We start from the raw sequence: 54,136 nt of genomic DNA on the forward strand, positions 1-54,136 counted from the left end.
GCCTATCTGGGAGCAGGCGAAAGCGGAGAACGACTGGTCGCAGTTCGCCCCGCACGTCGAGGAACTCGTCGACCTCAAGCGGCAGTACGCGGAGTACATCGACCCCGACGCCGACGCTTACGAGGTGCTCTTCGCCGACTACGAGCCGTGTCTCTCGCTCGAACGCGCCGAGGAGATTCTGACCGAGATCCGCGAGACGCTCGTCCCGATGATCGACGAGATTCGAGCCTCGGAGACGCCCATCACGACCGACGCCTTCGCGGGGGAATTCGACACCGAGGTGCAGGAGGAGGTGGCCCGGGAGGCGCTCACGATGCTGGGCTACCCGTGGGAACGCGGCCGACTCGACACCTCCTCGCACCCGTTCTCTAGCGGAACGCAGTTCGACGCCCGGGTGACGACCCGGTTCAAGCCCGAAGACCCCCTCGACGCGCTCACCGCCACGATCCACGAGTTCGGCCACGCGACGTACAACCTCGGCCTCCCCGACGAGGCGTACGCGACGCCGCTCGGCGAGCACCGCGGACTCTCGGTCCACGAGTCCCAGTCGCGGCTGTGGGAGAACCACGTCGGGCGGTCGGAGGCGTTCTGGGAGCGGTTCCTGCCGACGGTGAACGAACACTTCGCACAGGTCGACGACGTGACGCCGCGTGAGGCGTACGAGTCGGTGAACCAGGTGTACGAGGACAACCCCATCCGCGTCGAAGCGGACGAACTCACCTACCATCTCCACATCGTGCTCCGTTTCGAGATCGAGCGCGCGCTCATCGCGGGCGACCTCGACGTCGCGGACGTCCCCGCGGTGTGGAACGACAAGATGGAGGAGTACCTCGGCTTCCGCCCCGAGACCGACGCCGAGGGGTGTCTGCAGGACATCCACTGGTCGCACGGCTCGTTCGGCTACTTCCCGACGTACTCGCTCGGGAGCGCGATGGCCGCGCAGTTGTTCCGGGCCGCCGAGGACGACCTCGGCGACGTCGACGAGTTGACCCGCGAGGGCGAGTTCGACACGCTGAAAGGGTGGCTCCGCGAGCACGTCCACCGCCACGGTCAGCGCTACGAGACGAACGACCTCGTCCGCGAGGCCACGGGCGCGGACTTCTCGGCCGACGCCTTCACCGACTACGTCACCGAGAAGTACGGCGCGCTGTACGACCTCGACAGCGCCTGAACGCCGCTCACGTGGGGGCGGCCGGGCGGCGTCCGCACGGCCGAACGGTCACGGGCGGGGAGGGGTTGTGTAACTATGCCATGGTAACAGTAGACATAAGTAACGTCACGACCTACCACAGGTCGTATGGCAGCTGAACCCAGCGACTTCGAAGACGAAGTGTTCGACCAGTTCCTCTCGGACCGCGGACACGAGACGACACCGGTACGCTGGGACCAGTCGTATAACAAGCTTCAGTGTCCGGAGTGTGGCGGTCTCCACGACACGTCCGCGAGCCGATGCTCGGTGTGCGGGTGGAACCCCGACACCTGAGTCACCGCCGTCCGGCCGGAACCGTTCTTTCGACGACGACGCTCGCCAGCGGCCGCCCCGGGCGTTCCGGACAACCCGACGAGTGAGTGACACGACGAGGCACGCCGTTTATGAACCAGCGGGGCGTGAACGGGTACAATGAGCGAAGCAGCGACAGTGACCCGGCTGTTCGGTGGGCCGGGGAGCGGGAAAACGACCGCCCTCCTCGACCGCGTCGAGACACTCCTCGAAGAGGAGCGAGTCGACGTCTCCGACGTCCTCGTCGTCTCGTACACGCGCGCCGCCGCCGCCGAGATTCGCGAACGGCTCGCGGAACGGCTCGATACGAACCCACGAGCGCTGAAGGGGAACGTCTCGACGATGCACGCGAAGGCGTACGAGCTGTTGAACCTCTCGCGCGGCGACGTCGTCGGCGAGAAGGACAAACAGGCGTTCTGTGAGGAGTACGGCATCGAGTACGAGGACGAGTACAAGAGCGGGGGGCGCCGGACCGCCCGCTCGACGACGCTCGGGAACAAGATCATCGCCACCTCCCAGTGGCTCCAGCGGACGAGGCGGGACGTGGCCGACTGGTACGACGTCCCCTTCCAGTGGAACGTCGAGGAGGTCCGACTCCCCCCCGATATCGACCCCAACGCCCAGGAGGGGAACAAGTACACCCCGACGTGGCCCTCGTCGGACGACCGCGTCGACATCCCCGAGGCCATCCGCGCCTGGCGGGCGTACAAGGGCGACAACGGGCTGGTCGGCTTCGCCGACATGCTCGAACGGGTGAAACAGCGGTCGCTCGTCCCCCACGTCGACTACCTCGTCATCGACGAGTTCCAGGACATCACCACCCTCCAGTACGACGTCTACGAGGAGTGGAAGCCGCACATGAAGAAGGTGCTCATCGCCGGCGACGACGACCAGGTCGTCTACGCGTGGCAAGGTGCGGACCCCGACCTGTTGCTCGACACGCCCCGCGACGAGGACGTCATCCTCCCGAACTCGTACCGGCTGCCGTCGAAGATTCTGAACGTCGTCAACCGCGAGATTCGTCACATCGACAAGCGCCAGGAGAAGGACCTCAAGCCCCGGAAGGAAGGCGGCGTCGTCGAGGGGGTCCACAACCCCTCGATGCTCGACCTCGCCCGGAACGTCCGGTACACCGTCGAGCAGGACGAGGGAACCGTGATGATACTGTTCAGAGCGCGCTACCAGATGTTCCAGTTCATCGACGAGTTCCTCCCGCTCGGGATGCCCTTCTCGACGCTGACGGACCAGCGGATGTGGACCGACCGGCTGACGGATTACGTCCACGCCGTCGAGAAGATGGTCGACGAGGAACCCATCACAGGGCTCGAAGCCCGCCGACTGGCGGACATGCTCCAGGAGTCGACGTTCGGGTCGAACGAGCGCGACGACCTGTACGACCTCATCGACGAGTACGAGGAGGCGGCGGACACCGAGGACCTCGCCGCGTTCACCATCCCGGCGGACGAGGTGCGGAACCTCGCCCCGTTCATGCCCGACGGGGCCTCGGCCTCCGACATGGTGCGCAAGGTGACGAGCTTCCAGCGCAAATCCGTCGCGGCGTACTTCGAGGGACCGTACCAGGGGATGGACTCGGACCACGTCCGCCTGGGGACCATCCACTCCGCGAAGGGTCGCGAGGCCGACCACGTCTTCGTCTCGACCGACCTCACCGAGAAGGTCGTCGAGCAGATGGCCGCCTCCGTGAGCGAGGAGGAGTTAGACGCACACGGCCTCGAGGAGTTCACCTCGACGACGAGTCCCGTCCCCATCCTGACCGACAACGAGCGCCGCGTCTTCTACGTGGGGATGTCACGCGCCCGCGAACGGCTCGTCATCCTCGAGAACCTCGTCGACGGGGCCCCGACGCTTCCGGTCAGCGTCCTCCTTCACAACGAGCTCCGCGAGGACACGCTGGAGGACCTCCTCGACGCCGCACAGGAACCGCTCGCGCCGGAGCCGTAGCGCTCTCGCCGTGCCCGTCGGCCGAGTCGACCCCGGAGGCGTCCGCGTGAGTCGTATCGAGCGCGCCCTCGAAGCCGTCCGTGAGCGACTGCGCTCCAGCGACGCCGGGGCCGCGTTCGTCCACGCCGCGAGCGACGCCGACAGCGACTACCTCGGTGCCGACGCCGTCGTCGTGACGGCCGACGACGCGGTGTGGCTCCGCGCCAGCGGGGTCGGGCGAGACCGCACGGACGAGACCCCACACGTCGACCACCGCCTCGTCGACGACCCGGCGGGGGCCGTCGCGGGCGTCCTCGACGAACTGGGGGCGAGCGGGACGGTGCTCACGCCCCGCGGCGTCCGCCACGACGTCGCCCTCTTCGTCGAACGGGCGGGCTACGACCTCGCCTCGACCGCGGTGCTCGCGGACGCACGAGCCGTGAAAACCACAGCAGAGCGCGACGCGGTCCGGGCGCTCGGGACGGCCGCCACCGCCGGCTTCGACACGGCGGTCGAACGGCTCGCGACGGCCGACGTCGAAGCGGACACGCTCTGGACAGGAGGGGCGGACGGGGCGGCACCGCTGACGGTCGAACGCCTCACCGATGCGGTGGCCGCCGCGCTCGCGGGCGACGGGGTGGAGACACCCGGCGTTCGCGTCCGGGGGGTCGCAGACGGGGCACTCCCGGCCGACCGGCCCATCGTCGTCGAGTGCCAGCCGGCCGGCGTGGGGGTGTGTCTCCGCGCCGCGTGGACGCTCGTCGTCGACGGCGACGGCGGGTGGGAGCGGCGGGCACAACTCGCACTCGACGCCGGACACCGGGCCGGTCGCGGAACGCTGGCCGCGGCACTCGACGGCGAGTCGGTGACTGTCGGGGAGGTCGCGGCCGAGGTCCGCGCGGAGGTGACGGCGTACGGTTTCGGCGAGCCGACCGTCGACGTGTACGGCGTCGGGCAGTCGGCGTACGAACGCCCACGGGGAAACGAGGAGCTCAGCGAGGGGCAGGTCGTGGTCGTCGCCGCGAGTGTCACACGGGCGGCCGACGAGACGGTGCACGCGAGGCGGCGAGGGGACGTCGTGAGCCACGTCGAGACGCTCTGTCTCGACGACGGGGTCGAGCGGCTCGTCTCACTACCGTCGTCGTTGTCACCGGCTCGGTCTCTGGACGAGCGGTAGCGTCACTCGTCGTCCTCGTCGGGCAGCTTGACCGCCTTGCCGACGGCCTTCTCTGCGGCCGCGGCGGGGATGTCTGCAGGGGTCGTGAGCATGCGCGGGAGAACGACCATCAGCACGGCGACGACGAGGGCGACACCGCCGAGGAAGGTGTCCCCGCCGAGGAGTGTGTCGAGACCGAAGATACCGAGCGGGATGGCGAAGATGAGGCTCGCCGCCAGCTGTATCGATTCGGAGATACCCAGCGACATGGCGAGGAGTTGGCGAGCGGCCGGTAAAAGCGCGCCGTCTCTCGGCGCGTCGGCCCCGTCGGTGAGGCCAACAGCTAAGCCACGTCGCCGGGTGGGACGCATATGATTCTCGGCCTCGCCACCGAGACGGCACTGGTGTTCGGGCTCATCCTCGTCACTGTCGTGCTGTTCGTCACCGAGGTCGTCTCGCCCGACATCGTCGCCATCGGGCTCGTCGTCGCCCTCGTCGTCCTCGGTCCGTGGACCGGTATCTCGGCCGAGGAGGGGCTCTCGGGCTTCTCTAACACCGCGACGGTGACCATCCTGGCGATGTACGTCCTCTCGAAGGGCGTCCAGGAGACCGGCATCGTCCGACGGCTGGGCGCGGAGGTCGCCCACGTCACCCGGGGGAACGAGAACCGCCTCCTCGCGGCGGTCGTCGGGTTGACCGGCCCCATCGCGGGGGTCGTCAACAACACGCCGGTCGTCGCGGTGTTCATCCCGATGGTGACCGACCTCGCCGAGGAGGCGGGCGTCTCCCCGTCGAAGCTCCTCTTGCCCCTCTCGTACGCCTCGATGCTCGGGGGGACGCTCACTCTCATCGGTACCGCGACGAACCTCGTCGCCAGCGACCTCTCGAGAGCACTTCTGGGCCACCCCTTCAGCATGTTCGAGTTCACCCACCTCGGCGTGGTCGTCCTCGTCGTCGGGAGCGCGTACCTCCTCACCGTCGGGAAGGCGCTCACGCCGGCGCGAGTGACCCCGGGAGACCGGACCGCACAGTACGAGGTCGAGGCGTACCTCGCGCGGGTGCTCGTGCCGTCCCGCTCGCCGCTCGTCGGCGTCCCCGCGGCCGGCGTCGTGAGCGACGCCGCACGCGACCTCGACCTCGACATCCTCGACGTCGTCCGCGGCGACGAACACTTCGTCGCGAGCGAGTCCGACCGGGAACTGAACGCGCGCGACATTCTCACGGTTCGGGGCGCACCGGACGAGATCAAGCGGTTCTGCGACGTCGCCGACCTCCGATACCTCCCGCGGGCGACGGTCGGCGACGAGGAACTCGACAACCCCGCCGAGGGGACACTCGTCGAACTGGGCGTCCCGGGCGACTCGTCCGTCGTCGGCGACACCATCGCGGAGGCCAGAGTGAGAGAGCGGTACGACGCGACCGTCATCGCGGTCCGCCGCCGGAACGGCGACCTCGTCCGCGAACGCTTCGGAGACCACGTCATCGAGGCCGGCGACTCCCTGTTGTTGCAGACGACGGACGAGACGGTCGACTACCTCTTAGAGACCCACGAGTTCGTCGTCACCGGCGAGGTGCCGGACCTCGTCGACCGGATGCGCGCGCGCGAACTCCAGCCGACGACGCTCCCGGCGCTCGGTATCGTCCTCACCGTCATCGGACTGGCCGCGCTCGGCGTCGTCCCCATCGTCATCGCGGCGCTCGGCGGCGTCGTCGCGATGGTCGTCACGGGCGTGCTGACCCCGTCCGACGCCTACGACGCCGTCAACTGGAACGTCATCTTCCTTCTCGCGGGCGTCATCCCGCTCGGGCTAGCGATGCAGGAGACCGGCGGCGTGGCAGTCATCGCGTCGGGCGTCGTCTCGCTCTCGGCGGTCGTCCCCGCAATCGGGATGCTGGCGGCGTTCTACGTCCTGACTGGACTCCTCGCGAACGTCGTGACACCCGTCGCGAGCGTCGTACTCCTCCTCCCCGTCGCCGTCGACACCGCGGGGCGAATCGGCGCTGACCCGTTCGCGTTCGTCCTCGCCGTCACCTTCGCCGCCTCGACGGCCTTCATGACGCCCGTCGGCTACCAGACGAACCTCATGGTGTACGGCCCCGGCGGCTACCGGTTCACCGATTACGTCCGCGTCGGCGCGCCGCTCCAGGCACTCTTGACCGTCGTGACCACGCTCGGTATCGTCTTCTTCTGGGGACTGTAATCAGTCGGCGATGACGCCCTGTGGGAGGTCGTCTTCCATGTCCTCCGCGCTCAGCCCGGTCGTGACGATGATGCGGAACCCCCGGCGGACGCTCATGTCGAGTTCCCACAGTTCGTCTTCGGGCACCATCAGGAGTTTGCCGACGGTCGGGTTCGGGCTGTGGGGGACGAACACGGTCAGCAGGTCCTCGTCGGTGGTCTGGTTGACGCTTCGGGGGCTCTCGCTCGTCACGAAGCCGAGCATCCAGTGTCGCTCGCGCGGGTACTCGACGAGGACGACCCGCTCGTAGCTCTCGGTGGACTCGGTGAGCGACTCCGACACCTGTCGGACGCCGAAGTAGATGGTCCTGACGAGGGGGATGAGTCGGATGCCGCGCTCGAAACCGCCGAAGAGCCGCTGGCCGATGCTCTTGGTGGCGAGGTAGCCGACGAACGTGATGGAGACTGCGATGAGCAGCGCAGAGAGCACCTGTGCGGCTAGGACGAGGTCGCCCGAGTAGTCGAGCGTGGTGGCGAGGAACGGCTGGACCTGCCGGACGACGGGGCGGATGGTCGTCGTGACCCACTCGAAGACGAACTGGAGGACGAACAGCGTCACCGCGAGCGGCGCGACGAAGAAGAGGCCCGTGATGAAACTGTTTCGCAGTCGCGTGGCCAGAGACATACAGACGCTCGCGGGGCGGATGACAAAAGCGTACGGTCGACCGGGAGGCGGTCGACCGCGAACCCGAGAGAGAAACCCGTATGAGGCACGCCTCCCAACCGCGAATATGTTCACCGGAATCGTCGAGGCCACGGGCGAAATCCAGTCGGTGACGGCGACCGACGACGGTCGTCGCCTCCGTATCACCCACGACTTCGGCGCGCTCCACCACGGACAGTCGATCAGCGTCAGCGGCGTCTGCCTCACGGTCGAACGCTTCGACGACGACTGGTTCGAGGTGTTTCTCGCCGCGGAGACCGTCGCGAAGACCTACCTGGGAACGGTCGACGAGGGCGACGTCGTCAACCTCGAGCGGGCGCTCGCCGCGGACGGTCGGTTCGACGGCCACCTCGTCCAGGGTCACGTCGACACGACGGCGACCGTCGAGGCGGTCGAGCGGGTCGGCGAGGACTGGCGATACCGCTTCTCGCTGCCGCCCGAGGTTCGGCAGTACGTCGTCTCGAAGGGCTCAGTCGCCCTCGACGGTATCTCGCTGACCGTCGCCGAGCGGGGTGCGGAGACGTTCGACGTCGCCATCATCCCGACGACGTACGAGCTGACGGCACTGTCCGAAAAGTCGCCGGGCGACCCGATTCACGTCGAGGTCGACGTCGTCGCCAAGTACGTCGAGTCGATGCTCGAGGGGTATCTCGCCGGTGTCGACGAACGGCTGGAGCGGTGAGCCTTACTCGAACTCGGTCGGTTCGGAGTGGAGGTCACGCTCGTGGGTCACGTCGGCAGCGTGGGCGGTGTGGTAGGCGTCGCGGTAGCGTTTGATCTTCCCGACGAGGTACAGGCCGAAGACACCGTCGAAGAGGACGACGTAGCCGAAGAACGCGAGGATCGGCGGGAGGCCAGTCACCGCCGCGATGATGCCGGAACCGATGCCGACGGTGGAGTTGTACGTGGCGTGGATGAGCGCCGCGATGATGAGCCCCTTGATGACGATGGGGCCGGCGTTCTCGCGGTTGAACTTCGCCAGCCCGAGGTAGTAGCCCGCGATGGCCGAATAGATGACGTGGCCCGGCCCGGCGAGGGCGCGGACGGCCGTGATGCCGCCACCCATCCCGATGAGGCCGAGTCCGAGGTCGACGTCGGCCGCAGTGCCGAGGTTCTGTGTGATGTACAGCGAGTTCTCGATGGTGGCGAAACCGAGACCGGCCATCGCGCCGTAGACGGCACCGTCGACGACGGCGTCGAACTCGTCTCGTCGGTAGGCGTGGAGGCGGACCGCCAGCAGTTTGACCGTCTCTTCGACGGGGCCGACGATGAGGAAGAAGAAGCCGACGGAGCCGACGAAGCCGAGCATCTGGAACGCAGGCTGGGCGAACGAGTTGAGGACGGCCGCGAAGTTGGCCGTGAGGACGCCGAGGAGGAACGTCGCGACGAGCAGCGAGAGCGGTTCGCTCGTCGTGACGTCGCTGTAGTAGACGTACGCCGCGAGGCCGAGCGCCGGGACGGCCGAGAGGAGGGTGAGGACGCCGACCTGGAGGTCGGTGAGGGCGGCCAGCCCACCGATAGCGAGGAGGATGAGGAACGCGGCGAGGACGACACCGACCCGCGCGGTTCCGACGATGAGCCGGTAGAGAGCGACGGAGAGCCCATCGAGCGACGTCCGTTCCTCCCACGTCGACACGTCGTAGAGGTCGACACCGTCGTCCGACGCGGACTCGACGGGGTCAACGCGGTCACTCATGGTCGTATCTGACACCGTGACGGTTAATGTCTTATCACCGGTCGGACGGACGAAGCGCACAGTGTGCGCGGCACGAACGGAGGTTGAAGCGTTGAAGACCCCCGAGACACACGTTCCGGTATGCACTTCGACCAGCGGACACAGCAGGCGCTCCGCGACGCCGGACTCTCGCGTGCGGACGTCCGGGCCGTCTCGAAGGCCATCTCCGAGGCTGCCGAACGCGACGCGGAGACGCTCGGCGCCTTCTTCGACGGCGTCGACACCGTCTACTCCGACATGGAGATGGCACACAGCGCCGACGAGGTTCAAGAACACGCCGTCGCGTACATCGACTTGTACACGCACGGGAGCGACATCCGCGGCTACCTCCGGTTCGATTCGTGGGGAGTCCCCGTGGACGGCGGACGACCACTCACCGACGAGAAGGTCGAACTCTCCCTCGGCGGAACCGTCAACGACCGTGTCCGCTTCGTCCACGACAGAGACGCGTTATGACGGCCCGGATTCGAGTCAGGGGAATCTATTCGACGGCGCTGACGCGCGTCCTCCTCACGTCGGGGTACGACGTCGTTCAGGCATCGCCGCCGATCCGCCGGCGGTTCGACGAGTCGTTCGACGACACCGACCACGACGTCGACGTGGAGACGACGAACGACAGACAGGGCGTCGGTGTCGGCGGCGAGTCGGCGGTCGTCGCCGACGTCGTCGAGACGCTCCGCGTCGGGACCGACACGCTCGCGTGGGAGTCACAGACACCGCGGGGAGCCGTGTTCGACGCGCGTGTTGTCGAGACGCTGGGCGGCGGCGCGGTCTGTGACCTCGGCGAGGGCGAGGGCTACCTTCCCTACCACGTGACCGACACGCACGTCGAGGAGGGCGACGAACTCCGCGTCCAGGTCCGTGCGGATCGGCCACCGTGGAGCGGGGACCGAGCCGAACTCGGGACGACGCTGGAGACGGACGCCGGGTTGGCGACGCTCGTCGCCGGCAAGCGCGGTGTGACCGTCGACACGCGCGACGACGCCGCGGGACGCGAACTCGCCGGGATGACCGACCTGCTCGGCGTCGACGTCCCCGAGGGGTGGGGGATTCGCTGGCGACACGCCGCGACGGACGCGGACATGGAGACGCTTCGGACGGCGCTGACCGATGCCGTCGACCGTGCGACGGCACTCGCGTCGGTGCGAGACGAACCCATCGAGGCACCGAGCCGTCGGCTCCGGCCGGCGTCGACGTCCTGGGTGTGGTTCGGTCGCGAGTCCCGCTTCGCGCTCGACGACTATCGCCGCGAGGTGGCGACGACGATGCCCGGTCACCACCGGACGAAGGCCGGGTCCGAGGCCGCGAGCGCCGGCGTCGACTTCGCCGAGGCGCTCTGTGTCCCCGAAGGGGAGTTCCCCTTCGACGTCGTCACCAGGCAGTTCGGGCCCGTCGAGGGCGATACGGTCAGTATCGGACACGGGAAGCCCGACGGCCGACTCATCACGCTCGGCCGCGGCGAGGTGGTCGAACACGGCCCCGACGGGACGCTCGCCGTCCGGCGAGAGATGGGTGGAAGCGGCACCTACGACGCGCTCGGGGTCGACCAGGAGCCGGGAGACGTCGCGCTCACGAAGTTCCGCGAGGGGCGCTGGTGGTACCCGACGGTCTACCGCAGTCACGAGGGCGAGGTGAAGGGGACGTACGTCAACGTCTGCACGCCGGTGGAGTGTTTCCCGGACGTCGTCCGCTACGTCGACCTCCACGTCGACGTCGTCAAACACGCCGACGGGGTGGTCGAACGCGTCGACGACGACGAACTCGACGCCGCCGTCGAGGCGGGAGAGCTCAGCGAGACGCTCGCGGAGAAGGCTCGGAGCGTCGCGTCGAGCCTCGAGAGCGCGCTGTGACCTCGCATCGAACGCTCGGACAGGCGGCACCGCTGGAGAGACACGAGACGGGGTGCCGCACAGCCGCGTCACGTCCCGTGGTCGAAATCAACGCATGGGGACGGTGGCGGCGGTGTCGGATATGAACCTTCACCCGGCACAGGCGAATGTGACGTCGGTGGACTGGTTCGCAGTGATTCAGAGGTCGAGCCTCGAATCCGTCGTGTCGGGCCCGAGAGACAGCCGGTGAGAACCAGAACGGAGAGGAGACTCGCGACGGGCACAGAGCGGAGGGAACGCACACGCGTTCGGAGCGGCCGTGAGCGGTCGTGAGCGTGAAGACGTCCGGGGTCAGAAGTGGTCCGAGCCCTCGGTCGAGAACTGGAGTTCCCCGCCGCGGCCGCCCTCGACCGTGTCTGAGGTCATCTCGCCGGTGTCCGGGACCCGCACGACGACGTCTCGGACCTCCTCGAAGTCGCGGATGAGGTCGGCCTTGATGTTCTGGGCCGTGATGTTGCTAATACCGCAGTGCGAACACGTCCCGCCGAGTTCGACGACGACCTCGCCGGTTTCGGGGTTCGCCTCGCGGACGACGCTCTCTCCCCCGTGCATCTGGATGATGGGCATCTGGCCGACCATCCACGTCTCGATGCGCTCTTTCAGCGGTTCGTCACTCATTGCTCCCCTCTTGGGTGTCCAGCTATGGGTAGGTTACGGTTTCGTGAATCGACCATGAAGAACACGCGACAGCGGGCCGGCAGCCACGGAGGGTCGGCGCGGCAGCCACGGACCTTCCCGTGCGGCTCGGCGAGGGGGAGAGCCCTCACTCCGACTCGCGGCGTCGGAGCCACCAGCTCCCGAGACCGAGCGCGGTCAGCGCCCCGCCGACACCGAACCCGGGGACCGAAACCGTCGACCCCGAGCCTGAGCCCGGGTCCGGCCCCGACTCACCCCGCGAGGTCGTCCCGTTCCTCGCCGTCGACGTCGCTGTGCCGGTCGGGAGGTGATCGACCTGCTCACCAGCGCGGTCAGGGAAGGTGTAGAGGCGGCCCGGGACGTCGTCGACGCCGCGGCTCGACGCGACGAAGAACTCACTCTGTCCGACCGACTGTGCCGTCCAGAAGCTCGCTTCGGTCGGTGACCGCCACCACGACTCTTCCGTCGGGTCGCCGGGGTCGGAGACGTCGTGTCGCTTCACCCCGCCCTGGTACCACGACGTGTAGAGCGTCTCCTCGCGGAGTTCGAGGTTGTGGGCCGTCGTCCACGTCCCGTCGAAGGTGGGGTCGTCGCTGGCGGGCGGTGGAACCGTCGCCAGTCGCTCCGGGGCCGCGAGGTCAGAGACGTCCCAGAGGTCGACACCGCTCGGCCCGCCGACGATTCGGTTCGAGCGACCGTCGCTGCCCTCGTCGACACGGACACCGAACGTCTCCTTGCCGACAGCGAGGAGGTCGCCGTCGAGCGTCGCGTAGTGGTGGTTTCCCGGAGGCGTGACGGCTGGCCTGGGTCCCACAGCGAGTCTGTCGGGCGCGGGTGCCTCGACGCTCCCCAGTGCGGTCATCGCCGTCGGGTCGGCGACGTCGACCAGCCAGGTTCCGGCGTCCCACAGCGCGCAGACGGCGACACCGTCGTGGACCGTGACGTCGTGGAGCGTGCGGCGGTTCGCGTCCACGTCTGCCCAGCCGTCGGCCGCGTCGAGGAGGGACCACTGCCCGAGTGCTGTCGGACGGGTGGGGGCGGACACGTCGACGACGACGAGCGCGTTCCGGTCGCCGTCGTTGGCGGTGAGGTACGCACGGCCGTCGGCGACGTCACAGTTGTGGACGGGGTAGTCGGTCTCGAAGAAGCCGCGCTCGACCGGGGCGGCCGGGTCGGACACGTCGACGACGAGGAGGCCCGAGAGCGCGTCCCACCGAGGGTGTGCCGGCCCCGCCACGACCAGGGTGTCGCCGTCGAGTTTCACGTCCTGGATGTTCGTGAGCGGTCCGTGTTCGTCCGCGCTTCGGAGGCCAGTCCGTCGCGTGAGGACTCGGGGGGAAGCGGGGTCCGAGACGTCGACGCTGGCGTATCCGTCGCCGGTCGCGACGTACGCCGTCGGCCCGTCGCCGACGACGGCTTCGGTTGCCCCGGGCACGTCGACGGCCCCAAGCGGGGCGTACCCCTCGTCGGTGTCACCGGTGACCGTCCCGGCGGAGCCGCCGCCCTCGTGCGCGCTCGCGGGGAGCGTTCCAGCAGCCACTCCGACCCCGAGGGCAGCGGCCCCGCGGAGTGCGTCGCGGCGTCGCATGGCCGTCGTTGGGACCGCAGGTGAATAAGCCGTCCGCGAGGGCGCGCGTGGCGGAAGCGCATCGCCTCGCGCCAGTTTGAGTTACGTTCGTGGTTCTTTTTCGAATCTGTATAAGGATGTACGAAGTATTCCGAGCCATACGAACACATAACGGGCAAGATATTTGTGATAGGACACGATATGTCCGATAAGAATGAGAGTGTGTGAACGGTGTGAAGAACCCGTCGAACGCGTGCTGAGACACCGCGCGTACGGTGCCTCGATGACGCATCGGGTGACCAGATGGCTCTGCACTGACTGTCATCCGACGCCCCCACGTCGGGGTCGGTCCGGGCGCGCCGACGCGGGTCGAGCGTCCGACTCGGTCGTGACCGACGGGGGGACGGCGACCGCGTGTCCACGGTGTGCCGCCTCGACGGTCAACGTCCACGGGATATACGACTGCGTCGAGTGTCACTGGCACAGCTACTGACGACCCGGGGAACGACACGCTCGGCGTCGGCTCGTCCGACAGACGCGCCCGTGCTGCTCGCCTTACAGGCGAGCCCGGTCGCCGATACCCCCTGCGAAGACACAGGCGACACCGCCAGACCTACAGTCTGGCTCGGTCGCCCGTACCTCCGGTCATCGCGCTCGCGACGGCGCCTTTCACCACGACCTCGTCGCCCAGCGAGGTGAGCTGGATGTCGGGGACGTTGACCATCACCATGTCGTCGACGCGTTCGCGGATGGGGTCGACGACCTGGTCGGGGTTCCGGAGCGCGACGGCCCCGCCGATGTAGATGACGATGGGGGCGTACGCGTGGATGACGTTGGCGACACCCATCGCGTTCCAGTGGCAGAGCTGGTCGATGACGTAGTCGGCGAACTCGTCGTCGCCGGCCCGTTCGAAGACGTCCACGGCGGAGAAGTCGGGGTCCTCGACGGGGAGGTCGGTCTCGACGTTCGCGTCCTCCTGATACAGTTCGTAGGCGTACCGCGGGATGTTCTTCCCGGAGCAGTAGCCCTCCCAGTGGCCATCGTGGCCGCAGCCGCAGGTCATGAAGCCGTGTGGGTCGACCGTCATGTGACCCACTTCGCCGGCGTTACCGTCCCAGCCCGAGAGGACGTGGCCGTCGATACAGACGCCCGCGCCGATACCGGTCGAGATGGTGATGTAGACGACGTCGTCGGGGTTGCGTTCGGAGTGGAAGCGCTCGCCGATGACGCCGGCGTTCGTGTCGTTGTGTAAGAAAACGCGGTCGGTGTCGAGCAGGACCGAGAGCGGTCCGGTGAGCGGGATGCGGTCGATCGTGTCGGGGAGGTTCGCCGGGTTCTCGACGGCGCCCTCGGCGAGGTCGAGCGGTCCGATGGAGCCGATGCCCGCCGCGACGGCCTCGTCGGGTTCGATGCCGGCCTCGTCGCAGGCTCGCCGGGTGACCTCGAGGACGGCCTCGGTGACGGCGATGCCCGTCGGGCCGCGCGGCGTGCCGCGCTTGCCGTTGCCGATGATCGTCCCCTCGGCGTCCGCGACGACCGCCCTGACGTTTGTGGCCCCCAGGTCGACACCAACGTAGTACGTCATTGTCCTCACTGGCACGCGCCGACCACTTAATCAGGGTGGTTCCAGCTATCGAACCGGAGAACAGAACGCGGGCAGCGGTGTCAGCTACCGCTGTTCGTGTGCGGGAGCGTCGGGACGAGACGTGACGGAGTCGACCCCGGCGTCGGTCACTTGGTGTCGGCGCGGACGAACGTCACCGGACAGGGGGATTCGAGCATCACTTCCTGAGCGGTGCTCCCGAAGACGGCCTTGCCAGCGGGCGAGCGCTTCCGCCCGCCGACGATGACGAGGTCGGCGTCGACGTCCTTCGCGATCTGGACGATCTCCTTGCCGCGGTCGCCGACACCGCCGCGGACCTCGTACTCCATGCCGGCGGCCTCGAGCATCTTCCCGAGTTCGCGCGTCGTCGTGTGTCGGCGGGCGGCGTCGCCGGGTGTCGCCTCCTCGGCGTTCGGGTCGATCTCCAGCGCGTCGAGGGTATCTTCGTACTCCTCGTCGGTGAACACGTGCGCGAGGACGACGTGTGCGTCGGCCCCCACGCCGATGTCGATCGTCTCCTCGCCGAGTCGTTCGTACCGGTCGGCGTCGGTCGGTCCCACAGCCAGCAGGATGGTGTCGAGACTCATCGTCGGGATGACGTTTGCCGGCCGGTAACTTAAAAGGCGGTTGCGTACGCGGGCGAACGGGCGAACCGGGCGTGCCGCTCAGTAGTCCGGGGCGTCGTCTTCGACGGCGCGTTTCATCGAGTCACGCCGGGACTTCGCGTCGCGGCCCGTCACCTCGAGGAGGAAGTCGTTCTTCGCGGAGACGGCGTCCTGGGCGTGGTCCGCGAGCCCCTTCTCGAGGATCTCCGCGGCCTCGTGTTCTTCGAAGTGGACGGCGAGTTGGTCCTTCTTGCCGCTGTACGTCGCCGCGCCGGCGACGATGCGCTTGAACACCGGGTTGTCCGGTTCGTCGACGACGTACAGTTCGTGCCCGTTCCACTCGTCGGTGCCCGTGACGGGACCGAAGTAGCGTTCGATGGTCGCCTTGAGGTCCGGGGCGTTCTCCTCGAGCGTCTCGCCCCGTCGCATCTTGTACTCCTTCATGCTCCGTCGTTTGGCAGGCGATGGTTTACCTGTTTCGTCACTCTCGAGCGGAAAAAGGGGTGCTCACCGCTCCCGCTCGGCGATATACCCCTGTTGGCACTCGGGGCAGATGTCACCCGTTCGGAGCGACGAGTCCAGCGGACGGGTGTGGCCACAGCTCGGACAGTAGTACTCCGTCTCGACACCGGGGCGGGGCGGGGCGGTGGTGCTGTCGCCCGCGCTGACGATAGTCCCGTCGCCGTCACGCTGTTCGACGGTGTTGTCGAGGTAGGCCGTCTCGTAGTCGTCGTCCTGACTCTGGCTCCGACTCTGGCCGTTCGTCGACTGTGGAGTGAGTTCGTTACCGTAGGCCATCCCCGGTCCGCCGGCCGTCGCCGCGCCGGCCGAGAAGCCCTCGTCCTCGCGCTCGTGAGCGGGCCACGCGCCTTCGGTCGACTCGGCCGTCTCCGTCGAGGTGTCGACCGGCTCGGACGACTCGTCTGGGCCGCCGCCCATCAGTTCGGCGTCTTCCTCGGCTGCCCGCTCGGCGAGCGAGCGCGGCTCCTCCCCGTCGTCGGTCTCCGCGTCACCGTCGGTATCGGCCGGGCCGTCGGCGTCCACCTCGGCAGCGTTCGTGGGCACGTCGGTGTCGGCGTCGGCACCGCCCGTCGACCCGTTCGACGGGGCCGTATCGTCGCTGTCGGGCCACTCGCCGTACCCCCGTTCGGGTGCCGCGTCATCGTCGTCGAGGATGACCGCGTCCTCCTCCTCTGGGTCGGCCGGTTCGTCGAATCCGGCCTCCGCGCGCTCGATGAGCGACTGCTTCGACTCGGCCGCGTCCGCGTCTTCTTCGGAGGTAGGCTGTGGCCCGGGAGCGGGCGGCGTCTCCGACGACGCCTCCACACTCGCACCCGCGTCACCATCGGCGGTCACCGACTCGGCGGCGGTTCGGGGAGCCGACGGGTCCGGTGTCGACTCCAGCGCCGGACCGTCACTGGTCGGGTCACCCGCGTCGGGACCCAACGGGGACGTCCCGTCGTCGACGTCCGCGCCCTGCGTGTTGCTCGCGGGGGCGACCGCGTCGGCGTCCCGCCGTTCCTGGCGGACGTCGTCTTCCATGCGGATGGCTCTGACCTCGGTGCTCTCGGAGAGCACTTGTTCCTCGCCGCACCGCCGACAGCGCCGAATCTCGCGCTCTGTCACCACCATCTCGCTCCCATCCTCCTCGTGCTCGCGAACGACACCCGACGGGCCGAAGTCGTGTCCGAGCAGGCACCTGAGACCCATGATGCTCCACTGTTCCCGAGTCGACAGCAAAAAACTACCCCCAGCGTCAGACGACCGTCTGACTTCCGTCACGCCCCCGAGACCACCGCTCGGCGGAGGGGAGCCAACAGTATAAACCATCGGCGCTCGATGCAACAGATATGAGAGCGCGGCGGGAGTTCCGGAAGCGAAAGGACATCGACGTCGCCATCCTCGACGCCCTCGTCGACCGGGCCTCGGAGGGCATGACCGTCTACGAACTGCGGGCCGTCGTCGACGCCGACATCGACGCCATCGGCGAGGCGCTCGACCGTCTCAAGTCGGACTCGCTCATCACCGTCGAGGGCGAGGACGACCGCGTACGCATCATGCCCGCAGACCGGGTCGTCCCCGACCCCGGCGAGGCACCCGACGACGACCAGAGCCTGTTCGAGAGACTCCGCAGTCGGCTCGGCCTCTGACGGCCCGAAGTCCGTACCGTTTTCCCCGCTGCGGCCGTCTCGACGGACATGACGCTCGTAGGCGACCTCCACGAGGAACACGGTGCGGTCTACACCGAGCGCGGCGGGGTCGACGTCGTCGACCATTACGGCCGCCCCGAACGCACCCACCGGGCGGTGCGAAACGGTGTCGGCGTCATCGAGATGGGCTACGGCGTGCTCGTCGTCGAGGGCGACGACCGCGTCGACTTCGTCGACAACGCCGTCTCGAACCGCGTCCCCGACGCTGAGGGGGAGGGCTGTTACGCGCTCCTCTTGGACCCGCAGGGCCGCGTCGAGACCGAACTGTTCGTCTACAACGCGGGCGAGCGCCTGCTCTGCTTCACGCCGCCGGCTCGACTCGACCCGCTCCTCGCCGACTGGCGCGAGAAGATATTCATCCAGGACGTCCAGTTGCGCGACGCCTCGGCCGACTTCGGCGTCTTCGGCGTCCACGGCCCGCGCTCGACGGAGAAAATCGCGTCCGTTCTGAACCACGCCGGCGCGCCCGAAGAGCCGTTCTCGTTCGTGCGCGGGTCGATGGCCGACGTCGGCGTCACCGTCGTCGCCACCGACGCACCCACCGGCGAGGAAGGGTACGAGGTCGTCTGTCCCGCCGACCAGGCCGAGGAGCTGTTCGACACGCTCCTCACGCGGGGGAACGCCGCCATCCCGGTCGGCTATCGGACGTGGGACACGCTCACGGCCGAGGCCGGGACGCCGCTGTTCGAATCTGAACTCGAGGGCCGCATCCCGAACGTCGTCGGCGTCCGTTCCGCCCTCGATTTCGACAAGGGCTGTTACGTCGGCCAGGAGGTCGTCTCGAAGGTCGAGAACCGGGGGCAGCCGAGCCAGCGACTCGTCGGCCTCCTCCCGCAGGAACGCCCCGAGGCGGACGCCGCGGTGTTCGCGGGCGACGAGGCGGTCGGCGAGGTGACGCGCGCCGTCGAGAGCCCGCTTCTCGACGGCCCCATCGCGCTGGCGTTCGTCGACTACGACCTGCCCGACCGGGACGACGACCTCACCGTCCGGGTCGACGGTGAGGCGGTCGCGACCGAACTCGCCCGACTGCCGTTCGTCGAGGGCAGCGCCCAGTCGGGACGGCTCCCGCGGTACTCCGACTACGACTCCGAGGCCACGAGCGGCGAATCCGCGTAGTCACGCGCCGCTCACCGCCCAACGAGCTTCTTCAGTCCCTGCTTCGAGAAGAGCGAGGTGGGTCGGTCCATGTGGACGCCGATCTCGCCCGAGAGCGCCCGCAGCCCGAACTGCTGGACGGGTTCGGGGAGCGAGTAACACCGTCGGACCCAGTGGCCGAGGCTGATCTCGCGGGCGAGGTCCTCGCGCCACGCGGTCTCGTAGTCGGCCAGCGTCGACGGGGCGTCGGGTTCGATGGTTCGGACCGCGTGGTCCGCGGCGGTCATGCCGTAGAGGATGCCGCCGCCGGTGAACGGCTTGGTCTGAGCGGCCGCGTCACCGATCAGGAAAGCGCGGTCGGTCGTCACCGTCTCGGGCGGACCGATGGGAATCGCCCCCGAACAGAAGTGGTCGGTGTCGACGTCGTACTGGTGAGTGAGTGTGTCGAACATCTCGTTGACCGACGCGCCGGGCGGGGCCGCGAGGCCGTACTCGACGCCCGCCTCGCCGCGGGGGATGCGCCACGCGAAGAAGCGCGGGACGGTGAGGTGGACGTCGACGTAGTCGCCGTGGTCGACCTCGTCGGAGAACGCGAGGACGCCGTGGAGCGTCTCGCCCGGTTCGGGCAGGCCGAGCGACCGACGGACCCGCGAGACCGGGCCGTCACAGCCGGCGACCATCTTCGCCGTGACCTCCTCTGTCGCTCCCTCGTGTTTGACCGTGAGGACGACGCAGTCGTCGTGTTCGTCGACACCCGTCACCGTGTGTCGTTCGCGGACGTCCGCGCCCGCCTCGCGGGCGAGGTCCGCGAGCGTCCGGTCGAGTTCGACACGGTCGATGACGTTCGAGACCTCCTCGCGCTTGTAGAAGCGACGCGCGCCGGTCTTCGGGCCGCCGACGTGGAAGTCCGCCCCGTAGATGCGGTTCTGGAACAGATGGTCTGTCGCCTCCGGCGGCAGGAAGTCCCAGATGTCGGTCGAGACGTGTCCAGAGCACGCGAGCGGCGTCCCTACCTCGCCTTTCTCGAGGGCGAGGACGTCGTAGCCGGCCTCGGCGGCCCGGCGAGCGAACCGGGCGCCTGCGGGGCCGACTCCCACCACGACGAAATCGTACATCGCCTCACCCTATCGGGAGCGCGAGTAAATATCTTCTCGAAACGACGTGTCCGCTCCGTGCGTCGGCGGTGCCCGTTCAGACGGCTGTGAGCCCCGCGACGGCTGCGTCGTCGGGGACGGAGAGGGGAAGCCTGGACCATATTTCGCCGTCGGGTGCGCGGAACAACCCCGCGTTCGACAGCGCGTAGAAGCCCTCGTCACCGACCGCGAGGACGTACCGCGTCACTCCCTCGCCCGTCGGCAGTCCGTCGACGCGGTCCCACGGGGCCGCGCCGCGCTTCCGGTAGAGGTACGTCTCCGCCGACCCGGCGCGATGGGCGCTCGTCGCACCGCGGGCGGCGGAGAGGAGTCGATGGTCGGGGTCTGCGGGGTCGACGACAACGCTCCAGCAGTACCGATGCGCGAGCCCCTCCTGTGGGTGGTGCCACGTCTCCCCACCGTCGGTGGTCTCGGCGTAGCCGTCGCCGGCGGCACAGTACGCCCGGCCCGGTGCACCGGCGTGGGTCGCCATCGAGTGGGTGTCCCGTCTCGACCCCGCGACGCGGTCTTCCCACGTCTCGCCGCCGTCGTGGGTCTGGACGAGTGCACCGGCCTCGACGGCGACGTAGAGGTGTGCCGGGTCGTGTGGGTCGACTTCGATCCACCGGACGTGGTGGGTGTGGGGTCGTGGCGGGAACGCCCACGACGACGCGGAAGGGAGGTCGGTGAGGGCGTCGCAGGCGGTCCACGCGTCGGCAGCCGGGGAGCGATACACCCGGCTCGGTTCGGTCCCGGCCCACCAGGTGACGTCACCGTTGCCCGACGGCGCACACGTGAGGCTCGTGACCCGGTCGTGGTCGATACCGTCGACGGCGTGCCAGGTCTCGCCCGCGTCCGCCGAGCGGAAGAGGCCGTGGTCGGCCGTACCACAGCAGACGGTGTCGCCGTCGACGGGCGAGACGGCGATGCACTGGAGCGAGGCGTCGGCTGTCGGCGTCGTCCTCTCACGGACGTCCGTCTCGTCGTCACCGACGTCGACGACGGCGACGCGGTCGGGAAGGGTGGCGTAGAGCCGGTCCATACGGCCCGATAGGCGCGCGAGTCTGAAAGCGGCGGCGGCGCGCCCGCTCGTCCCCAACGTATTTCACGCCCTCACCAGTCTCCCTCCACATGTCAGCTAGTCCGTTCGACGCGAGCGGTCCCGAGCGCGTCCGCCACCTGTTCGACGCGCACCTCGACGCGGGCCTCCACCACGGTGCCCAACTCGCCGTCTTTGCCGACGGCGAGTGCGTCCTCGACGTCGCCGGCGGCGTCACCGGACCCGAGGGAGCGGAGACGACGCCCGGGCAGCGTCACCTGCTCTTCTCGTGTACGAAGCCCTACGCGGGCGTCTGCCTCCACCACCTCCGCGACCAGGGGGCGCTGGACTACGACGACCCCGTCGTCGACCACTGGCCGGAGTTCGCCCGCGGCGACGACCGGAAGGCCGACGTGACGGTTCGGCACGTCCTCTCTCACCAGGCCGGTCTCCCGACGACGGGGTTCGAGGAGCGACCCGAAGAGTGGGGCGACTGGGACGCCGCCGTGACGGCGATGGAAGACGCCGACCTCGTGTTCGAGCCGGGCGAGACCGCGGCGTACCACTCGCTCTCGTACGGGTTTCTGGTGGGTGAACTCGTCCGGCGGGTCTCGGGGACGCCCGTCGACGAGTACGCCCGCGAACACGTCTTCGACCCGCTGGGGATGGACGACACGAGCATCGGCCTCCCCGACGACGTCGCGGGCGACGAGGTCGCGACGCTGGTCGGCTTCGAACCGTACGACGCCTGCCGGGAGGCCGGGGCGGGTCTCGACACGAGCACGAAAGACGCCGCGGCGCTGTTCAACAGAACGTCCATCCAGCGGGCGGTCGTCCCCGCCGCGACGGGTATCGGCACCGCCCGGGACATGGCCCGCTTCTACGCCTGTCTCGCGAACGGCGGCGAACTCGACGGAGTTCGACTCCTCGAAGCGGAGACGGTCGCCGAGGCGACCGCCTGTCAGGTCGAGGTCGAACGCGACGGGACGATGGGCGTCCCGAGTCGGTACGCGCTCGGGTTCGGCTGCGGCGGCACGCCGTGGGACAAGTACGGGTCGCTCTCTCCTCTCGAAACGTTCGGCCACGGCGGCCTGGGGAGCATCGTCGGCTGGGCCGACCCCGGCGGCGTGGCGATGGCGTACGTCACCAACGGCGTCCGCCACGAGTACGAACACGGCGCACGGGTGAACACGATGGCCGACGCCGTGCGGACGGTGTTCGACTGAGCTATCCGTCGGACTCGGCACTGGCTCCGACCGTCTCCCGGAGGCGTGACGCCCAGCCCCGATAGCCGAGGGCGTACGCACCGGCGTAGACGGCGGTCGTGAACCCGACACCGAGAACACGCGCGGGAGAGCGTCCCGTCGTCGGCGCGGCGTCGAGGACACCCAAGAAGAACACGACGGGGAGTCCCAGCGCGAGCGTCAGCGCGACAGTCCAGAAGAACCACGCCCCGAGCGGGCCGACGGGGCGGCTCGACCACCAGAACCACGTCGCGACCGGCGCGGCGAGCGCAGCCACCACCACGAGGTCGGAGACGGGAGGGGACACCGACAGCGCGTCGACGACGACACTGACCGGGACGACGAGCAACAGGAGCCAGCCGACGAACGCGAGGAGGAGGTCGAGGGGCGAGCGGGAGGGCACGGCTGTCGTGGCGACCGCCACGGGCAAAACTCCGGGGGTCAGTCGTCGGCCGGGGTCGCGCCTCGCGTCGGACCACCCCCGCCGAGGTCCGTCGTCGCGGCCTGCCAGGCCATGACGACCATGGCCGCGATGAGACAGAGCCCCCAGACGAAGACGGCCGGGAGGAGGAACGTGACGCCGAAACCGACGCCTACCCACACGCTCACCGGCAGGAGCCACTGGCCGACGACGAACAGCCCCGTCACCGCGGCGCGGAGCGTGCCGGTCAGAGCGAACGCGTCGACGGCGAATCCCATGACGATGGCGAGAATCGAGAGCACGCCGAGGTGGGCGTGCCCGCCGACCAGCCAGCCCGGTACCGCGACGCCGCCCGCGGCCAGCGAGTGCTGGTACATCCCGACGAGCATCATGGCTGTCAGTCCGAGGAACCCGGAGGTCTTGAGTACACGAGTCATGGTAACACGTGTCAATGTAACGGGTGGAGCAACCTGTAGACACCACCTGAGTACTCCGGCCGACGAGGAGACGACGGACCGACCTCAGTCGTCGTCGCTCGGGGGCGTCGCCTTCTCAGGTCGGCGGTCCGAGCGTGGCCCCGCGAGTTCGACCGCGGGGAGGAGGTCTCGCAGGTAGCGCCCGGTGTGAGAGGCGTCGGTACGGGCCACCTCCTCGGGCGTACCGTGGGCGACGATTTCGCCCCCGTCCTCGCCGCCCTCCGGCCCCAGGTCGACGATGCGGTCGGCGTTCTTCACGAGGTCGAGTTCGTGCTCGATGACGACGACGGTGTTGCCGTTGTCGACGAGTCGGTGCAACACCTCGATGAGCTTCCGTTCGTCCTCCTTGTGGAGGCCCGTGGTGGGTTCGTCGAGGAGGTAGAGGGTGTTGCCCGAGTCCTTCTTCCCGAGTTCTTCGGCGAGTTTCACGCGCTGGGCTTCGCCCCCCGAGAGCGTCGTGGAGGGCTGTCCCAGACGCATGTAGCCGAGGCCGACGTCCTTCAGGAGTTTCAATCTCCGCCGAATCTGGGAGTTGGCCTCGAAGAACTCGTACGCCTCGTCGACCTCCATCCCCAGGACGTCCGCGATGGTCTTGCCCTTGTACGTGACGTCCAGGGTCTCGTCGTTGTAGCGGTCGCCGTCACAGTCCTCACAGGGGACGTAGACGTCCGAGAGGAAGTTCATCTCGATTTTGACCGTCCCCTGCCCACCGCAGGCCTCACACCGTCCGCCCTTGACGTTGAACGAGAAGCGCCCCTTCTTGTAACCACGCTGTTTCGACAGTTTGGTCTCGGCGAACAGTTCGCGGACGTAGTCGAAGACCCCGGTGTACGTCGCGGGGTTCGACCGCGGCGTCCGACCGATGGGCGACTGGTCGATGAGTCGCACCGTCTCGATGTCGTCGATGCCCTCGATGGCGTCGTGTTCGCCGGGGTCGACCGAGGTGTTGTCGTTCATCCGGCGGGCGAGTCCCTTGTAGAGGATGTCGTGGATGAGCGTCGACTTCCCCGACCCGGAGACGCCCGTAATCGCCGTGAACGTCCCGAGCGGAAGGTCGACGTCGAGGTCCTTCAGGTTGTGCTGACGGGCCCCCCGGACGGTGAGCGCACCCGACGACTCCCGGCGCTCGTCGGGGACGGGAATCTGCTTCCGCCCCGAGAGGTACTCCGCGGTGACCGAGTCGTCGACGGCACAGACGTCGTCGAAGTCCCCCTGTGCGACGACCTCGCCGCCGCGTTTGCCCGGGCCGGGACCCATGTCGATGATGTTGTCCGCGCGGCGCATCGTCTCCTCGTCGTGTTCGACGACGATGAGCGTGTTACCGAGGTCGCGGAGGCCCTCGAGCGTGTTGAGCAGGCGGTCGTTGTCGCGCTGGTGGAGGCCGATGGAGGGCTCGTCGAGGACGTAGAGGACGCCGACGAGTCCGGAGCCGACCTGCGTCGCGAGGCGGATGCGCTGGCTCTCGCCGCCCGAGAGGGTGGAGGCCTCACGGTCGAGCGTCAGGTACTCGAGCCCGACCTCGCACATGAAGCCGAGGCGGGCACGAATCTCCTTCAGAATCTCCTCGGCGATGGTCCGCTCGCGCTCGCCCATCTCCGCTTCCATCCCCTCGAAGTGGTCGAGGGCGTCGCCGATGCTCATCCGGTTGACCTCGGTGATGGCGGTGCCCTGCACGAGGACCGACCGCGACTGCGGCTTCAGGCGCGTGCCGTCACAGGCGGGACAGGTGGTGACCGCCATGTACTTCTCGATGTGGTCGCGCGTCGACTCCGAGTCGGTCTCGACGTGCCGACGTTCGAGGTTGGGGATGACGCCCTCGAACCGCTTCGTCTTCCGTCGGGTGCCGTTCTTCGTCTGCCGCTCGAACACCACCTCCTCGTCGGTGCCGTAGAGGAACTGTCGCTGGACGTCGGGAGCGAGGTCCTCGAACGGCGTCGACACGGAGACGCCGAAGTGCCGCGCCACGGAGTCCAGCCGCGTGCGGTAGTACGACCGGTTGTAGCTCCAGGGCTCGAAGACGTGTTTGATGGGCTGGGCGGGGTCGGTGACGACGAGGCCCTCGTCGACCTCCTTCGTGTTGCCGATGCCCTCACACTCGGGACAGGCGCCGTGCGGGGAGTTGAACGAGAACGACCGCGTCTCGATTTCGGAGAAGTCGATGCCGCAGTGGGTACAGGCGAGCGACTCGGAGAACTCCACCACCAGTCGAGCGTCGCCCTCCCCGGCGAGGTCGCCCGTCGACCGGCTCTCGACGCCGAGGTGCACTCCTTCAGGCGGGTCGGGGAGGATGACCTTCAGCACCCCGCCAGCCTCTTCGAGGGCCGTCTCGACCGAGTCGGTGATGCGCGAGCGGGCCTCCTTCGACACCTTCACGCGGTCGACCACCACGTCGACGGTGTGGTCGTAGTTCTCGTCGAGGTCGGGTTTCTCGTACGCGAGGTCGTACTCCTCGCCGTCGACCTCGACTCTCGAATAGCCCTCGGCGACGAGTTCGTCGAAGCGGTCCTTGAACGCCCCTTTCTGGTCGCGAACGACCGGGGCACACAGCTTCGCTTTCGTCCCCTCGGGGAGCGAGAGGATGCGCGACACCATGTTCGACGCCGACTGTTCGCCGACCTCGCGGCCGCACTCGGGACAGTGCGGGGTGCCGACGCGGGCGTACAGGAGTCGGAGGTAGTCGTGTAACTCCGTCACCGTCCCGACGGTCGAGCGGGGGTTGTTCGCCGCGTTCTTCTGGTCGATGGAGATGGCGGGCGAGAGACCCTCCACGGACTCGACCTGCGGTTTGTCCATCTGTCCCAGGAAGTTGCGGGCGTACGCCGACAGCGACTCGATGTACCGCCGTTGGCCCTCGGCGTAAATCGTCTCGAACGCCAGCGACGACTTACCCGACCCCGACAGCCCCGTGACGACCGTGAACTGCTCGCGAGGGATCTGGACGTCGAGGTCCTTCAGGTTGTGTTCCTCTGCACCTCGAACCTCGATGAAGTCCTTGCTCATCTGAATCCGGGTAAGGAATCAGCGGGGGAATACCCATCGGTTGCCCCGACCGGGACGACCCAACGGACGAGCGACCCCCGTCGTCGTCAGCGGTCGACGCGACCGCGGAGCCGACCCGCGAAGACGAACACGAACAGGGCGACGACGGCCACGAGGACACCGAACCCGGGGAACTGCGTGCTCGTCTCCGTGCCGTCGGTCGGCTGTTCGTCCGTCGCGGTCGGCTCGGCGTCGGACCCGTCAGCCGGGCCCGCCGCCGTGGTCGTTCCGTCGGTTCCGGCGGAGACGGAGAGCGCCGCGACCACGTCGGTGAGGGCACTCGTCTCCGCCGCGAGCGTGGTGCCCGTCTCGAGGGCCGCAGTCGAGCGGTTGAGCGCGCTGGCCACTTCGGCCGCAGTCTCGTTCGTGGTCGCCGAGAGCGCCGCCGCGTCGTCGTCCTGTGCGTCGAGGAGCGACTGGAACTCGCCGACGTCTGCGGGGTGGCTCGGACCGGGCACGGCGAGTGCCTCGGCGAACGTGAACGACTGCGCAGCGAGCGCCGACTGACCGCCGCTTCCGCCCCCACCGGCTCCCGACCCATCGCCACCGGGGCCGTCACCGGCGTACTGGCGCGCCGCCGCGCGCTGCTCGCGCATCCCCTGTCGAAGCCCGGCCGCTTCGCGCTGTTGGGCGCGGACGCTCGCTCGCACCCCCGCGAGCGTGCCGTTCTCGGCTCGCAGTTGCGTGCGGAGTCGTGTCGCGGTCGCGTTCTGTTCGCGAGCCTGCGTCCGGAGGCGGTCGAGCGTCGCCGCGTCGCTCCCGTTGCGCAGCTGTGCGGTGAGTCGGGCGAGCTCGCGGTTCTGCGTCCGCAGCTGTGCCTGCGTGCGCTGTCGCTCGCGGAGCTGGTCGCCGAGACGCGCCAGCGCCCGCGCCTGCTCGCGGGTGCGTGTCTGTACCGCCGTCATGGTCTGTGCTTGGGTCCGTAGCTGCGTCCGAAGCCGCATCGCGGCCTGTCGCTGGCCGGCCGTCGCGGCGGGACCGCCGAGGTTGTCGGCGACCCGGACCTGCTCGCGGTGGCGCTCACGGAGTCGGTCGAGCGTCGCGTTCGTCTCGTTCAACCGTTCGCGGAGCCGCTCGTGCGAGCGGCGCTGTGCGGTGAGCGAGTCGTTCAGACGGTCGAGCGTCCGGTTCTGTTCGCGGAGTCGCGTCTGGAGCGCGTCGACGCCGGGGTCGTCCGTCTGTGCGACGACGGCGACGGGGGTGTGGCCCGTCACCGACTCGACGGCGACGAGACCCGCCACGGGGCTGGTGGAGACCACGAGGACGAGCAGCGTGACGAGCACGGTGCGAAGGGTCCGAGATATCGTCATCCCACATAAATTTGCTTTTTCAGTACAAGACTGTTTCCGGTAGTCGCGCCGAACGTCAGGTTCGCTGAGATGACGGGGCGACGTCCGCGACGCTCGGGAGTCGTGTGTCGGCGAGAGAAAGCCTCAGTTCGGCGTCAGCGGGACCGTCAGGCGAGTTTGCGGCGGGAGATGCCACAGCCCTGCGGGACGATGATAATCTGGTCGTCGCCCTTCTGGACGATGTCGCCGTCGACCTCGCGGGCGACCTGCTGGAGGTCGTCGATGATGTGCTCCATCGTGCTGTCGTTGATGCGGAGGCGGGTGACGTCGGCGATGACGATGTCGCCGTCGTAGACGGCGTCTTTGATGGCGATGACGTCCGTCTGGCCGCCGATTTCGGCGATGTGAACCTGCGTGCGTGCCTCACCGCCGCGGGCGGTGTCGAAGTCGTCCAGGTCGAGCGTGACGTAGTCGTCCGTGCTGTGACTCTGCCCCCCACTCAGGAGCTTATTCATGATTCCCATGCACAGTACAGTGCGATGTGGGGGCTTAGTTTTACGTCAGACACCCGCATGACATCGGCTGACTCGGGGACGACGGGGGAGACGGCGGCGGTCAGGAGTCGACGTCGTCGGGTTCCCGTCGCAACAGCACGGGGACGGGCGAACTCCGGACGATCTTCGTGGCGACGCCCCCGAGGACCGAGCGGCTGAAGTCGGTCTCGCCGTGGACGCCGAGGGAGACGAGGTCGACCTCGTTGTCCGTCAGATACGACCGAATCTCGCGGTAGGGACGGCCGTGCGCCGTCGACCGCGTCACCACGTCGACGCCGGCGTCCTCCGCACGCGCGACTGCCTCGGTCAGAATCTCGTCCGCCCGCTGGTCGAACTCCTCGCTGGCGACGGCCGAGCGCACGTCGAAGCCGAGGCTCGCCGTCTCGACGACGTGTAAGAGATGCAACGCCGCGCCCGTCGCCCGGGCGAGGGCGATACCCGATTCGAGCGCCAACCCGGCGGCTGCGCTCCCGTCGGTGGCGACGAGGACCGTCCGCGGCGGGTAGACGAACTCGCGGTCCTCCTCGGGGGTGACGACGACCACCGGGACCGTCGCAGCGCCGACGACCCGCTCCGTGACGCTCCCGAGGAAGACCCTCGTGAGCCCCGTTCGCCCGTGCGTCGGCATGACGACGAGGTCGATGTCGTACTCGTCGGCGTAGTCGACGATAGTCTTCGCCGGGTCGCCCTGCAGGACGGCCGAGACCGTCTCGACGCCGCGAGCGTCCGCGCGGTCGACCGCCTCGTCGACCACCTCCCGACCGGCGGATTCGAGGACGTCGACGACCTGCCCGCCGATACGGGTGAGGCTGTCCTGGTTCGTGTCCGCGACGGTGAGCACGTGGAGCGTCGCGTCGTGGTCGGCCGCGACGTCGAGCGCGTACTCGAGTGCCGCCCGGGCAGGGTCGCTCCCATCGGTCGGAAACAACAGTCGAGTGTACATACAGTGACATCACCCCGGAGACTGATATAGCGACGGGTCGGTCTGCACGCGGCGAGAACCGACCGGACCGCAGAGCGCCGCGGCGTTACAGCAGTCGTCCCTCCGCGACGGGCTGGACGCGCCCACCGACGGAGACGCTGATGTCGTCGCCGTCGTGCGCCCGGAGGTGGAGGAGCGACGGCCGGCCCATCTCGTGACCCTGCTCGACACTGATATCGAGTTCGTCGGCGTCGAAGTACCGATGGGCGACGAGGTAGGCGGCGAGACAGCCGTTCGAAGAGCCGGTCGCGGGGTCCTCGGGGACACCGGCGGCGTCGGCGAAGACGCGGACGGCGAGGTCCGCGTCGCCCCGCGTCTCGGGCGCGAAGACGAGGAGGTTCACGTTCCCGAACGGCTCGATGAGGTCCTCGTGGTACGGCTCGGCCTGCGTCGCCGCGCGTCCGAGGGCGTCGAGCGACCGGAGCGGGACGACGAGCGTGGGGAGCCCGGTCGAGACGAGTTCGACCGGGTAGCGCTCGTCGAGGTCACCGACGTCGAGCCCCAGGATGCGTGCGGCGACCGCGTGGTCGAGGGTCTCGTCGAAGGTGGGTGGCACCTGGTGGACCCAGTACCGCTCCGTGCCGTCGTGTGCTTCGACGGTCACCGAGATGTCGCCGACACCGAGCGAGAGCGTGAGTTCGTCCGGCGAGTCGTCGCGGACGAACTCGCGGATGACGGCGGCGGTGCCGATGGTGGGGTGGCCCGCGAAGGCGAGTTCCTCGGCCGGGTCGAAGATCCTGACGTCGTACGGTCCGTCGGTGGGTGCGGTCGACGCGACGAACGTAGACTCGGAGTAGTTCATCTCCCGGGTGAGCGTCTGCATCTCCGCGGCGGAGAGGTCAGCCGTGTCGTGGAAGACCGCGAGCTGGTTCCCCGAGTACGGTGTCTCGGCGAAGACGTCGACGAGGTGAAAACGGTGTGACATGGCGGAGGGCGGACGGGCTCAGATACTCAGCTCGAAGAGGTCGTCGCCGACGTGGTGGACGCTCTCGACGACCTTCCCCGAGTCACCGAGCATCTCGGAGCCGGGGACGAGCGCGCGGCCGATGGCGAGGACCTTCCCGTGGGTCTCCTCTCTGATGGCGACGAGGTCGCCCGCGGCGATGTCCTCGTCGGCGTCGACGATGCCGGGGCGCATCACGTCCGCACCGCCGGAGACGAACGAGACCGCGCCGGCGTCGACGGTCACGACGTGTTCCGTCGGCGTGTACGCGTTCGCGCCGGTGACCGTGAGGTACGGGTCGCCGTCGACGAACATCACCGCCGGGTCCCCGTCGACGAGGACGATGTCGAACTGGGTCTCGGTGAGGTCGACCTTCTCGAAGGCGTCGCCGTCGACGTCGACGCCCGTCTCCGCCTCGATGGTCTCGCGCAGGTCGCGGATCTCGTCGCTCCTGAGGTGGTGTCGAGACTTTACTTTCATAGCTGCAGGTGGACCGCCCCACCCGATAAAACGACCGATGCGACTCGTCTGTGACGGGGCGCTCGCGCGTGCCGAAGCGCGCACCGGAGCCGACCGACGTCCGAGACGTCGGCGAGCACCTGCCGCCGAACCGTCGGGTGGGACGGACGCGACGACGGGACGCGTGCGACCCGCGTCAGACGCGGCTGATAAACGCTAAGTAACCCCCGGCCATGTGAGGGAGTATGTGGCGTTCTCGGTCGAACCGAGACCGAAAAACCGTCGTCTGCATCGCCTGTGGCGAGTCGGTGCTCCGCGCCGACGCGCGCGAGTACGACAAGGAGGGGAACCGCTGGGACCGACACGACAAGGAGTTCGAGTACCTCTGCAAGGCGTGTTACCGCACGCTCTGCCACCAGCCGCGGAACGAACTCGAATCGCTCATCCTCAGTATCGAACAGGACGGCCTCAGTCAGGAGGAGTTCCTCTCCCGCTACGTCGGGGCCGTCGAGGAGCGGTACGGGTCGCCCGAAGAACGCGAACGCTGAGCGCTCGGGTCGTTCCCCGTCGTCTCCTCTCGCGCCTCGTGTCGGTGTGTCTGCTCTCTGTCTCTCTGTCTCGGGCTGTTCGTCCACGTTACACATCCGCGGCTTCGGCGATGCCGCTGTCGTTCTCCGAACCCGTTACGCGCTCGCGTGACCGACTCCGGGGAGACGCCCGCGACACCCCACAGCGACGCGGGCACGTTCGTCGTCACCTGACGGGGAAGACAGCCGGCCCGACACGCCTAACTACCTCTCGCTTTTATCGCAGTGCATGTCGAACGAAGATCAGGCGTACGCCGGGACCGCCGAAGGACAGGGCCCGGTCGAGATCGACGCCGAGGTCGCCCGCCACCTCAAGAACAAGCGGGAGGAGCTCTTCGAGGAGTTCGAACTGCGGGACAAGTTCCCCCACGCCGTCCTCCGCGAGGCGGAAGAGCGAACCGAGGACGTCCAGGCGGAGATTCAAAACGAGGTCGACGAACGTCGAGACCTCCGCGACCTGACGACGTGGACGACGGACCCCGCCGACGCGCAGGACTTCGACGACGCCATCTCTATCGAGAAAGGCGAGGAGACGTACACGCTGTGGGTCCACATCGCCGACGTCTCTCACTACGTCCACCCCGGGTCGGAGATGTGGGCCGAGGCGGTCAAGCGCGGGAACACGGTCTATCTCCCCGCCTACACGGTCCACATGCTCCCGCCCACCCTCGCCGAGACCGTCTGCTCGCTCGTCCCGAACGAGGACCGTCTCGCCCACACGGTCGAGATGCACATCGACCGCGAGACGCTCTCGTTCGAGTCCGTCGACATCTACAAGTCGGTCATCAACTCCGACGAGCGGCTCACCTACACCCAGTGTGAGAACCGCCTCGACGAGGCGGAGAGCCCGCTTCACGAGGAGAACGTCCTCGCGTACGAACTCGCCGACAAGATGCACGAACAGCGGAAGGAGGACGGGTCGCTCGTGCTCAACCCGAGCCGCGACCGTGCGCACACCATCATCGAAGAGTGCATGCTGAAGGCGAACAAGGCCGTCACGCACGAACTCATGTGGGGGCGCGGCGTCGAGGCGATGTACCGCGTCCACCCCCAGCCCACGCCGGACCAGTGGGACAAGGCGCTACGAGAGATCATGGAACTCGAAGGCGTCTCGATTCCGGGGTCGTCGTTCGACGACCCGCGGAAGGCCGTCAACGCGGCGCTCGAAGAGGCACCGGGGCGGGCGCTCAACAAGATTCAGCGTGCCGTCCTCCGGGTGATGCCCCGCGCGAAGTACATGAACGACCCGTTCGGCGGGCACCACGCGCTGAACTTCGACATCTACGGGCACTTCACCTCACCCATCCGCCGACTGTCGGACCTCATCAACCACTGGATCGTCCACGAGAACGACGTGCCCGAGGACCTCGTCGAACTGTGCGACCGCGCCTCCGACAGGCAGAAGGACGCCGAGACGGCCGAACGGCTCTACAAGCAGTTCATGGAGGAGATCGGCCTCGACCCGTACGCGGTGAACAACCGCGGCGTCGTCACCGTCGACGACGACGGGAACGTCATCGACGAGGAGGGCCTGCCGCCGGAACCGGGCGAACAGTCGTAACTCAAAACGCGAGCGTCGACGACGACGCCATCGACAGCCCGACGGTTCCCGCCGCGAGGACGACGAAGACGAGTCGGTCGCGGAGCGTGAGCGTATCCATACCCGAGCGGATTCCCGACTCGTACTTGAATCTGTGCCGCCGAGTATCAGTTTCGAAAATCCTTATCCGGACCGCGACTCCTCGACGAAGTCGACGATAGACTGTGCCCCCTGGAAGCCCTCGGCGAGGCGACCGACCTCCGCGCCGTCTTCGAGGAGCACCAGCGTCGGCACGCTCTGGACGTTGAATCGCTCGACCAGCGAGAGGTCCGTCTGCGGGTTGCACGTCGCCACCACGACGTCGGAGGCGCGGGCGACGTTGCCCAGGACCGGTTCGATAGACTGACATATCGCACACCCGTTCGTGTAGAACTCGACGAGGACGAGCGGGTGTTCCGCGACGAGCGCGTCGAGTTCGGCAGCGGTCTCGACAGGGACGGGACGGTCCAGCGTCTGCATACTCACCGATGGGTGGGCAGCGAACAAAAGCGGTGCGCCGCCCGTGACCGCGAGCGGCGCGCCGGGACGCTTACGAGACGTCGTCGTAGAAGTCGTCGGCCTCGATGAACCGGTCGTCGGCGACCGTCCGGAGCGACTCGAGCAGTTCGGCCAGGTCGTCTCGGTCGTCGTCGTCCGCGGTGTCGGCCGCGTCGTCGAAGAGGTCGTACGCCTCCTCGAACAGTTCGCGCGCCTCGTCGGCTTTGTCCGCGGCCTCGTCGTCGTCGCCGTCGTCCTCGTCCTCGCGGGCCTCGATGAACTCGTCGAGCCCCTGGAGCATCCGGTCCAGTCCCGAAGACGCGTCGTCGAGCAGGGCGCGGAGGGCTTCGAACGCCGAGACTGTGTCGTCGTAGGTGTCGTCGTCGAACGGTTCGGCGACGACCACGGCGTCGGCGTCGATGTCGTCTTTCAGCGTGGAGACGGCCTCGTCTCCGCGGTCGAACATCGTGTCGAAGCGGTTCTCGGCCGTCTGAACCGCGTCGAGTTCGTCGTCGGGGTCCGCGTCCTCGTCGAAGGCGGCGTGTGCCGCGTCGAGGCGTTCGACGCACTGCTGGAGGTACGACTGGGCGAGTGCCGCCTGCGTCAGGAACTGCTCCGCCGCCCGGAGGGACTCGATGGTCTCGCGCTGGGCGTCCGTGACGGCCGCGTTGGCCGCGGCGGCCAGTTCGGACTGGACGGTGTCGAGCGAGAGGAGGACGGAGCGTACGTCGAACGAGTCGCCGGTGACCGACACGTCGGACAGGTCGCCGTCGTCGGAGCCGGTGTACGCGTCGACCGCGTCGCCGAACGCCGACTGGACGTCCTCGATGGCCTCCTCGCCGGCGTCGATGTCCGCGTCCGACGGCCCCGGTTCGGGCGTCTCGGTTGGTTCGGGGGTCGCTGTCGGTTCGGGCGTCGGTTCGGGGGTCGCCGTCGCTCGGGGCGTGGACGTTCCGAGCGGTTGACCGCCCTCGGTGCGGACTCCCGACGCGGAGTCGGGGCGTTTCGCACCCAGACAGCCGGCCGAGAGGAGGGCACCGAGCGCAGCGAGTACCTGGCGTCGTTGCATAGCCGATACTCAATCTATCAACTGTTAAATGTACCGGAGACTATTATAGCAGTAGAAGGCTTCAAAATACGTCTGACGCGTGTCTTACTATTGTTTGTTTTCTTACTATAAGGCTCTGCTCGCGCGGTCGTTTCGGCTTCGAGTCGCCGCACGCGGGGTGCTCGACCCGAGCTGGTGGTACGCCTCCGTCGCGACCCCGAGCCACGCAGCGAGGAGCGCGGCACCGACGACGACACCGAGGCCGAACTCAACGGTCGCGGGCAGGACGTACGTGAGGCTGGTGCCGACGACGACGAGCGCGGCCGGGACGACAAGCGTGAGCGCCGCCGTCACCAGTTCGAGTCGGTCGTCGGCCGCACGCTGCCAGCTTCGTCGGAGCGCGGCGAACACGCCCACGTCCTCGGCCGCGAGGACACTCGGGACGAGCAGGAGGTGGCCGGCGACGACCAGCCCCGGAACGACGAGCAGGGCGGTCCCGAACCCGACCGCGAGGAGGACGGCGACGGAGCCGACGAGAACGGCGAGCGTCGCGGGGACGACGCGATGGGTGAGACACTCGAGCGGGTCGGTCCACCGCGAGACCGACTGCCCGAGGAGTGCTCGACTCCCGACGACGATGGCGAACGAGCCGACGAGGAGCGTCACCAGCGCGACGACGGCGGCCAGCGCGGGGTGGACCGGGAGGACGACACCGTACTCGGCGACCGTCCCGCCCGTCGGCAGTGGTGTTCCGGCGATGGCGGTGAGGAGGGTGTTCACCGCCGCGTTGAGCGCCGCGAGGGCGAGGACGAACGTGACGAAGAGCGCCGCTCCAGCGGGGGAGGTGACCCGTCGAACACCGCTCACGACGAGTGTTCGTGCGTGTACAGACATCGTCCGAAATCAACCGCGCCGGGGGTATAACTCTGCGTGCGACGGCCGTCAGACGTGCGTCATCTACGCGCCGCGCTCCGCGGGCGTGAAAAGAATCCGAACGCACAAGACGCCGGCGCACCCGAACGAACGTATGCAGGTCGATGCCGTCGTCCTCGACATCGATGGCGTACTCGTCGACGTCGCCGACTCGTACCGACGAGCCATCGTCGAGTCCATCGAGCGAGTGTACGACGAGACCCTCCCGTCAGCGGCGATTCAGGCGTTCAAGGACGCCGGCGGGTTCAACAACGACTGGGAGCTCACCTACGCTGCCGCGCTGTTCGTCCTCGCCGGCCGAGAGGGGTACGACGCGGCGGTCGAGACGTTCACCGCGGCGATTGCCGACGCCGGTGGCGGGCTGGACGCCGCAGAGCGGGTCGCTGAAGCCGAACTCGACCCCGACGCGTACGACCGCGTCCGTGAGGCGTGGGACCCGCCGCGGCTCAGAGCCGTGTTCCAGGCGTTGTACCTCGGGAGCGACCTCTACCGCGAACTCGAGGGGTCGGAGCCGCCGTTCGAGTCGGCGGGCTACATCCACGACGAACCGGTACTCGTCACCGACGGCGCGCTGGAGGCGCTCGCGGCGGAGTACGACCTCGGCGTGCTGACGGGACGTCCGGCCGCCGAGGCCGACATCGCCCTCGAACGCGTCGGCCTCGTGGTCCCCGACGAACACCGCTTCACCATGGACGACTGGGCGGAGGGAAAGCCGCACCCACACGCGCTCGTGACGCTCGCCGAGCGGTTCGGAGCCGACAGCGTCGCCTTCGCCGGCGACACCCTCGACGACGTCCGGACGGCGGTCCGGGCGGCGGCGGAAGACTCCGACCGCGAGTACTACGGCATCGGTGTCCTCACGGGCGGGCTTCGGGGGAGCGACGGGAGAGAGAAGTTCGTCGCCGTGGGTGCCGACGCGGTGGTCGAGACGGTCAACGACCTGTCCGCGCTGTTCGGCGACGTCTGAGCCTGAAGAGACGGAGCTATGCGCACCGCCGTCGAGAGAGCGGGTATGGGCCGCTTCCCGACGTACGTCGTCACGATGCTCGCCCTCGACCTGCTCGGCGTGTCGCTCGCTGCGGGGCTCTTGCCGGCGGGCACGGCGGCACAGACCTACGGACTCGGCGCGACGCTGCTCGTCGCACCGCTCGCCGCGTACTGGCTGGTCTACCGCGAGGGGTTCGAACGGTTCAACCTCGGACGGCTGCTCGGACGCGGGTCCGAGGACGAGCGGGAGTGACCGAGCGGACGGCAGCTTCGACCGGTCACGCAACGCTTACCTCTCGGCCGTCCCCGCATCCACACATGCGAATCGCACTGCTCGGCGGAACGGGCGATATCGGCCAGGGACTCGCGCTTCGGTGGGCGTACGACACCGACCACGAGGTCCTGGTCGGGTCACGCGACCCCGACCGCGCCCGCGAGAAGGTCGAAGAGTATCTGACCGAACTGGACAGCCGCGGCGTCGACGCGAACATCAAAGGGTTCGCCAACGAGATGGCCGCCGACCGTGCACGCGTCGTCGTCCTCGCGGTCCCGCCGTACCACGTCGACGACACCGTCTCGGCCGTCGCTGACTCGCTGTCGGAGGGTGACATCCTCGTCTCACCCGCGACGGGCATCAAGCGCGACGACGACGGCTTTCACTACCACCGCCCCGGGGCGGGGTCGGTCACCCGGATCGTCGCCGACGCCGCGCCCGACGGCGTCCACGTCGTCGGGGCGTTCCACAACCTCGCCGCTGGCCGACTCGCCGACCTCGACGCCGAGTTGGAAATCGATACGCTCGTCGTGGGCGACGACCCCGACGCGAACGACATCGTGACGCGACTCGCCGAGGAGATTCAGGGCCTGCGCGCGCTCGACGCCGGCGGCATCGCCAACGCGGCCGAAATCGAGGGACTCACGCCGCTTCTCATCAACGTCGCACAGAACAACGAGAAGATGCACGACCTGGGCGTGCGGTTCCAGTAGCGACGGGAGTGGACCCAGGAGGGAGTGCGGTGCACGGGCGCGGTGAACCGCCGCCTCGTCCGCGTCGTCGGGAGCGCACGTGGGGCCCGTCGGTCGGGACCGTCGTCTCTCACTCAGAACCGCGCTTCGAGTTCGTCTCTGAGGTCGTCGACGTCGAGGTCCTTCATCGCCAGCAGGACGAGGAGGTGGTAGACGAAGTCGGCGGACTCGGACAGCAACTCGGCGTCGTCGTCGTCCTTCGCCGCGAGGACGAGTTCGGTCGACTCCTCGCCGAGTTTCTCCAGGACGGCGTTCTCGCCCTTCTCGTGGGTGAACAGCGAGGTGGTGTACGACCCCTCGGGGAGGTCGCGCTTTCGCTGTTCGATGGTCGCAAAGAGGGAGTCGAGGACGTCTGTGTCCTCGACAGCGGCCGACTCGTCCGGACCGGAATCGTCGCTCATGCACCGAGAGACACTCCCGGGGAGCGAAAAGCCTGCGTCTTCTTCCGGTCAGTCGGCCGCCTCGGCCACGAGGTCTGCGAAGAACGTCAGGCGGTGGAGGCGGACGTCGTCGGTGAGTTCGGGGTGAAAGGAGGTGCCGACGACGGGGCCGTCGCGGACCGCGACGGGACGCCCCTCCCACTCGGCCAGCACCTCGACGCCCTCGCCCACCTCGTCGATGAGGGGGGCACGGATGAACACCGCGGGGAAGGGGTCGTCGAGCCCGGTGACGTCGACAGGGGCCTCGAAGCTGTCGACCTGCCGGCCGAACGCGTTGCGGTCGACGGTCACGTCGACGAGGTCGAGCGTCTCGACCCGGTCGTCCTTCGCGTCGTGGGAGGCGACGATGAGTCCCGCACAGGTGGCGAGAACGGGCTTGCCCGCGGCGACGTGCGCCTGTACCTCGGGCGCAATCCCTTCCTGCTGGAGGAGTCGGGAGATGGTCGTCGACTCGCCGCCGGGCATGAGCAACACGTCGCAGTCGGGGACGACGCCGGCCTGGCGAATCTCGTGGACCGTCGCCTCCTCGTCGTGGGCCGCGGCGGCCCGCTCGATAGCTCGTGCGTGTTCCGAGACGTCGCCCTGGACGGCGATGACGCCCGCGTGGATCATACGCGGAGGTGAGGAGGGGACCGATAAAAATGACGCGTCACGCAGCGGCGGGGCTGGTCGGGGAGCGTCGAGGCGGAGTCGGAGGAGAGAACGCCTACAGCGCGACGACGTTCAGCACCATCACGAGGACGCCGAAGAGGAGACCGAACGCCACGACGGTCTTGGGGTCGATACGGATCGCGTTGCGGTCTTCCGCGTCGAAGTAGCGGACGAGCCCCGCGCTCGACATCAGGCCGCCGCTGTTCTGGCCACTGCTCATATGCTCACATGAGAGGTCGAGCGCCTAAACGTTTCGTTCCCCGCGGCCCGCTCGGCGAGTGGGAAATCCTTATCTCCCCGAATTGGCAATCATCGTGACGCAATGAGCGTCCGACTCAAAGACTTCTACGCCGACTGGTGTGGCCCGTGTAAGCAGCAAGACGCCATCCTCGAGGAGATCGTCGCCGAGTGGGGCGACGACCTCGAACTCGAGAAGGTCGACGTCGACGAGAAGCAGGACGTCGCCAACGAGTACCAGGTCCGGTCGCTCCCGACGCTCGTCGTCGAGACCGACGAGGGCGTCGTCGACCGGTTCGTCGGCGTCACCCAGCGCGAGGACATCGAGGCCGCACTGACCGAGGCCTCGGCGTAGGTCCGTTTTCTCACCCCGAGCGGGCGGACGGCCGTCTCGCAAGCATTATCACGCCGAGTCCAGTACCGAGAGGTATGGCGAGTTTCGACGCTGCCGAGGAACGGACGCTGAGCAAGCAGATCTGCATGCGCTGTAACGCACGGAACCCCCAGCGGGCGACGAGTTGCCGCAAGTGCGGGTACAAGAACCTCCGCCCCAAGTCGAAAGAGCGACGGGCGGCCTGACCGCAGCCGTTCGCGTTCGTCGACCGCAGTACCCCGTTCTCGACCACGACCACAGTCGCGAGCGACGCGTCACGCGAGCGCGCGACCCTCAGTTCTCGGGGTACTTCGGCTGGCGTCGTTCGGCGCGCGAGAGCGCCCGCTCGACGACCGCACGGACCGACTCGTCGTGGTCGGCCACGTGGAACGGGTCGCCGTGGCCGGCGTACATCGAGGTGACCGAGTCCGGGAGGCGCTCGAGCAGCGACTTGAGGCTCGCGATGAGTCGCTCCCGGGACTGGCCGGCCATGTCGGTCCGGCCGAAGCTCCCGTCGTCGTACGCGCCGTCGTTGTAGACGACGACGTCGCCGCTGAACAGGCGCGTCTCGGAGACGAACGAGACGTGGTCGGCCGCGTGACCGGGGGTGTACACCACCTCGAACGACTCGTCGCCCATCGCAACCTCGTCGCCGTCGTTCAGTTCCGTCGTCCGCCGAGGGTGCTCCGCGTAGGCGTACAGGTCGGCGTCGAACGCGTCGAGCACCGCGTCCAGTTGCCCGATGTGGTCGGAGTGCTGGTGGGTCAAGACGACCCGGTCGAGCGTGTCGGTGTGTTCGGCGACGACGTCGACGACGCCGGGCATCGTCCCCGCGTCGACGAGCGTCGGGGTCTCACCGAGCAGCAGATAGGCGTTACAGGTGAACTGTTCGGCGTCCGCGGTGACAGTCACGACGGCTTCGCTCATGGCCGCTCCTCTGTGGCCAGTAGGTTAAAACCAGGAGTTCGTCTCGGAGACCGACGTCAGAAAACCAACGTCACTTGGACGTGAAAACAGTCGTGCAGTTTTTTTGGGACGCATCGACTAGTGTAACACGAGATGGGGTTCGGTAGCTACGACGAGTCCGAGCAAGAAAAGCAGGAGATCGACGCAGACTACGACGAAGAGGAGGCAGAACAGACCGCGAGAAACACTCACGACGGCTCCGTCGAGTTCGATATCGGCGCATCGAACGACGAACTGCTCGACCGACTGCAAGACATCAAACAGACCGAGGACTGAGGTGAAATCCGGCGTCCGTGCCGTCGGCGTCGCCGCGTCCGACGGGGCGACAGCGGGTGACCCGAGCGTCCTCTGCGGCGCGGTCGTTCGTGCCGACCGCGTCGTCGACGGCTTCGCGTTCGAGACCTGTACCGTCGGCGGCACCGACGCGACGAGCGCGGTCGCGTCGCTTCTCACGACCCTCGACCGTGAGGACGTCCGATACGTCCTCGTGTCGGGTGTCGCGCCGGCCTGGTTCAACCTCGTCGACCTCGACCGGCTGGCCACGACCGTCGACCGCCCGGTGCTCTCGGTGTCGTTCGAGGAGAGTTCCGGCCTCGAACCGGCCCTCCGGGAGGCGTTCGAGGGTGTGGCGCTCGAGCGGCGGCTCGCCACCTATCGACGGTTACCGCCCCGTCGACGCGTCGTGGTGAACGACGAGACGGTGTTTTTGCGCGGGGTCGGCTGCGACGACGCCGAGGCGACCGAGGTCGTCCGAGCGTTCACCCCCGAGGGCGGTCGGCCCGAACCGCTCCGGGTAGCACGACTGGCGGCACGGGGCGCACGGCGGTGGCGGCTCGGCGACGACTGACCGGCGTCGCGGACGCTACCGACCGATGTTAAGTGGCCCCGGACCACCCACCGGATATGGACACCGAGCCTGGCGTCGAGTTCGACGGGCGTCGCGTGACGGCGTGTGAGCGCTGTCCGGAACTCGTCGAGTCGCGGAGTCGCATCGTCAACGGCGTCGGTCCCGACGACGCCGACATCGTCTTCGTCGGCGAGGGCCCGGGCGCGACAGAGGACGAGGAGGGCGAGCCGTTCGTGGGACGCTCGGGGACCGTCCTCGACGACGCCCTCCGCGATGCCGGCCTGGCCCGAGCGGACGTCCGCATCACGAACTGCGTCCGGTGTCGGCCGCCGGAGAACCGCGACCCCACCGCGGACGAACTCTCGAACTGCCGGGGCTTTCTCGAGGCCGAACTCCAGAACGTGGCTCCGGACGTGGTCGTGACGCTCGGCAAGGTTCCCTCACAGCACCTGCTCGAACGCTCCGTCGCCGTGACGAAGGAGGCTGGAAGCGTCCACGACCTCCGGGTCGGGGAGACGTCGACGCGCCTCCTCGTCTCGGTCCACCCGGCCGCGACGCTGTACGACCGCAGCCAGCGAGACGGCTTCTTCGAGACCATCGCCGAAGCCGCACGGCTCGCGGGGGTGCGTGAGGGAAGCGACGGACAGTCGAGCCTCGGCGACTTCTGACCGCCCGAGATGGCCGGAGCTCAGCCGACCTCGACGACCTCGGCCCGTCGGTCGCGCTCGCTCGCCTCGGCCTGTTCGCGGCGACGCTCGGCCGCCCGGCGGTGCTCTCTGAGGTGTGCGGCGAGGTCGGTCACCGTCTTCAGCCCGACGAGGAGGAGCAACGCGGCGATGGGCGCGCCGACCAGGGTGACCACGAACGCCCCGAGGATGATGGTGAGGTGGAGGACGACGACCCGGCTGTACGGCGCTTTCATCTGCATCCCGGGAGACGTCGCCCGGTACTCCTCGTTGCCGACGAAGTTGACGAGGAACGACCCGGCGTGGCTCACGACCATCCCGAGGACGCCGAGGACGACGGTGGAGAGCCCGTAGGCACCCGAGAAGGGGGCGGGTGCGAACACCGAGAAGACGAAGACGCCGTGGACGACCCAGAAAATCCCGTAGTGTGCGAGGAAGAAGCCCGCGATGCCGGCGTTCTCGGTGTAGAGGTGGAGGCCGTCTCGCGGCTCGCTGGGTCCCGAGAGGTCGACCTGCCGGCCGTTGATGGTGGCGTTGAAGTTCGCGGGGACGTCGGACCCCGCAGCGAGCAGTATCTTGGGGAGGTTCAAAGCACCGATGAGTCCGCTCTCGACCCAGTAGATGACCATGACGACCGAGAGCTGCCACCCCAAGAAGAGGACACCGAGGACGGGCACGGCGTTGGCCGCGACGAGCCCCGCGACAGCCAGTGGCGACGACTCGTTGGTCGGGACCGGGCGCATAGCGGACGAACGCCCGTCGACCAGATAAGTTCGCCCCACCGGCCGGGATGCCGGGGAGCCGTCTCCGGACACCACGCGAGCGCTGAGGCCCAGTCGGGAGGTGAGACGGGCAGTCGCGAAGGTCGCGCGAACGGAAACGCACTTGAGCGCGACCGCTGTACACCGGGTATGAGCACATCGGAACCCGTCGAGGAGACGCTCGCGTCCGTGGTCATGGTGGACTACGGGCTCGGCAACCTCCGCTCGGCGATGCGCGGCCTCGAACGCGCGGGCGCCGACGTCACCATCTCCGACGACCCCGCGACGTTCGACGACGCCGACGGAATCGTGCTGCCCGGGGTCGGGGCGTTCAGCGAGGGGATGGAGAACGCGGGGCCGTTCCGCGAGGCGCTCGCCGACGCCGCCGCGGACGGCACGCCCGTCTTCGGCATCTGTCTCGGCATGCAGATGCTCCTCACCTCCAGCGAGGAGGCCGACCACGCGGGCGAGGGCGAGGTGGAGGGTCTCGACTTCATTCCGGGGCGGAACCGCCGGTTCGACGAGGGGCAGAAGGTGCCGCACATGGGGTGGAACGAACTCGAGGTCGAGCGGGACCACCCGCTCGTCGAGGGGGTCGACGGTGGCTACGCCTACTTCGTCCACTCGTACTACGCCGCGCCGGACGACGACGAGGCAGTCGTAGCGACCACCGACTACGGCATCGACTTCCCCTCGGTCATCGCCAACGAGGCGGGGAACGTCTTCGGGACGCAGTTCCACCCCGAGAAGTCGGGGGAGACGGGGCTGCGAATCCTGCGGAACTTCGTGGAACTCTGCGCCGACCAGTAGCGTTCTGACCGGGGCTTATCGGCGTCGACGACGTGGACTCGCGCATGGCCAGCGAAACGAGCGACGACCGACACGTCGTGACCGTCTTCCTCCGCGACGCGGGCGAGGTACTGCTGCTCCGACGGAGCGACAGCGTCGGGACCTACGCCGGGAAGTGGGGTGCCGTGTCGGGCTACGCCGAGGGAGACCCCGAGGCGGCCGCTCGATGGGAGATTGACGAGGAGACAGCCCTCGGGGATGCGGTGACGTTCGTCCGCGGCGGTGTCCCCCTCGCGTTCACCGACGACGACCTCTCGGTCCGCTGGGTCGTCCACCCGTTCCTGTTCGACGTCAGTGACCGAGACGTCGACCCGAACGATGAGGTCGCCGAGACGGCGTGGGTCGCGCCACCCGAGATACGCCGCCGTGAGACGGTACCGATGCTCTGGGAGGCGTACGACCGCGTGCGACCGACTGTTCACACGCTGGAGGACGACACCGAACACGGCTCGGCGTGGCTCTCGCTGCGGGCGCTGGAGGTGCTGCGCGACGAGGCCGCAGTGGCAGGCGACGAAGCGGCCGCGTGGGACGTACTCGTCTCCGTCGCCACCGACCTCCTCGACGCCCGGCCGAGCATGACCGCGCTCTCGAACCGGGTGAACCGGGCGATGAGCGAGGCCGACGGGCGTGTCGCAGCCGTCGAACGGGCCGCACACGGCGGAATCGGACGAGCACTCGACGCCGACCGTCAGGCGTCCGAGAGTGCGGCTGAGCGCGTTGCAGGCGAAACGGTGCTCACCCTCTCACGGTCGGGGACGGTCGAGCGGGCGCTCTCGGGCGAGACCGGCGCGGGCAGGCCAGCGCACGTCTACATCGCCGAGTCGCGTCCGGACCGCGAAGGCGTCGGCGTGGCTGAACGGCTCGCTCAGGCGGGCGTCGACGTGACGCTCGTCACGGACGCGGCGGTCGCCCACGTCTTGAGCGGGGCGCTGGCGACGGACGTCGACCGGGTAGTCGTCGGGGCCGATACCGTGCTGCCGGACGGACGCGTGCTGAACAAGACCGGGACGCGTGGGGCGGCCATCGCCGCCGCGACCGAGTCCGTCCCCGTCGAGGTGGTCACGGCCACCGACAAGGTGGCGACGGCGGAGACCGTCACGGGTGAGGAAGGACTTCCAGAGGGGGTGTACGACGGTGACGCCGACGTCGCGGTGGCGAATCCGACGTTCGACGTGACACCAGCAGTGTTCGTCGATAGCGTGGTCACCGAACGCGGCGTGCTGGACGTCGGGGCGGTCGCGACCGTGGCCGAGGAGTTTCGTGCGCTCGCGGCGTGGCGGGGAGAGGAGCGAGCGTAGCCCGACGCGTTTTTCTCGGGCGCTCGTGAAGGAACGACGAGATGAAAGCCGTCACCCTCGGACCCGCCGGGACGTACTCCCATCGCGCGGCGAAGGCCGTCGCCGACGACGTCGAGTTCCGCGAGTCGGTCACCTCCATCATCGAGGCCGTCGCGGACGGGACGTACGAACGTGGTGTCGTCCCCATCGAGAACAGCATCGAGGGCTCCGTCACCGAGAGCCTCGACGCCCTCGCGGAGTACGACGTCGCCGTCATCCAGGAGGTCGTCACACCCATCCGCCACGCACTGTTGGCACAGGGGTCCGACTTCTCCGTCGTCGCGAGCCACTCGCAGGCGCTGGCACAGTGTCGGTCGTACCTCGAGACGGAGTGTCCCGACGTCTCGCTCGAGGCCGTCGCGTCGACGGCGCGTGGGGTCGAACGCGCGCGGAGCGACCCGACCGTAGCGGGCATCGGTCACCCGGACAACGCGGGCGAGACGCTCGAAATCCTGGCCGAGGACATCCAGGACCGCTCCTCGAACGCGACGCGGTTCCTCGTCATCGCGCCGAAGGCCGAACGGTCGGACGCGGGCGGCAAGAGTTCCATCGTCGTCTACCCGAACGCCAACTACCCCGGCCTCCTGCTCGAACTGCTGGAGGCGTTCGCCGAGCGCGACATCAACCTCTCGCGCATCGAGTCGCGGCCGTCGGGCAACCGCCTCGGTGACTACCTGTTCCACATCGACTTCGAGGCCGGCCTCTACGAGTCACGGGCGCAGGAGGCCGTCGCCGAGGTCGAGGAGATCGCCCGGAAGGGCTGGGTCAGAAAGCTCGGGTCGTACGACTCACGACACGTGGTCTGAGTCGCTCGGGTCGCCCCCCGGAGAGGAGCGAGCGTCGGTGAGCGCGTCGTCCGTCCACCCGTCGGGACCGAGTGCGAGCCACACGGCGAGGACGCTCCCACGCGCGGGTCACGGGTAACGCTCAAATCCGTCGCCGACGTACCGACACATGAGATGGCTGACAGACCGAACCCCTTCACGGACATCGAACGGTTCTTCGAGCAGATGAATCGCGCCTTCGGCGACGTGAACATCCCCACCCGCCCACACCAGATAGCCGTCGACGTCGCCGAGACCGACGAGGAGATCGTCGTCTCGGCCGACCTCCCCGGCTTCGAGCGCGACGAGGTCACGCTCTCGCTGTCGGGACGGGACCTCACGATCGACGCCGACCACGAGGAGACGGCCGAAGAACGCACGGGCGACGACGACGCCCGGTACGTGCGTCGCGAGCGGACCCACCGCTCCGTCTCTCGAACCGTCCGCCTGCCCGACGCCATCGACGAGGAGGCCGCGAGCGCGTCGTACGCCAACGGCGTCCTCACCGTCACCCTCCCCCGGGAGACCGTCGACGACGAGGGCGAGTCCCACACCATCGACATCAGCTAGGGCGGCCCCCACGGCGAAACGGCCGGTGCGCCCGCCGCCCCCGAACCAGCAACCCCTCGTTTTTGGCCAGCAGCAGTCCTGTGTGTGCTATTTCCCACCACGTATCCTGCAATAGTTAAGATTTCAGCGCGCGTCATACGGGGTTGATCAGCAATGATGCGACGTTCAAACTTCGGTGACAGCCCGTTCGACTTCGAGCGAATGTTCGAGCGCATGAACCGCCAGTTCGAGGAGATGAACCGCCAGTTCGCCCGCTTCGCCGACTCCCGCCCCGCCCACGCGCTGGAGTCCGGCGACGCCCTGCCCTCGATGTGGAGCCAGGGTAGCGTCCAGGTCGACGTCGCCGAGCGCGAGGACAGCGTGATCGTCACGGCCGACCTCCCCGGCTTCGAGAAAGCGGAGATCGACCTCTCCGTCGCCAACGACGCGCTCACCATCCGCGCCGAGCACGACGTCGACGACGCGTACGAGTCCGAACACTACGTCCGCCGCGAGCGACGTCACCACTCGGTCAGCCGAACTATCCCCCTCCCCGTCGACGTCCGCGAGGAGGCCGCGAGCGCGTCGTACACCAACGGCGTCCTCACCGTCACCCTCCCCGTCGTCGAGACGGACGACGAGGACGACGAGAGCCACCACATCGACGTCGAGTAGACCCCCACGAGCCCCCCGTATCGGGCCCCCCGGACCCGTCCGCCCCGATTCAGCTCCGCCCCCCGGTTTCTTCGCGTTGTTCCCTCCCGTCGTGCGCCTGCTCCCGAGACCTCAGTGCGTCGGAGACGGACCCGACGGCGGTCTCGACGGCGTCTCGCCAGTCGTCGGGAAGGTCGCCGTCGGCGCGGGGCGGCGAGAGCGGGAGCGAGACCCCGTGGTACGAGACGTGTGGAACCGCCGTAGCGATGCGGTCGCCGACGAACTCGGCGTTCTGCCGCTTCGAGGAGACTCCGCCGCGGACGAGGTCGTAGTAGGCGGTGAACAGTTGAACGACGACGACCGTCCGGTCTGTCGACGCCCGGAGAACGCCGTCGGCGAGGTGTCGAAACAGCGTCGCCGTGTTGTCGACGGGGTCGGCGCGGCGCCACTCCAGTTCGACGAGGACGAGCGTCGAATCCGAGACACCGGCGACGTCGACGGGCGTGCCGTCGAGGTCGTACTCGACGTGCCAGACCAGGTGCTCGACGGCCGAGGCGAGTCGCTCTCGGAGCGCCGACTGGACCCGCGACGCGTGCTCACCCATGTCTTCTCGGCAGCCAGCTCGCCCGCGGCGCACCTGAGTGTTTCCCCGAGACCCGACCGACGGCACTGACGGCGGAGCCGGCGACGGAGACGAACGGTATAGCAGTAGTTTTAGGCCGCGGAGACGGACGAAGCGATATGGATTACGACCCGCAGGAACTCGAGGAGCGCTGGCGGGAGCGCTGGGCCGAGACGGGGCGATACGAACCGGACCCCGGTGCGGAAGACGAGGACGTGACGTTCCTCACGGTCCCGTACCCGTACCCGAGCGGCGGGATGCACATCGGACACGCCCGGACGTACACGGTGCCGGACGTCTACGCGCGGTACCGACGCCAACAGGGTGACACCGTCCTGTTCCCCATCGCGTGGCACGTCACGGGGACGCCCATCATCGGTGCCGTCGAGCGCCTGAAGAAGGGCGAGGAGAAGCAGCTCTCGGTCCTCCGCGACACGTACAACGTGCCCGAGGACACCCTCCAGGAGCTGGAGACGCCGATGGGGTACGCCCGGTACTTCATCGAGAACCACTACAAACACGGAATGAAGCAGTTGGGGCTCTCCGTCGACTGGCGGCGGGAGTTCACCACCAACGACGACCACTACTCGCAGTTCATCACGTGGCAGTACGAGACCCTGAAAGAGAGGGGCCTGCTCGAGAAGGGGCTCCACCCGGTCAAGTACTGCACGAACGAGGAGCAGCCGGTCACGACGCACGACATCCTCGAGGGCGAGGAGGCGGAGTTCCAAGAGTACACGCTGGTCCGCTTCGGCTGGGAGTCGGCGGGCGAGGACGTCATCGTGCCGATGGCGACGCTTCGCCCCGAGACCGTCCGGGGGGTGACGAACGCGTACATCGACCCCGACGCCGACTACGTTCTCGCCACGGTCGACGGCGAGACGTGGCTCGTCTCCGCGAAGGCGACCGAGAAACTCCGCTTGCAGGACCACGACGTGGAGGTCCGCGAGGAGTTCACGGGCGAACGACTGGTCGGCGAGGAGGTCGAAAACCCCATCACGGGCGACTCCGTGCTCGTCCTGCCCGCGGGGTTCGTCGACGCCGACAACGCCACGGGCGTCGTGATGTCGGTCCCGGCGCACTCGCCGGACGACTACGTCGCCCTCCGCGAGGCGAAGGCCGACCACGAACGGATGGAACAGTACGGTATCGACCCCGCCGTCGTCGAGGCCATCGAGCCGGTCCCCATCATCGAGGTCGACGGCTACGGCGAGATTCCGGCGAGAGACGCCGTCGAGGAACACGGCATCGAATCGTCGGACGACCCCGAGTTGGAGGAGGCGACACAGGAGCTGTACAACCGCGAGTTCCACGCGGGGCACCTGCTCTCGATGTACGACGAGTTCGCCGGCGAGGTCGTCGAGGACGTGCGAGGGAGGTTCCGCGAACACTACCGCGACGCGGGCGCGTTCGGGTCGATGCAGGAGTTTTCGGAGGACGTGGTCTGTCGCTGTGGCGGCGAGGTCGCCGTCGCCGAGCAGGACACGTGGTTCCTGCGGTACAACGACGAGGCGTGGAAACAGAAGACGAAGGAACTGGTCGCGGGGATGGAGTGCATCCCCGAGAATACGCGCGGGGAGTACACTCACACCATCGACTGGCTGAACGAGTGGCCCTGTATCCGGAACTACGGGCTCGGAACGAGACTGCCGTGGGACCGTGACTTCGTCATCGAGCCGCTGTCGGACTCGACCATCTACATGGCGTACTACACGCTGGCACACCGCATCCAGGAGCTGCCGGCGGAAGACCTCGACCGCGAGTTCTTCGACGCGCTCTTTTACGGCGAGGAGGCCGTCGACGAGGCCGACGAGCGCGCGCTCGACCTGCGCGAGGAGTTCGAGTACTGGTACCCCGTCGACTACCGGTTCTCGGCGAACGACCTCATCTCGAACCACCTGACGTTCTACCTGTTCCACCACGCGGAGCTCTTTAGCCGGGAGAACTGGCCGCAGGGCATCGTCATCATGGGGATGGGCCTGCTCGAAGGCGAGAAGATGTCCTCCTCGAAGGGCCACGTCGTCCTCCCCGGCGCGGCCATCGAGGAGTACGGCGCAGACACCGTGCGGTTCTTCCTCTTGAACTCGGCGGAGCCGTGGCAGGACTACGACTGGCGAGCCGACCAGGTCGAGAGCGTGCGGAACCAGCTGAACCGGTTCTGGAACCGTGCGACACAGCTCATCGACGAGGGGCAGGGGTCGACGTTCGCCGCGGACGGCGAGGGGCCGTCGACGCGTCCCGACGACCTCGCGGGCGTCGACCACTGGCTGCTCTCGAAGCTCCAGGAGACGATCAGAACGGTCACCGACGCGATGGACAACGCCGAGACGCGCTCGGCGTCACAGGCCGCCTTCTACAACTTCGAGGAGTCGCTCAGGTGGTACCGTCGGCGCGCCGACCTTGACCGAGAGCGCGCACAGTGGACGCTCCGACACGTCCTCGAGGCGCGTCTCAGGCTGCTGGCCCCGTTCGTGCCGTTCCTCGCGAACGAGCTCCACGAACAGTTGACGGGCACCCCCGCCGAGGACGCGCCGTGGCCCGTCGCGACGGCGGAACTCGAGCGCGATTCGGTCGAGGTCGAGGAGCGACAGATCGAACGACTCACCGACGACATCAACGACATCGTCGACGTGACGGGAACCGACCCCTCGACGATTCGTGTGTACGTCGCCGCCGGCTGGAAACACGACGTGTTCGAGACCGTCGCCGACGTCGGCGACGACGTCGGGGCCGTGATGGGCCAGGTCATGCAACAGCCCGACCTCAGAGAGCGTGGGAACGCCGTGAACGACCTCGTCGGCGAACTCACCGAGCAGCTCCGCGGGCTCGACGACGGGACGCTCGACGCGATGACGGCCCTCGACGAACGGGCGGTGTACGAGGACGCCGTCGACTTCCTCGAGCGCGAGTTCGACGCGACGGTCGAACTGTACGTCGAGGACGACGCGGACATCGTCGACCCCGCCGACCGCGCGAGTGCCGCGGTACCGTTCCGCCCGGCCATCCACATCGAGTGAACGGTCTCGGCCCGGCCGAACCGTACCGTTATCCGTTCAGCACCCCTACTCGTTGACATGAGTACAGACGCCGACATCAAGCCTGCGGACGACGCGGGCGTGCTGAAGAAGACCTACCGCAGCGTCTCGCCCCGGTACACCTCTCGCCCGAACACCGAGATGGACTCCATCGGGTGGGCGATGCTCCTCGGCATGCTCGTGCTTCTCGTCCCACTGTTGCCGTTCCTCGTCATCGTCTGGGTGCTGGAGCGGGGAATCAGGGCGTTATCGGGCGTGCGCGGACGCGACTGACCCACCCGTCACCGTGTCGCCCGCTCGGTCAGCGCCGAGAGTCGCTCCGCCCTCCGAAGATCGGCGACGGTGCAGTACCACGCGCCCCTGACACCGTTCATGTCGTTCGCGACGGGCGTCTCGAGCGGGACGAGGTCGTCGAGTTCGAAGACGACGACGACTGACTCGTCCGAGAACGGGTCGACGAGCGCCTCCCAGTCGTCGTCCGTCATCGGACCGGGGGCACCGCGGCGCTGCTCGACGCGGTCGGCGACGCGCGCGTAGTGGGTCACAGCCGAGACCGGGGCCGTCCGGTAAAAGGCCATGTAGTCGAACCGTTCACGCGTCCGGTCGTACGACCGCGGCGCGGGATAGATGCCGTCACGGCAGCGCGCGAACGTGTCGGGCCGCGTCGCGACGACGCAGACTCGGCCGTCGTCGGGAGCGTCGTCGTCGGGGGCGTCCGCCGCGAATCGGTCGAGGTCCATGCCGTCGGTAGCGACGCCGTCGACAAGGCAGCACCGGCCGTGACGGCGTTCAGAGTTAGAGGTTGAAGAAGTCGAACTGCGTGCCGTTGTCGTTCTCGGTCGCGTGTTCGTAGACGACGTGCGCCGCGGCGACGTCCTGGATCGCGAGGCCGGTCGAGTCGAAGACGGTGACGCCGTCGGCGTCGGTGCGGCCCTCCTTTTCGCCGACGACGATCTCGCCGATCTCGCCGTAGATGTCGTCGTCGGTGAGGACGCCCGCCGAGTAGGGGACGTTGACCTCGCCCGAGTGGGTGCACTGTTCGTGGTCGTCGATGACGATTTTCGCGTCGAGGAGGAGGTCGTCCGCGAGTTCGTGTTTGCCGGCGGCGTCCGCACCCATCGCGTTGATGTGGGTGTGTGCGCCCGCCTCGCTCACGATAGGCGATTCGACGGGCGTCACCGTCGAGAGGACGTCACACTCTGCGGCCTCCGCGACCGAGCCGCCGCGGACGTCGAAGCGGTCCGCGAACGTGTCGACGAAGCGCTGGACGCGCTCGTCGTCGAGGTCAGAGATGACCACGGTGTCGATGTCGCGGACGGTCGAGATAGCCTCCAACTGGGTGTACGCCTGGACGCCGGCTCCGACGATACCGAGCGAGGAGGCGTCGGGGAGCGCGAGGTGGTCGGTGGCGACGGCCGCCGCCGCACCCGTCCGCTTCATCGTGAGTTCGCGGCCGTCCATCAGTGCGAGGGGATAGGCGTTGCGCGGGTCGGAGTAGATCATCGTCCCGAGCACTGTCGGGAGGTCGTACTCGGCGTTGTTGTCGGTGTGGACGTTCACCCACTTGATGCCCGCGGCGTCCCAGTCACCCGCATCCAGGTACGCGGGCATCGACCGGAAGTCGCCGTTGTACTGGGGGAGGTCGATGTACGACTTCGCGGGCATCTGTGCGTGACCGCGCTCGTAGGCGGCGAACGCCTCTTCGATGGCGACGATGAGTTCGGCGAACTGCGTGTTGTGGTCGACGTCGTCGCTGTCGAGGAGAAGGGTGTGCATACTCGGCGTTCACACGAGGGATACTTAACTCATACTAAGTTCGAATCGTAGTCTAGTAATAAGCGCTAAAGTCGAATGTGATACAACCGAGGGCCGACTGACGAGAGAAAAAGAGCAGTGGCTTGGCTGTCGAGACGACTCCTCGAACCGCCGAGTCACGCCATCGACGCCCAGTCGTCGACGGCGGCGACGGCACCAGTACCGCGGAACTGCCGCTCGCCGTCGACGGTGCGGAACCGGAAGGACCCGTCGACGAGCGACTGCAGGATGTCGACGTGTTCGGCCGCGTGTCGGGACGGGTCGACGACGAACAGTCCCAGGTGGCCAGCGGACCGAATCCGACTCGTCAGGACGTGACAGAACGCGAACGTGCGTTCGGCTCCGAGACGCTCGAGGATAGGCGACAGCGAGACCATCCCGAGGCGGACACGGTCGGTGTCGAGCGAGCGGAGGTGGTTCGTGACGCCGACGCCGATACCGGTGATATCGACCGGCGACGAGGCCGCCTCGACGTGGGTCGGTGAGAGCGGGCCGATGTCCCGGGCGAGGCCGGAGTCCGAGGCGTCGACCACGAACAGGTGGTCGAGCGAGTCCGGCTCCGAAAGCGTCGACTGATAACGCTCGACGAGCGCGCCCGCGTCCGCGTCCGTCGTCACGAGGATGACGCGTTCACCGACAGCAGGCGCGCCGGCGAGGATGCGGTAGACGAGGTCCGTCGCCCCGCTTCGGTCGTCACCGACGAAGAGGAGGTTCGTCCCCGCGGGGAGCGAGTCGAGCGGCGTGTCGCGGCCGGCGCGGTCAAGCACGTACGGGCCGTCGGCGTGCGGGACCGTCACCTCGGCTCACCTCTCGACGACGAGAGACGGCGGTTCGTGATGCCGTGGTCGTCGGCCACGACTGACGAGACAGGCCGCATAACAGACGCTCCACCGAGATACACATAAATTCACGGGCGAGAGTATCACTCGTCGATACGAGGACACGGTGCGACGGCACGCACTACGGGTACAGGCCGAAAGAATTGTGCGGTCGGTCAGTCAGCGGTGCGGGCAGACGAACGGCGGGTCGGACGGGATGACGCCCCGTGGGATGCGGTCTGTGACCGACTTCACATCGCGCCGCCCATGCCACCCATGCCGCCCATGCCGCCCATGCCGCCAGCGCCCTCGTCGTCGTCACCTTTGTCGGTGGAGAGGTCGCCGGCAGCGATGATGTCGTCGATTTTGAGGACGAGGTTCGCGGCCTCGGTGGCAGACGAGAGGGCCTGCTCCTTCGAGTGGGCCGGCTCGACGACGCCCGCGTCGAACGTGTCGACGACGTCGCCGCTGAAGACGTTCAGGCCGGCGCGGACCTGGCCGTCCTCGTGGGCGGCGCGGAGGTCGACGAGCGTGTCGATGGCGTCGAGTCCAGCGTTCTCCGCGAGGACGCGCGGGACGAGTTCGAGTGCATCCGCGAAGGCCTCGACGGCAAGCTGCTCGCGACCCTCGACGGAGTCAGCGTAGTCGCGGAGCCGGGAGGCGAGTTCGACCTCGATGGCACCGCCGCCCGCGACGACGCGGCCGTCGGTGACGGTCGAGGTGACGACGTCGAGCGCGTCGTTGATGCCGCGCTCGAGTTCGTCGACGACGTGGTCGGTCGAGCCACGCAGGAGGAGCGTGACGCCGTGGGCGTCGGGGCCCTCGACGTAGAACAGCTCGTCTTCCTCGTCGCGGCGGACCGAGCCGTGTCCGAGGTCCGCGGCGGTCGCGGAGTCGAGGTCGGAGACGATGGAGCCGCCGAGGACGTTCTTGAGGAACTTGATGTCCGACTTCTTCACGCGGCGGACGGCGAGGATGCCCTTCTTCGCGAGGTAGTGCTGGGCCATGTCGTCGATGCCCTTCTGGCAGAAGACGACGTCAGCGCCGGTCTCGGCGATCTGGTCGACCTTCTCCTTCAGCTGTGCCTCCTCGCGGTCGAGGAACTTCTGGAGCTGGTCGGGCGAGTCGATGTTGACCTGCGTGTCGACGTCGGCTTCCTCGATCTCGATGGCCTCGTTGATGAGCATCACGCTGGCGTCGTCGAACTCGACGGGCATGTCCTCGTGGACCGGGTCCTTGTCGATGATAGCGCCCGTCAGGAGCTCGCTCTCGCCCGCGGAGCGGCCGGTCTGCGTCTCGATGTTGACGTTCTCGAGGTCGACGACGTACGAGCCGTCCTCGGCTTCGACGGTGACCTGCTGGACGGCACCGACGATGAGTTCGGCGAGGAGCTCCTTGTTGAGCTCGGCGCCCTTGCCGGTCATCGACGTCTCGGCGACCTTCTTCAGCAGCTCCTCGTCGTCGGGGTCGACGCGCTCGGCGATGTCGTCGATCTCCGCGCGGGCCTGCTCGCTCGCGAGGTGGAATCCCTTGATAATCGCCGTCGGGTGGATCTCCTGTTCGAGGAGGTCCTCGGCGTTCTTCAGGAGCTCAC

The 54,136-nt window shown here is 68.1% G+C and carries 60 protein-coding genes (2 of these 60 running past the window's edge); 28 read left to right on the forward strand and 32 right to left on the reverse strand.

Annotated features, from left to right (window positions below; all coding sequences use genetic code 11):
• The 4 genes from E6N53_RS13850 to E6N53_RS13865 form a co-directional block, all read left to right on the forward strand.
• Window positions 1–1,171: the 3' portion of a carboxypeptidase M32 gene (locus E6N53_RS13850; RefSeq protein ID WP_142860145.1), read on the forward strand. Its footprint begins 356 nt before the window's first position; only the last 1,171 of its 1,527 coding nucleotides appear in the window; its start codon lies off the left edge, out of view; it ends in the stop codon at window positions 1,169–1,171.
• A 126-nt stretch (window positions 1,172–1,297) separates the two neighbouring features.
• Window positions 1,298–1,483, forward strand: coding sequence for an HVO_0416 family zinc finger protein (locus E6N53_RS13855; protein WP_136590687.1), 186 nt, complete (start codon window positions 1,298–1,300; stop codon window positions 1,481–1,483).
• A 138-nt stretch (window positions 1,484–1,621) separates the two neighbouring features.
• The gene (locus E6N53_RS13860; protein WP_136590688.1) at window positions 1,622–3,463 is read left to right on the forward strand and encodes a UvrD-helicase domain-containing protein; all 1,842 of its coding nucleotides are present in this window, start codon (window positions 1,622–1,624) and stop codon (window positions 3,461–3,463) included.
• A gap of 46 nt (window positions 3,464–3,509) precedes the next feature.
• Window positions 3,510–4,619 carry a hypothetical protein gene (locus tag E6N53_RS13865; protein ID WP_142860147.1) on the forward strand — a complete coding sequence of 370 codons (1,110 nt, stop codon included), beginning with the start codon at window positions 3,510–3,512 and terminating at the stop codon, window positions 4,617–4,619.
• 2 nt (window positions 4,620–4,621) lie between these two features.
• On the opposite strand, the gene E6N53_RS13870 is transcribed toward E6N53_RS13865, so the two are convergent.
• Window positions 4,622–4,867 (reverse strand): DUF7533 family protein, encoded by a 246-nt coding sequence (locus E6N53_RS13870; protein ID WP_142860441.1) that lies wholly within the window; start codon window positions 4,865–4,867, stop codon window positions 4,622–4,624.
• Window positions 4,868–4,969: 102 nt separating this feature from the next.
• Here E6N53_RS13870 and E6N53_RS13875 point away from each other — a divergent pair, with 102 nt between their 5' ends.
• The gene (locus E6N53_RS13875; RefSeq protein ID WP_142860149.1) at window positions 4,970–6,799 is read left to right on the forward strand and encodes an SLC13 family permease; all 1,830 of its coding nucleotides are present in this window, start codon (window positions 4,970–4,972) and stop codon (window positions 6,797–6,799) included.
• Here E6N53_RS13875 and E6N53_RS13880 read toward each other — a convergent pair whose 3' ends face one another.
• A complete protein-coding gene (locus tag E6N53_RS13880) occupies window positions 6,800–7,462 on the reverse strand; it encodes a DUF502 domain-containing protein (RefSeq protein WP_136590692.1) in 663 nt (220 codons plus the stop codon).
• 106 nt (window positions 7,463–7,568) lie between these two features.
• On the opposite strand from E6N53_RS13880, the gene E6N53_RS13885 reads away from it, so the two are divergent.
• Complete coding sequence (locus tag E6N53_RS13885) at window positions 7,569–8,183, forward strand: riboflavin synthase (RefSeq protein ID WP_142860151.1); 615 nt, start codon at window positions 7,569–7,571, stop codon at window positions 8,181–8,183.
• Between the two features lie 3 nt (window positions 8,184–8,186).
• Here the strand turns inward: E6N53_RS13885 and E6N53_RS13890 are convergent, their stop codons facing one another.
• Window positions 8,187–9,197, reverse strand: coding sequence for a PrsW family intramembrane metalloprotease (locus E6N53_RS13890; protein ID WP_136590694.1), 1,011 nt, complete (start codon window positions 9,195–9,197; stop codon window positions 8,187–8,189).
• A gap of 120 nt (window positions 9,198–9,317) precedes the next feature.
• Here E6N53_RS13890 and E6N53_RS13895 point away from each other — a divergent pair, with 120 nt between their 5' ends.
• Both E6N53_RS13895 and E6N53_RS13900 read left to right on the forward strand, forming a co-directional pair.
• A complete protein-coding gene (locus E6N53_RS13895) occupies window positions 9,318–9,692 on the forward strand; it encodes a DUF7532 family protein (RefSeq protein WP_142860153.1) in 375 nt (124 codons plus the stop codon).
• A complete protein-coding gene (locus tag E6N53_RS13900) occupies window positions 9,689–11,086 on the forward strand; it encodes a ribonuclease FAU-1 family protein (protein ID WP_142860155.1) in 1,398 nt (465 codons plus the stop codon). The genes E6N53_RS13895 and E6N53_RS13900 overlap by 4 nt, the downstream gene beginning before the upstream one ends.
• A 330-nt stretch (window positions 11,087–11,416) precedes the next feature.
• Here E6N53_RS13900 and E6N53_RS13905 read toward each other — a convergent pair whose 3' ends face one another.
• The 6 genes from E6N53_RS13905 to E6N53_RS13935 form a co-directional block, all read right to left on the reverse strand.
• The gene (locus E6N53_RS13905; protein ID WP_103424056.1) at window positions 11,417–11,743 is read right to left on the reverse strand and encodes a NifU family protein; all 327 of its coding nucleotides are present in this window, start codon (window positions 11,741–11,743) and stop codon (window positions 11,417–11,419) included.
• 145 nt (window positions 11,744–11,888) lie between these two features.
• Window positions 11,889–13,349, reverse strand: coding sequence for an LVIVD repeat-containing protein (locus E6N53_RS13910; protein ID WP_142860158.1), 1,461 nt, complete (start codon window positions 13,347–13,349; stop codon window positions 11,889–11,891).
• A gap of 592 nt (window positions 13,350–13,941) precedes the next feature.
• On the reverse strand, window positions 13,942–14,913 hold the full coding sequence (locus tag E6N53_RS13920) for an ROK family protein (protein WP_136590698.1): 972 nt from the start codon (window positions 14,911–14,913) through the stop codon (window positions 13,942–13,944).
• A 146-nt stretch (window positions 14,914–15,059) separates the two neighbouring features.
• Window positions 15,060–15,518, reverse strand: coding sequence for a universal stress protein (locus tag E6N53_RS13925; protein WP_142860162.1), 459 nt, complete (start codon window positions 15,516–15,518; stop codon window positions 15,060–15,062).
• 78 nt (window positions 15,519–15,596) lie between these two features.
• Entirely contained in the window at window positions 15,597–15,980 is a 384-nt protein-coding gene (locus E6N53_RS13930; protein WP_136590700.1) for a DUF5611 family protein, read from the reverse strand.
• Between the two features lie 63 nt (window positions 15,981–16,043).
• Complete coding sequence (locus E6N53_RS13935) at window positions 16,044–17,246, reverse strand: DUF7093 family protein (RefSeq protein ID WP_142860164.1); 1,203 nt, start codon at window positions 17,244–17,246, stop codon at window positions 16,044–16,046.
• Between the two features lie 140 nt (window positions 17,247–17,386).
• On the opposite strand from E6N53_RS13935, the gene E6N53_RS13940 reads away from it, so the two are divergent.
• Window positions 17,387–17,686 carry a DUF6432 family protein gene (locus tag E6N53_RS13940; protein WP_136603116.1) on the forward strand — a complete coding sequence of 100 codons (300 nt, stop codon included), beginning with the start codon at window positions 17,387–17,389 and terminating at the stop codon, window positions 17,684–17,686.
• Between the two features lie 48 nt (window positions 17,687–17,734).
• Window positions 17,735–18,862: a CAF17-like 4Fe-4S cluster assembly/insertion protein YgfZ gene (ygfZ, locus tag E6N53_RS13945; RefSeq protein ID WP_142860166.1), complete on the forward strand. Its 1,128-nt coding sequence runs from the start codon at window positions 17,735–17,737 to the stop codon at window positions 18,860–18,862.
• Window positions 18,863–18,873: 11 nt separating this feature from the next.
• Here the strand turns inward: ygfZ and E6N53_RS13950 are convergent, their stop codons facing one another.
• Both E6N53_RS13950 and E6N53_RS13955 read right to left on the reverse strand, forming a co-directional pair.
• Window positions 18,874–19,956 (reverse strand): geranylgeranyl reductase family protein, encoded by a 1,083-nt coding sequence (locus E6N53_RS13950; RefSeq protein ID WP_142860168.1) that lies wholly within the window; start codon window positions 19,954–19,956, stop codon window positions 18,874–18,876.
• Window positions 19,957–20,032: 76 nt separating this feature from the next.
• Window positions 20,033–21,016 (reverse strand): WD40/YVTN/BNR-like repeat-containing protein, encoded by a 984-nt coding sequence (locus tag E6N53_RS13955; RefSeq protein WP_142860170.1) that lies wholly within the window; start codon window positions 21,014–21,016, stop codon window positions 20,033–20,035.
• 89 nt (window positions 21,017–21,105) lie between these two features.
• Here E6N53_RS13955 and E6N53_RS13960 point away from each other — a divergent pair, with 89 nt between their 5' ends.
• Complete coding sequence (locus tag E6N53_RS13960; protein WP_142860172.1) at window positions 21,106–22,239, forward strand: serine hydrolase domain-containing protein; 1,134 nt, start codon at window positions 21,106–21,108, stop codon at window positions 22,237–22,239.
• Between the two features lies 1 nt (window position 22,240).
• Here the strand turns inward: E6N53_RS13960 and E6N53_RS13965 are convergent, their stop codons facing one another.
• The 8 genes from E6N53_RS13965 to E6N53_RS14000 form a co-directional block, all read right to left on the reverse strand.
• Window positions 22,241–22,660 (reverse strand): hypothetical protein, encoded by a 420-nt coding sequence (locus tag E6N53_RS13965; RefSeq protein ID WP_142860174.1) that lies wholly within the window; start codon window positions 22,658–22,660, stop codon window positions 22,241–22,243.
• Between the two features lie 38 nt (window positions 22,661–22,698).
• Window positions 22,699–23,115, reverse strand: a complete 417-nt coding sequence (locus E6N53_RS13970) for a DUF8059 family membrane protein (RefSeq protein WP_142860176.1) — start codon at window positions 23,113–23,115, stop codon at window positions 22,699–22,701.
• A gap of 84 nt (window positions 23,116–23,199) precedes the next feature.
• On the reverse strand, window positions 23,200–26,154 hold the full coding sequence (gene uvrA, locus E6N53_RS13975; protein ID WP_142860178.1) for an excinuclease ABC subunit UvrA: 2,955 nt from the start codon (window positions 26,152–26,154) through the stop codon (window positions 23,200–23,202).
• An 86-nt stretch (window positions 26,155–26,240) separates the two neighbouring features.
• Window positions 26,241–27,503 (reverse strand): coiled-coil domain-containing protein, encoded by a 1,263-nt coding sequence (locus E6N53_RS13980; RefSeq protein ID WP_142860180.1) that lies wholly within the window; start codon window positions 27,501–27,503, stop codon window positions 26,241–26,243.
• 146 nt (window positions 27,504–27,649) lie between these two features.
• A complete protein-coding gene (locus tag E6N53_RS13985; RefSeq protein ID WP_136590711.1) occupies window positions 27,650–28,006 on the reverse strand; it encodes a cell division protein SepF in 357 nt (118 codons plus the stop codon).
• Window positions 28,007–28,097: 91 nt separating this feature from the next.
• On the reverse strand, window positions 28,098–28,979 hold the full coding sequence (locus E6N53_RS13990) for a universal stress protein (RefSeq protein WP_142860182.1): 882 nt from the start codon (window positions 28,977–28,979) through the stop codon (window positions 28,098–28,100).
• An 85-nt stretch (window positions 28,980–29,064) separates the two neighbouring features.
• Window positions 29,065–29,943 (reverse strand): PhzF family phenazine biosynthesis protein, encoded by an 879-nt coding sequence (locus E6N53_RS13995; protein WP_142860184.1) that lies wholly within the window; start codon window positions 29,941–29,943, stop codon window positions 29,065–29,067.
• An 18-nt stretch (window positions 29,944–29,961) separates the two neighbouring features.
• Window positions 29,962–30,441, reverse strand: coding sequence for a PUA domain-containing protein (locus E6N53_RS14000; RefSeq protein ID WP_136590714.1), 480 nt, complete (start codon window positions 30,439–30,441; stop codon window positions 29,962–29,964).
• A 224-nt stretch (window positions 30,442–30,665) separates the two neighbouring features.
• Here E6N53_RS14000 and E6N53_RS14005 point away from each other — a divergent pair, with 224 nt between their 5' ends.
• Window positions 30,666–30,968 carry a DUF7562 family protein gene (locus E6N53_RS14005; RefSeq protein ID WP_136590715.1) on the forward strand — a complete coding sequence of 101 codons (303 nt, stop codon included), beginning with the start codon at window positions 30,666–30,668 and terminating at the stop codon, window positions 30,966–30,968.
• A gap of 268 nt (window positions 30,969–31,236) precedes the next feature.
• A complete protein-coding gene (locus E6N53_RS14010) occupies window positions 31,237–32,568 on the forward strand; it encodes an RNB domain-containing ribonuclease (RefSeq protein ID WP_136590716.1) in 1,332 nt (443 codons plus the stop codon).
• 162 nt (window positions 32,569–32,730) lie between these two features.
• Here the strand turns inward: E6N53_RS14010 and E6N53_RS14015 are convergent, their stop codons facing one another.
• From E6N53_RS14015 to E6N53_RS14025, 3 genes are all read right to left on the reverse strand, one after another.
• Window positions 32,731–33,066: a thioredoxin family protein gene (locus E6N53_RS14015; RefSeq protein WP_142860185.1), complete on the reverse strand. Its 336-nt coding sequence runs from the start codon at window positions 33,064–33,066 to the stop codon at window positions 32,731–32,733.
• Between the two features lie 70 nt (window positions 33,067–33,136).
• Entirely contained in the window at window positions 33,137–34,153 is a 1,017-nt protein-coding gene (locus tag E6N53_RS14020) for a hypothetical protein (RefSeq protein ID WP_142860187.1), read from the reverse strand.
• Between the two features lie 105 nt (window positions 34,154–34,258).
• Complete coding sequence (locus tag E6N53_RS14025) at window positions 34,259–35,026, reverse strand: hypothetical protein (RefSeq protein WP_142860189.1); 768 nt, start codon at window positions 35,024–35,026, stop codon at window positions 34,259–34,261.
• A 133-nt stretch (window positions 35,027–35,159) separates the two neighbouring features.
• On the opposite strand from E6N53_RS14025, the gene E6N53_RS14030 reads away from it, so the two are divergent.
• The 3 genes from E6N53_RS14030 (at window position 35,160) to npdG (ending at window position 37,039) form a co-directional block, all read left to right on the forward strand.
• Window positions 35,160–36,032, forward strand: coding sequence for a TIGR01548 family HAD-type hydrolase (locus E6N53_RS14030; RefSeq protein ID WP_142860191.1), 873 nt, complete (start codon window positions 35,160–35,162; stop codon window positions 36,030–36,032).
• A 45-nt stretch (window positions 36,033–36,077) separates the two neighbouring features.
• Complete coding sequence (locus E6N53_RS14035; RefSeq protein ID WP_136590721.1) at window positions 36,078–36,305, forward strand: DUF7534 family protein; 228 nt, start codon at window positions 36,078–36,080, stop codon at window positions 36,303–36,305.
• 65 nt (window positions 36,306–36,370) lie between these two features.
• Window positions 36,371–37,039 carry an NADPH-dependent F420 reductase gene (npdG, locus tag E6N53_RS14040; protein ID WP_142860193.1) on the forward strand — a complete coding sequence of 223 codons (669 nt, stop codon included), beginning with the start codon at window positions 36,371–36,373 and terminating at the stop codon, window positions 37,037–37,039.
• 113 nt (window positions 37,040–37,152) lie between these two features.
• On the opposite strand, the gene hisE is transcribed toward npdG, so the two are convergent.
• The 3 genes from hisE to E6N53_RS14055 form a co-directional block, all read right to left on the reverse strand.
• Window positions 37,153–37,479, reverse strand: a complete 327-nt coding sequence (hisE, locus tag E6N53_RS14045; RefSeq protein WP_142860195.1) for a phosphoribosyl-ATP diphosphatase — start codon at window positions 37,477–37,479, stop codon at window positions 37,153–37,155.
• A 48-nt stretch (window positions 37,480–37,527) separates the two neighbouring features.
• The gene (pdxT, locus tag E6N53_RS14050) at window positions 37,528–38,130 is read right to left on the reverse strand and encodes a pyridoxal 5'-phosphate synthase glutaminase subunit PdxT (RefSeq protein WP_142860197.1); all 603 of its coding nucleotides are present in this window, start codon (window positions 38,128–38,130) and stop codon (window positions 37,528–37,530) included.
• 94 nt (window positions 38,131–38,224) lie between these two features.
• Window positions 38,225–38,389 (reverse strand): preprotein translocase subunit Sec61beta, encoded by a 165-nt coding sequence (locus E6N53_RS14055; RefSeq protein ID WP_103424023.1) that lies wholly within the window; start codon window positions 38,387–38,389, stop codon window positions 38,225–38,227.
• 102 nt (window positions 38,390–38,491) lie between these two features.
• Here E6N53_RS14055 and E6N53_RS14060 point away from each other — a divergent pair, with 102 nt between their 5' ends.
• Together E6N53_RS14060 and E6N53_RS14065 are read left to right on the forward strand one after the other, a co-directional pair.
• Window positions 38,492–38,761, forward strand: coding sequence for a thioredoxin family protein (locus E6N53_RS14060; protein WP_136590725.1), 270 nt, complete (start codon window positions 38,492–38,494; stop codon window positions 38,759–38,761).
• A 74-nt stretch (window positions 38,762–38,835) separates the two neighbouring features.
• A complete protein-coding gene (locus tag E6N53_RS14065; RefSeq protein ID WP_136590726.1) occupies window positions 38,836–38,985 on the forward strand; it encodes a 50S ribosomal protein L40e in 150 nt (49 codons plus the stop codon).
• 88 nt (window positions 38,986–39,073) lie between these two features.
• Here E6N53_RS14065 and E6N53_RS14070 read toward each other — a convergent pair whose 3' ends face one another.
• Window positions 39,074–39,706, reverse strand: coding sequence for an MBL fold metallo-hydrolase (locus E6N53_RS14070; RefSeq protein WP_142860199.1), 633 nt, complete (start codon window positions 39,704–39,706; stop codon window positions 39,074–39,076).
• A gap of 132 nt (window positions 39,707–39,838) precedes the next feature.
• Between E6N53_RS14070 and E6N53_RS14075 the strand changes: the two genes are divergently transcribed.
• Genes E6N53_RS14075 through E6N53_RS14085 form a run of 3 tightly spaced genes read left to right on the forward strand, consistent with a single transcriptional unit; the run spans window position 39,839 to window position 41,260 of the window.
• Complete coding sequence (locus E6N53_RS14075; RefSeq protein ID WP_136590728.1) at window positions 39,839–40,021, forward strand: DUF5786 family protein; 183 nt, start codon at window positions 39,839–39,841, stop codon at window positions 40,019–40,021.
• Between the two features lies 1 nt (window position 40,022).
• The gene (locus tag E6N53_RS14080) at window positions 40,023–40,592 is read left to right on the forward strand and encodes an endonuclease dU (protein ID WP_142860201.1); all 570 of its coding nucleotides are present in this window, start codon (window positions 40,023–40,025) and stop codon (window positions 40,590–40,592) included.
• Window positions 40,593–40,648: 56 nt separating this feature from the next.
• On the forward strand, window positions 40,649–41,260 hold the full coding sequence (locus tag E6N53_RS14085) for a uracil-DNA glycosylase (RefSeq protein ID WP_136603136.1): 612 nt from the start codon (window positions 40,649–40,651) through the stop codon (window positions 41,258–41,260).
• Between the two features lie 20 nt (window positions 41,261–41,280).
• On the opposite strand, the gene E6N53_RS14090 is transcribed toward E6N53_RS14085, so the two are convergent.
• Window positions 41,281–42,021 (reverse strand): DUF6498-containing protein, encoded by a 741-nt coding sequence (locus E6N53_RS14090; RefSeq protein WP_142860203.1) that lies wholly within the window; start codon window positions 42,019–42,021, stop codon window positions 41,281–41,283.
• A gap of 168 nt (window positions 42,022–42,189) precedes the next feature.
• Here E6N53_RS14090 and hisH point away from each other — a divergent pair, with 168 nt between their 5' ends.
• From hisH to E6N53_RS14115, 5 genes are all read left to right on the forward strand, one after another.
• Window positions 42,190–42,849 carry an imidazole glycerol phosphate synthase subunit HisH gene (gene hisH / locus E6N53_RS14095; protein WP_142860209.1) on the forward strand — a complete coding sequence of 220 codons (660 nt, stop codon included), beginning with the start codon at window positions 42,190–42,192 and terminating at the stop codon, window positions 42,847–42,849.
• Window positions 42,850–42,893: 44 nt separating this feature from the next.
• On the forward strand, window positions 42,894–44,186 hold the full coding sequence (locus E6N53_RS14100; RefSeq protein ID WP_142860211.1) for an eIF2B alpha/beta/delta subunit family protein: 1,293 nt from the start codon (window positions 42,894–42,896) through the stop codon (window positions 44,184–44,186).
• Between the two features lie 41 nt (window positions 44,187–44,227).
• Window positions 44,228–45,031: a prephenate dehydratase gene (gene pheA, locus E6N53_RS14105; RefSeq protein ID WP_142860213.1), complete on the forward strand. Its 804-nt coding sequence runs from the start codon at window positions 44,228–44,230 to the stop codon at window positions 45,029–45,031.
• Window positions 45,032–45,184: 153 nt separating this feature from the next.
• Window positions 45,185–45,619, forward strand: a complete 435-nt coding sequence (locus E6N53_RS14110) for an Hsp20/alpha crystallin family protein (protein ID WP_136603140.1) — start codon at window positions 45,185–45,187, stop codon at window positions 45,617–45,619.
• A 153-nt stretch (window positions 45,620–45,772) separates the two neighbouring features.
• A complete protein-coding gene (locus E6N53_RS14115) occupies window positions 45,773–46,273 on the forward strand; it encodes an Hsp20/alpha crystallin family protein (protein ID WP_142860214.1) in 501 nt (166 codons plus the stop codon).
• Window positions 46,274–46,322: 49 nt separating this feature from the next.
• On the opposite strand, the gene E6N53_RS14120 is transcribed toward E6N53_RS14115, so the two are convergent.
• Window positions 46,323–46,856: a hypothetical protein gene (locus tag E6N53_RS14120; protein WP_201741155.1), complete on the reverse strand. Its 534-nt coding sequence runs from the start codon at window positions 46,854–46,856 to the stop codon at window positions 46,323–46,325.
• Window positions 46,857–46,993: 137 nt separating this feature from the next.
• Here E6N53_RS14120 and leuS point away from each other — a divergent pair, with 137 nt between their 5' ends.
• The gene (gene leuS, locus E6N53_RS14125; protein WP_142860215.1) at window positions 46,994–49,891 is read left to right on the forward strand and encodes a leucine--tRNA ligase; all 2,898 of its coding nucleotides are present in this window, start codon (window positions 46,994–46,996) and stop codon (window positions 49,889–49,891) included.
• Between the two features lie 57 nt (window positions 49,892–49,948).
• Window positions 49,949–50,182 carry a DUF7535 family protein gene (locus E6N53_RS14130; RefSeq protein ID WP_142860216.1) on the forward strand — a complete coding sequence of 78 codons (234 nt, stop codon included), beginning with the start codon at window positions 49,949–49,951 and terminating at the stop codon, window positions 50,180–50,182.
• A gap of 8 nt (window positions 50,183–50,190) precedes the next feature.
• Here E6N53_RS14130 and E6N53_RS14135 read toward each other — a convergent pair whose 3' ends face one another.
• The 4 genes from E6N53_RS14135 to thsB form a co-directional block, all read right to left on the reverse strand.
• Window positions 50,191–50,649, reverse strand: coding sequence for a hypothetical protein (locus E6N53_RS14135; RefSeq protein ID WP_142860217.1), 459 nt, complete (start codon window positions 50,647–50,649; stop codon window positions 50,191–50,193).
• 55 nt (window positions 50,650–50,704) lie between these two features.
• On the reverse strand, window positions 50,705–51,685 hold the full coding sequence (locus tag E6N53_RS14140) for an ornithine cyclodeaminase family protein (RefSeq protein WP_142860218.1): 981 nt from the start codon (window positions 51,683–51,685) through the stop codon (window positions 50,705–50,707).
• A 155-nt stretch (window positions 51,686–51,840) separates the two neighbouring features.
• The gene (locus tag E6N53_RS14145) at window positions 51,841–52,521 is read right to left on the reverse strand and encodes a DUF7504 family protein (RefSeq protein ID WP_142860220.1); all 681 of its coding nucleotides are present in this window, start codon (window positions 52,519–52,521) and stop codon (window positions 51,841–51,843) included.
• Between the two features lie 272 nt (window positions 52,522–52,793).
• A protein-coding gene (gene thsB, locus E6N53_RS14150) for a thermosome subunit beta (RefSeq protein ID WP_136590942.1) crosses the window boundary here: on the reverse strand, window positions 52,794–54,136 show its 3' portion. The gene runs 289 nt beyond the window's last position; the window shows 1,343 of its 1,632 coding nt (coding positions 290–1,632); its start codon lies off the right edge, out of view; its stop codon occupies window positions 52,794–52,796.

Source organism: Salinigranum halophilum, assembly GCF_007004735.1.
GTDB lineage: Archaea > Halobacteriota > Halobacteria > Halobacteriales > Haloferacaceae > Salinigranum > Salinigranum halophilum.

Excerpts from the sequence above, each read along its gene's own strand:
- E6N53_RS13855 (WP_136590687.1), top strand. The coding sequence starts at position 1,298 with ATGGCAGCTGAACCCAGCGACTTCGAAGACGAAGTGTTCGACCAGTTC.
- E6N53_RS13860 (WP_136590688.1), top strand. The coding sequence starts at position 1,622 with ATGAGCGAAGCAGCGACAGTGACCCGGCTGTTCGGTGGGCCGGGGAGC.
- E6N53_RS13870 (WP_142860441.1), bottom strand. The coding sequence starts at position 4,867 with ATGTCGCTGGGTATCTCCGAATCGATACAGCTGGCGGCGAGCCTCATC.
- E6N53_RS13875 (WP_142860149.1), top strand. The coding sequence starts at position 4,970 with ATGATTCTCGGCCTCGCCACCGAGACGGCACTGGTGTTCGGGCTCATC.
- E6N53_RS13880 (WP_136590692.1), bottom strand. The coding sequence starts at position 7,462 with ATGTCTCTGGCCACGCGACTGCGAAACAGTTTCATCACGGGCCTCTTC.
- E6N53_RS13885 (WP_142860151.1), top strand. The coding sequence starts at position 7,569 with ATGTTCACCGGAATCGTCGAGGCCACGGGCGAAATCCAGTCGGTGACG.
- E6N53_RS13890 (WP_136590694.1), bottom strand. The coding sequence starts at position 9,197 with ATGAGTGACCGCGTTGACCCCGTCGAGTCCGCGTCGGACGACGGTGTC.
- E6N53_RS13895 (WP_142860153.1), top strand. The coding sequence starts at position 9,318 with ATGCACTTCGACCAGCGGACACAGCAGGCGCTCCGCGACGCCGGACTC.
- E6N53_RS13900 (WP_142860155.1), top strand. The coding sequence starts at position 9,689 with ATGACGGCCCGGATTCGAGTCAGGGGAATCTATTCGACGGCGCTGACG.
- E6N53_RS13905 (WP_103424056.1), bottom strand. The coding sequence starts at position 11,743 with ATGAGTGACGAACCGCTGAAAGAGCGCATCGAGACGTGGATGGTCGGC.
- E6N53_RS13910 (WP_142860158.1), bottom strand. The coding sequence starts at position 13,349 with ATGCGACGCCGCGACGCACTCCGCGGGGCCGCTGCCCTCGGGGTCGGA.
- E6N53_RS13920 (WP_136590698.1), bottom strand. The coding sequence starts at position 14,913 with ATGACGTACTACGTTGGTGTCGACCTGGGGGCCACAAACGTCAGGGCG.
- E6N53_RS13925 (WP_142860162.1), bottom strand. The coding sequence starts at position 15,518 with ATGAGTCTCGACACCATCCTGCTGGCTGTGGGACCGACCGACGCCGAC.
- E6N53_RS13930 (WP_136590700.1), bottom strand. The coding sequence starts at position 15,980 with ATGAAGGAGTACAAGATGCGACGGGGCGAGACGCTCGAGGAGAACGCC.
- E6N53_RS13935 (WP_142860164.1), bottom strand. The coding sequence starts at position 17,246 with ATGGGTCTCAGGTGCCTGCTCGGACACGACTTCGGCCCGTCGGGTGTC.
- E6N53_RS13940 (WP_136603116.1), top strand. The coding sequence starts at position 17,387 with ATGAGAGCGCGGCGGGAGTTCCGGAAGCGAAAGGACATCGACGTCGCC.
- ygfZ (WP_142860166.1), top strand. The coding sequence starts at position 17,735 with ATGACGCTCGTAGGCGACCTCCACGAGGAACACGGTGCGGTCTACACC.
- E6N53_RS13950 (WP_142860168.1), bottom strand. The coding sequence starts at position 19,956 with ATGTACGATTTCGTCGTGGTGGGAGTCGGCCCCGCAGGCGCCCGGTTC.
- E6N53_RS13955 (WP_142860170.1), bottom strand. The coding sequence starts at position 21,016 with ATGGACCGGCTCTACGCCACCCTTCCCGACCGCGTCGCCGTCGTCGAC.
- E6N53_RS13960 (WP_142860172.1), top strand. The coding sequence starts at position 21,106 with ATGTCAGCTAGTCCGTTCGACGCGAGCGGTCCCGAGCGCGTCCGCCAC.
- E6N53_RS13970 (WP_142860176.1), bottom strand. The coding sequence starts at position 23,115 with ATGACTCGTGTACTCAAGACCTCCGGGTTCCTCGGACTGACAGCCATG.
- uvrA (WP_142860178.1), bottom strand. The coding sequence starts at position 26,154 with ATGAGCAAGGACTTCATCGAGGTTCGAGGTGCAGAGGAACACAACCTG.
- E6N53_RS13980 (WP_142860180.1), bottom strand. The coding sequence starts at position 27,503 with ATGACGATATCTCGGACCCTTCGCACCGTGCTCGTCACGCTGCTCGTC.
- E6N53_RS13985 (WP_136590711.1), bottom strand. The coding sequence starts at position 28,006 with ATGGGAATCATGAATAAGCTCCTGAGTGGGGGGCAGAGTCACAGCACG.
- E6N53_RS13990 (WP_142860182.1), bottom strand. The coding sequence starts at position 28,979 with ATGTACACTCGACTGTTGTTTCCGACCGATGGGAGCGACCCTGCCCGG.
- E6N53_RS13995 (WP_142860184.1), bottom strand. The coding sequence starts at position 29,943 with ATGTCACACCGTTTTCACCTCGTCGACGTCTTCGCCGAGACACCGTAC.
- E6N53_RS14000 (WP_136590714.1), bottom strand. The coding sequence starts at position 30,441 with ATGAAAGTAAAGTCTCGACACCACCTCAGGAGCGACGAGATCCGCGAC.
- E6N53_RS14005 (WP_136590715.1), top strand. The coding sequence starts at position 30,666 with ATGTGGCGTTCTCGGTCGAACCGAGACCGAAAAACCGTCGTCTGCATC.
- E6N53_RS14010 (WP_136590716.1), top strand. The coding sequence starts at position 31,237 with ATGTCGAACGAAGATCAGGCGTACGCCGGGACCGCCGAAGGACAGGGC.
- E6N53_RS14015 (WP_142860185.1), bottom strand. The coding sequence starts at position 33,066 with ATGCAGACGCTGGACCGTCCCGTCCCTGTCGAGACCGCTGCCGAACTC.
- E6N53_RS14020 (WP_142860187.1), bottom strand. The coding sequence starts at position 34,153 with ATGCAACGACGCCAGGTACTCGCTGCGCTCGGTGCCCTCCTCTCGGCC.
- E6N53_RS14025 (WP_142860189.1), bottom strand. The coding sequence starts at position 35,026 with ATGTCTGTACACGCACGAACACTCGTCGTGAGCGGTGTTCGACGGGTC.
- E6N53_RS14030 (WP_142860191.1), top strand. The coding sequence starts at position 35,160 with ATGCAGGTCGATGCCGTCGTCCTCGACATCGATGGCGTACTCGTCGAC.
- E6N53_RS14035 (WP_136590721.1), top strand. The coding sequence starts at position 36,078 with ATGGGCCGCTTCCCGACGTACGTCGTCACGATGCTCGCCCTCGACCTG.
- npdG (WP_142860193.1), top strand. The coding sequence starts at position 36,371 with ATGCGAATCGCACTGCTCGGCGGAACGGGCGATATCGGCCAGGGACTC.
- hisE (WP_142860195.1), bottom strand. The coding sequence starts at position 37,479 with ATGAGCGACGATTCCGGTCCGGACGAGTCGGCCGCTGTCGAGGACACA.
- pdxT (WP_142860197.1), bottom strand. The coding sequence starts at position 38,130 with ATGATCCACGCGGGCGTCATCGCCGTCCAGGGCGACGTCTCGGAACAC.
- E6N53_RS14055 (WP_103424023.1), bottom strand. The coding sequence starts at position 38,389 with ATGAGCAGTGGCCAGAACAGCGGCGGCCTGATGTCGAGCGCGGGGCTC.
- E6N53_RS14060 (WP_136590725.1), top strand. The coding sequence starts at position 38,492 with ATGAGCGTCCGACTCAAAGACTTCTACGCCGACTGGTGTGGCCCGTGT.
- E6N53_RS14065 (WP_136590726.1), top strand. The coding sequence starts at position 38,836 with ATGGCGAGTTTCGACGCTGCCGAGGAACGGACGCTGAGCAAGCAGATC.
- E6N53_RS14070 (WP_142860199.1), bottom strand. The coding sequence starts at position 39,706 with ATGAGCGAAGCCGTCGTGACTGTCACCGCGGACGCCGAACAGTTCACC.
- E6N53_RS14075 (WP_136590728.1), top strand. The coding sequence starts at position 39,839 with ATGGGGTTCGGTAGCTACGACGAGTCCGAGCAAGAAAAGCAGGAGATC.
- E6N53_RS14085 (WP_136603136.1), top strand. The coding sequence starts at position 40,649 with ATGGACACCGAGCCTGGCGTCGAGTTCGACGGGCGTCGCGTGACGGCG.
- E6N53_RS14090 (WP_142860203.1), bottom strand. The coding sequence starts at position 42,021 with ATGCGCCCGGTCCCGACCAACGAGTCGTCGCCACTGGCTGTCGCGGGG.
- hisH (WP_142860209.1), top strand. The coding sequence starts at position 42,190 with ATGAGCACATCGGAACCCGTCGAGGAGACGCTCGCGTCCGTGGTCATG.
- E6N53_RS14100 (WP_142860211.1), top strand. The coding sequence starts at position 42,894 with ATGGCCAGCGAAACGAGCGACGACCGACACGTCGTGACCGTCTTCCTC.
- pheA (WP_142860213.1), top strand. The coding sequence starts at position 44,228 with ATGAAAGCCGTCACCCTCGGACCCGCCGGGACGTACTCCCATCGCGCG.
- E6N53_RS14110 (WP_136603140.1), top strand. The coding sequence starts at position 45,185 with ATGGCTGACAGACCGAACCCCTTCACGGACATCGAACGGTTCTTCGAG.
- E6N53_RS14115 (WP_142860214.1), top strand. The coding sequence starts at position 45,773 with ATGATGCGACGTTCAAACTTCGGTGACAGCCCGTTCGACTTCGAGCGA.
- E6N53_RS14120 (WP_201741155.1), bottom strand. The coding sequence starts at position 46,856 with ATGGGTGAGCACGCGTCGCGGGTCCAGTCGGCGCTCCGAGAGCGACTC.
- leuS (WP_142860215.1), top strand. The coding sequence starts at position 46,994 with ATGGATTACGACCCGCAGGAACTCGAGGAGCGCTGGCGGGAGCGCTGG.
- E6N53_RS14130 (WP_142860216.1), top strand. The coding sequence starts at position 49,949 with ATGAGTACAGACGCCGACATCAAGCCTGCGGACGACGCGGGCGTGCTG.
- E6N53_RS14135 (WP_142860217.1), bottom strand. The coding sequence starts at position 50,649 with ATGGACCTCGACCGATTCGCGGCGGACGCCCCCGACGACGACGCTCCC.
- E6N53_RS14140 (WP_142860218.1), bottom strand. The coding sequence starts at position 51,685 with ATGCACACCCTTCTCCTCGACAGCGACGACGTCGACCACAACACGCAG.